The sequence below is a fragment of the Streptomyces sp. PKA51 genome (assembly GCF_057552455.1).
In genome coordinates this window covers 461,374-518,158 of sequence record NZ_BAAJPZ010000001.1, presented here as the reverse complement: position 1 = coordinate 518,158, position 56,785 = coordinate 461,374, and the positions used below count along the sequence as shown (strand labels likewise).

Below are 56,785 nucleotides of genomic sequence, written 5' to 3'. Positions count from 1 at the left end.
GGGCTTCACAACCACCGTCGAAAAATGTCGATGGACTTCACAGCGGCGAAGCCGCAAAGTGATCCCTCATGAGGGCATTGGTGAAGACCGCGGCGGCGCCGGGTCTCGAACTGACCGAGGTGCCGACCCCCGAGGCCGGCCCCGGACAGGTACTGATCAAGGTCTTGCGGACCGGCATCTGCGGCACGGACCTGCACATCGACAGCTGGGACGACTGGGCGGCCCGCGCGGTGCGCGCGCCGCTCGTGGTCGGCCACGAGTTCGCCGGCGAGGTCGTCGCCACCGGCGCCGGGGTGACCAAGGTCGCCGTGGGCGACACCGTCAGCGGCGAGGGCCACCTGGTGTGCGGCACCTGCCGCAACTGCATGGCGGGCCGCCGCCACCTGTGCATCCGCACGATCGGGCTGGGCGTGCACACCGACGGTGCGTTCGCCGAGTACGTGGTGCTGCCCGAGTCCAACGTCTGGGTCCACCGTCACGAGATCGACATCGACGTGGCGGCCATATTCGACCCGTTCGGCAACGCCGTGCACACGGCGCTGTCCTTCCCGGTCCTCGGCGAGGACGTGCTGATCACCGGTGCCGGCCCCATCGGCATGATGGCCGCCGCGGTCGCCGCCCACGCCGGTGCGCGCTCCACCGTCATCACCGACGTCAGCCCCTACCGCCTGGCGCTGGCGCAGAAGATGGGCGCGACCGTCGCCCTGGACGTCAGCAGCCGGCGCATCGCCGACGTCATGCCGGAGCTCGGCATGACGGAGGGCTTCGACGTGGGCATGGAGATGTCCGGCCGCGCCGACGCCCTGCAGGACATGATCTCCACCATGTCGCCCGGCGGCCGCATCGCCGCGCTCGGCCTGCCGCACGGCGAAGTGAGCCTGGACATGGCCACGATCGTCACGCGCATGCTGACCCTGCGCGGCATCTACGGCCGCGAGATGTTCGAGACGTGGTACGCGATGTCCGTGCTGCTGCGCAGCGGCCTGGACATCTCGCCGGTGATCACCCACCGCTTCGGCTTCGAGCAGCACGCCGAGGCGTTCGCCACGGCCCGCTCCGGCCAGTGCGGCAAGGTCGTCCTCGACTGGACCCGGCCCATCCTCCCCTGACGCACGACCACACCACGAGGAGTCCCCACGTGTACGACGGGATGCGCGAGCACCTGCGCAAGGAGCTGCAGGACATCCGCAACGCCGGGCTGTACAAGTCCGAGCGCGTGATCACCAGCCCGCAGTCGGCGGCCATCAGCGTCGGCGACGGCAAGGCCGCCGACAAGGTGCTCAACTTCTGCTCCAACAACTACCTCGACCTCGCCGACCACCCCGAGGTCATCGCGGCGGCCAAGCAGGCGCTGGACGACTGGGGCTTCGGCATGGCCTCCGTCCGCTTCATCTGCGGCACCCAGGCGCCCCACAAGGAGCTGGAGAGCCGGATCTCCCGCTTCCTGGGCACCGAGGACACGATCCTTTACAGCTCGTGCTTCGACGCCAACGGCGGTGTCTTCGAGACCCTGCTGTCCGCCGAGGACGCGGTGATCTCCGACGAGCTCAACCACGCCAGCATCATCGACGGCATCCGCCTGTCGAAGGCCGCGCGCTTCCGCTATCGCAACCGCGACATGGCGGACCTGGAGCGCTGCCTGCAGGAGGCGTCGGGCGCCCGGCACAAGCTGATCGTCACCGACGGCGTGTTCTCCATGGACGGCTACATCGCCCCGCTGGACGAGATCTGCGACCTGGCCGAGCGCTACGGCGCCCTGGTGATGGTCGACGACTCGCACGCGGTGGGCTTCGTCGGCGAGGAGGGCCGCGGCACGCCGGAGCTGTTCGGCGTCACCGAGCGGGTCGACATCATCACCGGCACCCTGGGCAAGGCCCTGGGCGGCGCCAGCGGCGGCTACGTCGCGGCACGCGCGGAGATCGTGGAGATCCTGCGCCAGCGCTCGCGCCCGTACCTGTTCTCCAACTCGCTGGCGCCCTCCATCGTCGGCGCCTCGCTGCGGGTGCTCGACCTGCTGGCCGCCTCCGGCGACCGGCGGGCGCAGCTGCGGGAGAACACCGCGCTCTTCCGCAAGGGCATGACCGAGGCGGGCTTCGAGGTGCTCCCGGGCGAGCACCCCATCACCCCCGTCATGATCGGTGACGCGGCCGTGGCCGCGCGGATGGCGGCGGCGCTGCTGGAGAAGGGCATCTACGTGATCGCCTTCTCCTACCCGGTGGTTCCCCAGGGCAAGGCCCGCATCCGCGTCCAGCTCTCGGCCTCCCACTCGCGCGAGGACGTCCTGCGCACGATCGAGGCCTTCCGCGAGGTCCGCGACGCGATGGCGGCCTGACGGCCGCACATCCCGACGGCGCCGGCCCCGGGCATCCGCCCGGGGCCGGCGCCGTATTGCGTAGGCGTGGCGGTACCCGGCTGCCGCCGGTCAGTAGTGCCAGCGCGGGCGGCCGCTGTCGCCGCCGCAGGTGATCAGGCGGCCGCCGGCATCGTGGGTGCTGGCTCCGACGTCGGTCGTGCGGCAGAACTGGCCCGCCTTGTAGCAGTTGCCGGCGCTGGAGCGGATCTCGCAGCCGGTGCCGGCGGCCCGGCCGCCGGAGGCCGAGGAGCCGTCGTCGGTGTGGGCGGGCCGCGAGGGGGACGGCGTGGGCGCGGTGGTCGGGTCCGCAACCGCGGTCGGCGTCGCGGCGGGCGTGGCCGATGCCGGGGAGGAGGGGGACGGCGACGGGGACTGCGAGGGGGACGGGGAGGCGCTCACGGAGGCCGGGACCGTGGGCGAGGCGGTGGAACCGGTCGAACTCTTGCCGTCACCGGTGCAGCCGGTGAGGGTCAGCGTGAGGGCGAGACCGCACGCGGCGAGCAGGCGACGGCCGAAGGCGGCGCGGCGGGCAGGAGCGGATATGGCCATGGAGGACTCCACGTAACTCGGGCGGGCGGGTGGGACGGCCGCGCGCGGTACGGTGCGTACGCGCCGCAGGGGCACGTACGCACAAGGCGTACCGCCGATACGTGGGGGGACCGGCTCGGCTGGAACTTTAGCGCTGGACGACCGCTTTCCGAGACCAGATCGCAAACTCCCTCCCCACCCGCCTCAGCCGTGCAGAAGCCGCTTCTGCAGGGACTCCAGCGGCCCGGCCGGGAAGCGGCGCATCCAGAGGGTGGATCCGGCCACCAGGGCCAGGCAGACCGCGGCCCACAGGGCGAGGACCCACCAGGGGCCGGTGCCGGCGAAGTGCTCCGCCAGGCCCAGGCCGATGCCGTAGCACGCCAGGACGCACAGCACGTTCTGGGCGACGTAGCAGGTCAGGGCCATGCGGCCGACGGAGGTCAGGGAGCGGGTGAGCGGGCCGGGGCGGGGCAGGCGGTCCATCAGGACGCCGATCAGGCCGAGGTAGCCGAGCGCGACGACGGGGGCGGCGACGTAGCGGCCCAGGAGGTAGGCGTCGGCGAGGGAGGCGGCGGCGTTCAGGGGCAGGCCGAGGCCCAGGCCCCAGGAGGCCAGGCGGACGCGCAGGCGGTGCCCGGCGGCCGAGGGGGCGAAGGCGCCGGCACGGTGGAGGCGGACGCCGAGCAGGAAGAGGAAGAGCAACAGCCCGAAGGACAGCACCGGTTCCATGCGCAGGACGAGGGCGTGGTGCAGGCGGAAGGCGATCTGGTCGAGGTAACCGCCGTGCGCGTAGAGGGCGGCCGCCTCCCGGTCGGGGCCGGTGCCGCTGCTGCCGTCGCCGTCGGAGCCGAGCGCCGCGAGGGTGAGCAGCGTCATCAGGGCGAGGTGGAGGCCGGCCGCCGTCCACATCACGCGGTTGCGCACGCGTGCGGAGCGGGTGAGCAGGCGGGCGACGAGCAGGGCGGTCAGGGCGTAGCCCATGAGCACGTCCCAGGCGAAGACCAGGACGAAGTGCGCGGTGCCCTCGGCGAGGAGGAAGAGGGCACGCCGGCGGTAGCGGCCGGGCCACGGCCGGCCGCGCCGGGCGGCGGCGTCGAACTGGATGGCCAGGCCGACGCCGAAGAGCAGGGTCAGCAGGGACAGGAACTTACCGTCGGCGAGGAAGCGGAAGACGCTCTCCACCGCGAGCGCGGGGGTCGGGTCCCCGAGCAGGCCGCCCAGGGTGGTTCCTCCGTCGGAGCCGAGGACGCCCCATTCCGCGCCGGGACCGGTAAAGATCCAGACATTCGTCATCAGCGTTCCGAGGATGGCCGTGCCGCGCAACACGTCCAGCAGCGGCAGTCGTTGCGGCGTGCCGGAGTCCGCCGCCCCTCCCGTTTCGCCCTCTTGTGGTCCGGACCAAGAGGCGGTGGACCGTACGGTTTCCGTCATGTGACCCCCAACTCGGCGTTTTCTCCATCCTCTGCGGAAGGATCACCGGGGGCCTCGTAGGCGGTGATGAAACGGCGCTACATCCTTCGATGTAGGGGCCGGCAGGGCGGCCGAACCTTTATCAGCCCACGCACATGTGCCGAAGGAAAGTGCCAAAACTCTCACCACCCACGGGTGTTATCGATTACCTTCCGTCGCAACGGACACGCCATGTGTGATCACCCCCGGAGAGGATCGTGTGACCGGCATAGACGGGTGCCTGGCCGAGGCCATGACCATCCCCGGGGCACGGGGGGCGAGCCTGGTGGAGTGGACCACCGGGCTCACCCTGGGGACGGCGGGCGACGGGCCGACGGCCGGGCACGGCGAGCACGGGGACGACGAGGCCGCGGCCGCCGAGGCGGCCGAGGTGGCCCGGCTCGTCTTCGAGAGCGGGGCCTTCCGCCGCGGGGCGGCGGCCGCAGGGCCCGTGGAGGAGCTGATCGTCACCGCCCGCGGCAGCTACCACCTGATCCGTTTCGTGGAGACGGCCTTCGACAGCAGCGTCTTCCTGCACCTGTGGCTGGATCGCACGGAGGCGAATCTGGCCGTGGCCCTCTTCCGCATCAAGGACATCACCGCCCGGCTGGTGCCCGCATGAGCCCGGCACTGCGCGAGGCGACGCTGGAGGACCTGGCCGCGCGGCGCGCCACGGGCGCCCTGCACGGCCGAGGCGGGGCGCTGTACCTGGCCGACGGCGCGGTGGTGCACGCGGAGAGCCCGGCGGTGCCGGACGTGGGGTGGCGGCTGACCGCCGGCGGCCGGGTGTCGCCGGAGGCCTGGCAGGAGGCGGTGGTGCGCGGCGGCGCCGAGCACCGCGCCGGCGCCTTCCTCGTCGAGCACGGCCGGCTCGGCCGCGCCGAGCTCGAACTGTGCCATTTGAGCGCCCTGTTCGACGCGGCCTACTTCGTGCTCTTCCCGCTCGACGGCTCCCAGCGGCCCCCGGACCGGTTCCTGGACGAGGCACGGCACTGGTTCGGCCCCGTACGCCCGGTCCCCGTGGGCCTGTTGCAGCGCGAGGTGCGGCGCCGGCGCGGGCTGCTGGAGCGGGCCTGGCCGCGCCCGGAGATCGATGCGGCACCGGTCGTGCCCGTGGCCGGCGCCCTGCCCCGCACCGGCCAAGGCGGCGCTCCCGCCGGGGGGCGCCGGGCGGTGCTGGAGGCGGCGGACGGGGTGCGCACGCCCACCCAGATCGCCAGGGCGCTGGGCCGGTGCGCCTTCGCCACCGTCCTGGACGTGCGGCGGCTGGCGGCGGCGGGCCTGGTCCGTACGCCGCGGGCGGGCGCGCCGGCGCCGCGCGCCGCGCAGGCCGGCGCCCGCCCCGACGCCCCGGACGTCTTCCTGCTCCACCGGATCCGCGACGCCTTGGAGGCCCTGTGACCGAGCCCCGGCCCGTTCCCGTGCCGCACCCCGAGTTCCCACGACGCCACCGGGCCGCGTCGTGGGCGGGCCGGGCACCCGCGCTCTCATGATGAGGCGCGCGTTGAGGCAATTCGCCGTGAGGAGGCAGCCGATGACCGCCGCACCCGAGGTGCTCGACGAGCTGGAGGGGCTCCGTGTGCGGGTACCGCACCTGACCGGTGCCATGGTGGCCAGCACCGACGGGCTGGTGATCGCGCACCTCGTCACCGGCATGGAGCCGGACGGGGTGGCCGCACTGACCGCCGCGGCCCTGGGCGTGGGGGCCCGGCTGACGGAGGCCGTGGGCCACGGGGGCTTCCGCGAACTCGTCGTCAGCGGCGAGCACGGCTACGTCGCCACCTACGCCGCCGGCGCCTCCTGCGTGCTGACCCTGCTGGCCACGGCCGACGCCAACGTGGGCCGGCTGAACCTGGAGGCCCGCAGATCCGGCGCCCGCATCGCCGCGCTCGCCGCCACCTCGCCGGCGCGGCAGCGCCAGCCCTGACGAGGCGGCCACCGGCCGCCCGCACGACGCATCACCAACCCGACAAATCGACAACTACGGAACGGAATCCTGACGATGGCGAACACCGAAACGGCCCTCAAGGACGCGATGAGCTCGATCGACGGGGCCATCGGCGTGGCACTCGTCGACTACGGCAGCGGCATGGCGCTCGGCACCCTGGGCGGCAGCGCCTCCTTCGACCTCAACGTCGCGGCCGCGGGCAACACCGACGTCGTACGGGCCAAGCTGCGGGCCATGGAGATGCTGAACATCCAGGACAGCATCGAGGACATCCTCATCACCCTCGGCACGCAGTACCACCTCATCCGCCTGCTCACCGGCCGCGGCGGCAACGGGCTGTTCCTCTACCTCGTCCTGGACGCCAAGCGCGCCAACCTGGCGATGGCCCGCCACCAGCTCCGCCGGATCGAGACGGAGCTGGAGGTCTAGGGTCCGCCCCCGCGGATTTTCGTCGCGGGGCACCACGGCGCCCCTTAGGGGCGCGGGGAACTGCGCGACAAGCCACGACGCACCCGCAGATCGACACCGCCCCGCGCCCCCCTACGGGGCACCGCACGATCCGCCGGGCAGGCGCCAGGCGTTGGCGGTCCGGGAGGCGCCGTCAAGGCCGGCTGGGCCATTCGGGATGGCCTGAACGGAGGACTTGAGGCGCACTCACCTGACGGCCCGTCGGCGCACAGATCTGGCGCTCCGTCAGGTGGGCACGCCCCGGGTGGCGGGTGGTCGGCAGCCGCTTTCGTTTGCGGGCGGCCGAAGGTCGACGCAGGGTCGTCGTGACGATCCCTTCAGCTCGGAGGAGTACTCCCATGGCCCTCTCCCGAAGAACCGGCCTCCTGCTGTCCGGCACCCTGTGCGGTGCCCTCGCCCTGGGCACCGCCGACTGGACCGCCACGGCCCGCACCACGCGGGCGCCGGCCGACGCCGCCGCCCCCGCGCAGGCCGCCCCGGCCCCCGACGCCCTGCGCAGGGCCGCGGGCCAGGGGGTGCGGGCCATCGAGGAGAACGCCATCGGCAAGGAGGCGGCCGACGTCGCCGCGGGGTGTGCGGCCGCCCACCCGGCGCAGGGGCCGAAGGCCGGGAGTTGCGCCGCCGTCCGGGAGCAGCTCGACCGGCTGGGCCGGGCCCGGGCGGGCCTGGAGCGCCAGGCGAACACCGGCCGGCCCGACCTCGGGGCCATCACCGCCTCGACCCTGGACGCGGTGGCGGCCACCGTGCAGCTGGCCAAGGAGCGCGCCCGCAGCGACGACGGCTGGGGGCACGGCCGGCAGGGCCGGGAGGGCCCCGGCGGCCTGATCGGCACGGTGCAGGGGCTGGTAACCGGCCTGGCCTCCACCATGAACGGTGTCGTCGGCGGTATCAGCAACATGGTCATCGGCCTGGTGAGGGCCTTGCTGGCCGGCGGCTGAGGCGGCGGCTGTGCATCCGGCGGCCCCCGCCCCGGCCCGGCCCGGGCGGCAGGCCCGCCCGCCGGCGGCCGATGCCCCGGCGCCCGCGGCCCTGCCGTGGTTCGCGGGCGTGGCCACCGCCTACACCGTGGCCCAGCTGCTGCTCGTGGTGCCGGACACCGGGCTCGGCTGGGACGAGACGGTGTACGTCAGCCAGGTCGCCCCGCACACCCCGGCCGCGTTCTTCAGCGCGCCGCGGGCCCGCGGGGTGAGCTTGCTGGTCGCCCCCGTGGTGGCGCTGACGGACTCCACCGATGTGCTGCGCCTGTGGCTGGCGGTGCTCTCGGGGTGCGGCCTGCTGCTTGCCCTGTGGCCGTGGCGGCGGCTGGTGCCCGTGCCGCTGGCGGCGCTGGCGGGCCTGCTGTTCTGCGGGCTGTGGATGACCTTGTTCTACGGTCCGCAGGCCATGCCGAATCTGTGGGTGGCCTTCGGCGCCCTGGCCGCCACGGGCTGGTTCCTGTGCGCGGTGCGCGGTCCGGGTCAGGACCGGCGGGCGCTCGTGGCCCTCGCCGCGTCGGTGGCGTTCACCGCGCTGATGCGCCCGGGTGACGGCCTGTCACTGCTGCTGCCGCTGGCGGGCGCGGCGCTGTGCGTACGGTCCTGGCGCCGGCCCGCGGTCCTGCTCGCCGTGGTGGGCGGCGCGCTCGCCGGCGGCGCCGAGTGGGTGGTCGAGGCGTACCTGCACTACGGCGGGCTGGCCGCGCGGCTGGCGCGGGCCTCGGAGATCCAGGGCGGCTGGGGTGCCCCGCTGGCCCTGGACGACCACATGCGGGCGCTGGAGGGCCGGGCGCTGTGCCGGCCCTGCACGATTCCCTGGCGGCATCCGGTGACGGCCGTGTGGTGGTTGGCGGTGCCGCCGCTGACCGCGGGCGGCCTGCTGGTGGCCTCCCGGGTGCGCCGGCCGTCGGTGCACGCCCTGCCGGTGGTGGTGGCGCTGTCGATGGCGGTGCCGTACCAGTTCCTGGACTACGCGGCGCCCCGGTTCCTGCTGCCCGCCTACGGGCTGCTGGCGCTGCCGGTGACACTGTGTCTGCTGCGGCTGGTGACCACCGTCGAGGGCGGTCCGCCGCGGCTGCGGCCGGTTGCGGTGGCGGCCCTGGCGATGGCGCTGCTGGCGCACCTGGCGGTGCAGTACGTGGTGCTGGGCCGGGCCGTGGCGCGCAGCGCCGCCACCGACCGGGCCCTTGGACGCATCGTCTCCGAACTGCGCCATCAGGGGCTGCGCCCGCCGTGCGTGGTCACCGGCACGGAGGCGGTGCGGATCGCCTTCCGCGCCGGGTGCGCCTCGCGGCAGACGGACGGGCACAACGCGAACACCACCGTCGCGCGGCTGGTGGCCGAAGCGGCACGCCGGCCGGTGGCGGTGGTGACCGCCGAGGACGCGCACCCGCCGCCGTACGCGCGCACCTGGCGCGCCGCACCGCTGCCCGCGCTGCCGGGTGAGGCGGCCGGGCTGCGCGCCCGGCTGTCCCCGCCGGCCCGCCGGTGAGGCGGGGCGCGCCGGCGCGGTGTCAGGACCAGGGGCCGAAGGGCACCAGGTCGGGCCCGGTGGCGTGCCAGTCGTCGCCGCCCTCGCTGACGCGGTGCAGCAGGTGGCCCGCGTACCAGACGACGATGTCCTGTCCGTCGGTGGACTCCCCCGAGACGTACGCGGCCAGGCCGTCGTCGGCGGCGCTGCCCTGGCGCCCGTAGCGGTCCTCGGCCGCCCGGTAGCGCAGCAGCCACAAATCGGCGGTGGAGAAGGCGTCGGCGGTGCCGTCGGCCGCGCCGGGCAGCAGGTGGTAGCCGCGGCCGCTGTCGAGGTCGAGCACGGCCCAGCTGCGCCGGGAGCCGGCGTTCTTCACCCGGCTGGTCTCGGTGCGGAAGGGGTGCCAGCCCGGCCCCCAGCCCTCGTCGGGGGTGTAGGTGTTGTACTCCAGCAGCAGGTCGCGCGCGGCGCCGTCGATGTCGAAGTCCAGCCGCCAGTAGACGTGGTGACGGTGGTCGAAGGGGCACTGCAGACCGGCGCTGTACAGCCGGGGCATGACCACCCCGTTCTCCCAGAACACCCAGCGGTGGGTGAGCCGGTAGGCGCCGATCGTGTGGTACGACTCCACGCTCAGCGCCCGCAGGCCGCCGGCGGTGTACGAGTAGACGCACACCCGGCTGCCCGGGCAGCGGGAGGTGGGGTGGGAGTTGTCGTAGTTCAGCGGGTCCTTGTACGGGCCGCAGGGGCCGGAGTACTGCACGCGCAGCGAGGGCAGGCTGGCCTTGTGGAAGACCTCGTGGCCCCGGTAGGCGGCGCCGAGGATGACGATGCCCTCCTCGTCGGGGGCGTCCGCCAGCCGCCAGTCGAAGGTCCACAGCGGGGCCTCGGGGGGCCAGCCGACCCGTCCGGACTCACTCATCGCCGCCTCCGCCCGTCCCCAGGACCCGCTCCTCGCCGAGGTCGACCACCAGCCGCACGCCCGGCATGCGCCGGGCCGGCGAACCGAACCCGACGTACGCGCGGCGCCGGCCGTGGTGCTCGTCGCCCTCGCGCACGTCGCTGGTCAGCAGCACCATCGGCACCGAGCCCTGCGGGGCGCGGCGCGCCGCCTCGCTGTGGGTGCGGGCGATCGCCACGGCCCGGTCGGCCTCCGCCGGGGACAGGGCCGGCTGCACGGCGCTCTCGGCCATGGCCAGCAGCAGCGGCGGGTCGCCGTCGGCGAGGGTGAACTCCAGGGCGCGCTCGTCGGTGTAGTCGTAGGCCAGGACGAACAGGCCGGGCGCGGCCGGCGCCTTGGCGTCGGCGAGGCGGGCGGCGCCCAGGAAGACGTAGCGGTGCCCGTCGAGCGCCGAACGGGCCCCGTGGTCGGCGAGGATCGCGGGGACGGCCCGGTCCAGCAGTTCCTCGGCGGACGGGACGGCGAGGCGCTGCCAGGCGACCGGCTCGGCGGGGGCGGGTGCGGGCGGCGGCGCGGGGATGTCCTCGATCGCGGGCTCGACGACGGCGGGGAACTCGGGGAGGCCGGGCCGGTCCGGCGGCGGCCCCAGGCGGATCTGCGGCGGCTGTTCAGGCATGGGCCGAGCCCTTCGCATGGCCGGATGCGGCGGGTTTCCGGCAGCATTCCGACGGCATTCCAATGATATTCCGATGGTTTCACCCAAAATTCCCGGCGTCACCGGCGCCGTGGGGCGCACCGGGAGCACGACGCGGCGCCCGCACTCCGGCGTACGGGGCCCATTCGGTGACGCGGGTCGGCCGAATGGCGCAGCAGCGGGATATCCGGGCGCCGTCGCCGGTTACAACTCCCCGGAGTCCGAACGCGAGGAGTCCCGCCATGGCCGAGGTAAAGCTTGCCGCCGAACGACGCACGGATTTCGGCAAGGGCGCCGCGCGCCGCATCCGCCGTGCGGACAAGGTCCCCTGTGTCATCTACGGCCACGGCGCCGACCCCAAGCACGTGTCCGTGGACGGCCACGCGTTGTGGATGGCCCTGAAGACGCCGAACGTCCTGATCCGCCTCGACATCGAGGGCAAGGGCGAACTCGTCATCCCCAAGGACGTCCAGCGCGACCCCCTCAAGGGCTTCCTCGTCCACGTCGACCTGCTGGCCGTGCGCAAGGGCGAGAAGGTCACCGTCGAGGTACCGGTCCTCACGGAAGGGGAGCTGGCGCCGGGCGGCAACCTGCTGGAGCACATGCTCGACAGGCTCCCGGTGGAGGCGGAGGCCACCCACATCCCGGAGTCCTTCACCGTCTCCATCGAGGGCCTGGAGGCCGGCCACACGGTCCGCGCCGAGGACATCGACCTGCCCCGCGGCTGCTCCCTGGCGGTGGATGGCAGCACGGCCCTGCTGCAAGTGGTCCTGGCCCAGGCGGAGGAGGTCCCGGAGGAGGAGGAAGCGCCGGAGGCCGAGGAGGCCGCAGCGGCGCCGCCGCCGGCGGCGGAGGAGCAGCCCGCCGCGGGCGGCGAGGAGGGCTGAGCAGCCGGTTTGTGGGCAGGCGTTCCGCTGGGGGTCCCCCCAGCGGTGGCTGGGGGGAGGAACGGGTGGGCACAAACCGGCCCACCGGGCCGCACCACCCCGGACAGACACCCCGGTGCGGGTGCATCGTGGCTGATCGCGCAGTTCCCCGCGCCCTACGGGGCAGGGGTCAGTCGTGGGGGACCACCGCCACCGGGCACCCCGCATGGTGCACGCAGGCCTGCACCACCGCGTCCAGCCGCGGCCGGAGCGCCGCCCGCTGCCGGCGACGGCCGACGATCAGCAGGTCGGCGCCTTCGGCGGCGTTGACGACGGCCTGTGCCGGGCTCTCCAGGCGGACGGAGTCGACGACGGTGACGTCCGGGTACGTCTCGCACCAGGGCCGCAGCGCCGCGGTGAGTTCGCGTTCCGCGTCGCGACTGATCTCCTGGGCGATGTCGGGATCGACGCCCCAGGGGGCGTACGCCTGGACGGGCAGCGTGCGTCCGTGGACGACGCGCAGCGGCACGCCTCGCGCCGCGGCGGCGGCGAAGGCGAAGCCGAGCAGTTCCTCGCAGCGGCCGCGCAGGCTGACGCCGGCCACGACACCGCCGCCGTGCGGGTGCTGCGCGCCCATGCCGGCGCGTACGAGGACGACGGGTCGTTCGGCGCGCCCGGCGACGTGCAGGGCGACGTCGCCGAGGAAGAAGCTCTGCATGCGGGCCAGGCCGCGGGAGCCGAGCACGACCATCTCGGAGCGGCCGGCCGCGTCGAGGAGCGCGGCGGCGGGTTCGTCGGCGACGAGTTCCTCGACGACGGCGAGTCCGGGAAGGCGCTCGGTGATTTCGGTGCGGGCGGCGCCCAGGATGCGTTTGGCCCAGTAGTCGCGGTCCTGCTCGGCGGGGACGCCGGCCGGCTCGGGCACGTGCAGGATCCACGCGTGCAGCAGGTGCAGCGGCAGGGCGCGCCGGTCGGCCTCGGTGGCCGCCCAGTGCGCCGCGGCCAGGCTCTCGGGACTTCCGTCGAGTCCGACGGTGACCGGTGCGGGTTCCATGGCGGGCACCTCCGTCGCGTCCGGCGTGTGCGGTTCCCTTCCAGTGTCGGCCCGCACGGGGCGGCGGCACGAGCGGGCGGCGGCGCCCGCGGCACGCCCCCGGCGTGGGCGGGGGTCTGCGTGTGCCTTGCCCCGGTGGCCGGCCCGGCGCACCGTGGAGGGGACGGGCGGAGGTGAGCGTGATGACCGAGCCGCAGGCGGCCGGCACCGGCGGCCCGGCCGATACGTGGGCCTGGGTGGTCGACCGTCCGGCTGCGGTCGGGCACGGTCCGTTGCGGCGGGTGCGGCGGGCGCTGCCCGGGCCGGGGCCGGCGGATCTGCTGGTGAAGGTGCGGGCGTGCGGGGTGTGCCGTACGGATCTGCACCTGGCGGAGGGCGACCTGCCGCCGCGTACGCCGCGCTGCACGCCGGGGCACGAGGTGGTGGGCCGGGTGCTGGCGGCGGGGCCGGAGGCGGAGGGGTTCGCCGTCGGTGACCGGGTGGGTGCGGCGTGGCTGGCGAGCACGTGCGGGACGTGCGGCTATTGCACGGCGGGGCGCGAGAACCTGTGTCCGCGGTCGCGCTACACCGGCTGGGACGTGCACGGCGGGTACGCCGAGCACGTGGTCACCGATGCCCGGTTCACGTACCGGCTGCCGGAGGGCCCGCCGGACGAGGAGCTGGCGCCGCTGCTGTGCGCGGGCATCATCGGCTACCGGGCGTTGCAGCGCGCGGACCTGCCGCACGGGGGTGCATTGGGCATCTACGGTTTCGGTGCGTCGGCGCATCTGACGGCCCAGCTGGCGATCGCGCGGGGGGCGACGGTGCACGTGCTGACCCGGTCGGAGGATGCGCGGCGCCTGGCCCTGGAGCTGGGCGCGGCATCCGCGGGCGGCGCGTACGACAGCCCGCCGGTGCCGTTGGACGCGGCGATCCTCTTCGCTCCCGTGGGCGAGCTGGTGCCGGCCGCTCTGGCGGCCCTGGACCGCGGCGGGACGCTCGCCGTCGCCGGCATCCACCTGAGCGACATCCCGTCGCTGACGTACGACAAGCACCTGTTCCAGGAGCGCACGCTGCGCAGCGTCACCGCGAACACCCGGGCCGACGGCCGGGCGTACTTGTCGGAGGTGGCCCGGCACCGGCCGGTGGTGCACGTGCAGCGTTACCGGATGGGCCGGGCCGACGAGGCCCTGGCGGATCTGGCGGCCGACCGGGTCACGGGGGCGGCGGTGCTGGTGGCCGAGGAGTGAGGCCGGGGGCGGTGTTCACGTGCGGGCGAGGGCGTACGCGAGGAGGGCGACCGTCTCCGCGGCCAGGGCGAGGGCGGCGACACCGGCGACGCCGCCCAGGAGCCGGCGGTAGCTGCGACCGTGCCTCCGCCGGGCCTCGGCGGCGCGGCCGACGAGCACGGCGGGTGCGAGGACGGCGGCGTGGGCGGCCGCCCACCAGGCGAAGACGGCAGGGCCGGCGGCCGGGTCGGCGATCGTGTACAGCCCGCCGAAGCACAGTGCGACGAGGACGCTGAGCGCGCCGTGGACGGCCAGGCACCACTGCCAGGTGTCCGGCCGGCGCCACCGGGTGGCACTCCGGCGGGCGGCAAGCACGGTCAGCAGCGCGCCCGGGGCCCCCAGGCCGCACAGGAACGGGACGAAGGGGACGGCACCGAAGGTGCCGAGGACCGCTCCGGCGGCGCTCTCGGTCAGCCTGCCGGCGCTGTCGTGGGCCCTGCCTGCCCCGTCGGCCACCCCGAGGCCCGCGCCGGCGAGCACGGCCTCGGTGCTCAGCGTGACCGCCGCGGCCCACCAGCAGGAGCGCAGGCTCCGCAGGCTCTCCACCACGTCCTTCTCCCACCTCCCCTCCTGTCCGGCCCCCGATCATCCCCGACGGGGCGGGGCGGCCCGGAGGCGGCCCCCTGGGCCGTTCGGCCCATGGCGCCGCCGGCCGGCAGTGGATGATCATGGTGGGGCAGGACGGCGAGCGGACGAACCGTAGGGACGAGGAGCAGGACAGTGGAGCAGCCCGATCGTTCGAGGGTGTTCTCCGGCGAGGAGCCGGTCCGGGTGTTCCTGCTGGACGACCACGAGGTCGTCCGGCGCGGCATCCGTGACCTGCTGGAGGCCGAGGAGGACATCGTGGTGGCCGGCGAGGCCGGCACGATCGAGCAGGCCCTGGCGCGGGGCCCGGCGGTGCGTCCCGACGTGGCGGTGCTCGACGTCCGTCTGCCGGACGGCGACGGCATCTCGGTCTGCCGCGAACTGCGCTCGCGCATGCCGCAGCTGGCGTGCTTGATGCTGACCTCGTTCGACGACGACGATGCCCTGCTGGACGCCATCTTCGCGGGGGCCGCGGGCTACGTGCTCAAGCAGATCAAGGGTTCCGACCTCGTCGCGGCGATCCGTACGGTCGCCTCCGGCCAGTCGATGCTGGACCCGGCCACGACGACGCGGCTGATGAACAGCCTGCGCGGGGAGAACGGGACGACGGGGGCCGAGCCGGAGGACGAGCGCCTGGCGGCGCTGTCGCCGCGCGAGCGGGAGATCCTCGACCTGATCGGGGAGGGCCTGACGAACCGTCGGATCGCGCAGCGGCTCTTCCTGTCGGAGAAGACCGTGAAGAACCACATCTCCCGCATGCTCGCCAAGCTCGGCGTCGAACGCCGCATCCAGGCGGCCGTCATCGCCACGAACCGCCCGCCCTCCGCCTGAGCGGGCCCCGCGGCGGAACCTGAGCGGCCCCCGCGGCGGAAAACGCTGTGACAGGGGCGGGGTGCCGCCGCGACGATCCCGCCATGAACACGACGTACGACACCACCTCCGGGGCCGGCCGCCGCTTCGGCGTCCTCCGGCAGCGGGACTTCCGTCTGCTGTGGGCCGGCGAGTCGGCCAGCGGCCTGGGCAGCAGCATCACCACGATCGCACTGCCCCTGACCGCCGTGGTGGTGCTCCACGCGGGCAGCCTCGCCGTGGGAGTGCTGGCGGCCGCCGTCTGGCTGCCGTGGCTCGTCGTGGGGCTGCCCGCCGGCGCCTGGGTGGACCGGCTCCGCCGGCGACCCGTGATGATCACGTGCAACCTCGTCTCCGCCGCGGGGTACGCATCGGTCCCGCTCGCCGCCTGGTTCGGCGTGCTCACCTTCGCCCACCTGCTGGTGGTGGCACTGCTGTGCGGCGCCTCGGCGGTGTTCTTCGGCACGGCGTACCACGCGTACCTGCCCGCCGTCCTCGACGAGCGCGACCTGCTGGAGGGGAACGCCAAGCTGCAGGGCAGCGAGGCCGCCACCCTCGTCCTGGGCCGCGGCGCCGCCGGCCTGATCGCCGACCTCTTCGGCGCGGTCACCGGACTGCTGGTCGACGCGCTGACGTTCGTGGTCTCCACCGTGTGCCTGCTGCGGCTGCGGGTGCGCGAACCTGCACCGGCGGTCCCCGCCGACGGCCTCACCCTGCGCCGGCAGATCTCCGAGGGCCTGCGTTTCGTCGCCCGCGACCCCTATCTGCGCCCGATGGTGACCTACGGCGCCGTGCTCAACCTGGCCCTGATGGGCTACCAGGCGGTGCAGATCGTCTTCCTGGTCCGTACGGTCGGGGTGGATTCCGCGACCGTGGGCGCGCTGGTGATGGCCGGCAGCCTGGGCGGCGTGCTCGGCGCGTTCCTCGCCACCACCGTCGGCAGGCGTCTGGGAACCGCGCGCGGCACGCTCCTGCTGCAGCTGTGCACCGGCCCGTTCGCGCTGCTGCTGCCGCTCACCGCTCCGGGCGCCGGGCTGCTGTTCTTCGCGGTGGGCGCCTTCATGGTCTCGGCAGGCGTCGTGGCCTGCAACGTCGTCCTGGGCGGCTTCCGGCAGCGCTACTGCCCGCCGCACCTGCTGGGCCGTGTCGTCGCGACGACGATGGTCCTCAACCACAGCACCATTCCCGTGGGTTCGGTGCTGGGCGGCTGGCTCGGCGGCCTGCTCGGGCCGCGGGCCGCCCTGTGGATCATGGCGGGGCTGCTCGCGCCCTGCTGGCTGATCCTGGCCCTGGGCCCCCTGCGCAGGCGCCGCGACCTGCCCGAGGCGCACGAGGAGGAGCCGGCGCCCGTCCTGGTGGGGCCCGGGGTGACCGGAAGGCGTTCAAGTGCGGGGTGTCAGTGACGCCAGTGCGGTGGGCTGCACCGCGTCGGCTGCGGCCGAGCCGCGCAGGAGCGCGGTCAGGTCGCGCGGTGGTGCGTGCTCGGTCGTCGCATCCGCCGCCGTGATGCGGTCCAGCCGGAAGCCCCGGCCCGCCCGGCGGGTGCGGCACCAGGCGATGAGGTACCACCGGCCGCCGGCGGTCAGCAGTCCGCCCGGTTCGACGACGCGCTCGCTCTCACGTCCTGTCGCATCCACGTAGGACAGGCGCAGCGCCGTGTGGGTGGCGAGGGCCTGTTCCACGGCGCTGCGGACCGCGGAGCCGGACGGCGAGGGCAGCGCGACGATCCGCGCGGCGAGCCGCTGCGCCGCCGCCGAGGCGGGACCGGACAGCGAGGCGCCGATCTTCAGGGCCGCCGTGCGGGCCGCGCCGGCGTACGGGGCACAGGTGTCGGCCGCGGCGAGGGCGACGGCCAGGGCCGAGGCCTCCTCGGCGGTGAAGTGGATCGGGGGCAGGGTCATCTCCGGGTCGACCGACCAACCCCCGCCCCGCCCCGGGGTGGTGCGCACCGGGACGCCGGCCGCCATCAGCACCTGCAGGTCGCGCTGCACCGTGCGCGTACCGACCTCGAAGCGGGCGGCGAGCGCCGCGACCGTCAGCGGCCGCGGCGCCGCCGCGCGCAGCTCTTCCACCAGTGCGTACAGCCGGGCCGTGCGGTTCATTCGGATGACGCTACCGTCCGGCGGTGACAGTGACGGTGACGCCACGGTCCGGCGGCGACCCGGAGCTGGCGTTACCGTGCCGCGGTGGCGTTACCGTCCGGCGGCCGCGAGGAAATCTTCCTCGCGGCGCAGTTCCCGCTCGGTGACGGTCAGTGGGAAGAGGGTGAAGCCGTGCATGGCGCCGGCGACGACCCCGAGCTGTACGGGCGCGCCGGCCGTCCGCCACCGTGCGGCCAGGAACAGCGAGTCGTCCAGCAGCGGGTCCTGGGTGCCGACGACGATCCGGGCCGGCGGCAGGCCGGTGAGGTCGGCGAACAGCGGGGAGACCTCGGGGTCGCGGCGCTCTTCCGCTCCCCGGCCGGGGGTGACCATCTCGTAGGCCCGCCGCAGCGTGTCCGTATTGCTGAGCAGCCGCCTGGATCCGAAGGCTCGCTGGCTCGGTGTCATCGACAGGTCGTAGGGGCCGAAGAGCAGGTGGGCCGCCCGGAACGCCCCGGTGATGCCGTGCCGGTCGCGCAGGCGCAGCAGCGTCACGACGCTCAGGTGGGCCCCGGCCGATTCGCCCTCGATGAGCAGCCGCCGGGTGCCGAATTCTGCTGCCGCGTGCTCGATCAGCCAGCGCGCGGCCGTCTCGCAGTCGTCGGGTCCGGCGGGGAAGGGGTGTTCCGGCGCGAGGCGGTACTCCACGCTGACCACGGCCAGCCGCGCCTGTTCGGCGAGCCGCCACAGCCGTTCGTCCTGGCCGCCGGCGGAGCCGAAGGCCCAGCCGCCCCCGTGGAGGTGCAGGTACACGCCCTCGACGCGGTCGGGCACGAACACCCGCACCCCCACGCCGCCGGCAATGACGCGGTCGCGGCCCTGCGGCAGGCGTACGGGTGGCGTGTCGCCACCGAGGCGATTGCGGCGAAGGGTGGCCAACGTGGCGGCGTCCGGCATCTCTTCGCGCACCGGGCGGCTCGCGGCCGCGGCTTCGAATTCCTTGTTGAAGGCCAGGGTCTCGGCGAGACAGTCCTCATCGGTGATCATCATGCCGTCGACGATCGCAGCCGTGCGCGACACCACCCTGTCACCGTTTTTCGGAGAGCTGCGTCACATCGCCAGCGGTATCCGCCAGCCGAGCCGGGTGCCCCCCGTGCCGGGGCGCTCGAGCGAGAGCCGGCCGCCGTGCCGGGCCGCCCGTTCGGCGAGGTTGCGCAGGCCGCTGCGGCGGTCGCCGTCCGCGGGCATGCCGACACCGTCGTCGGTGACGGTCAGCTCCAGGTACCCGCCGTCGTTGACGAGCGCGACGTCCACGGACGAGGCGCGCGCGTGCCGGGCCACGTTGGCCAGCGCCTCGCCGAGCACCGCCAGCACGTCGTCGGCGGCCTCGCGCGGCACCTGGGTGTCCAGCAGTCCTTCCATGCGCAGGCCCGGGGTGAAGCCGAGCAGCGTTGCGGCCTCGCCCACCGTCCGGACGAGCCGGGTGCGCAGGCCCTGCCGGGACGCGGTCTCGCGCGAGCGCAGCCCGAAGATCGTCGACCGGATGATCTTGATGGTCTCGTCCAGGTCGTCGACCGCGCGCCGCACCCGTTCCCCGGCCTCCCCGTGGTCGATGAACCGCTCCGCGCTCTGCAGCGTCATCCCCGTGGCGAACAACCGCTGGATCGCCAGGTCGTGCAGATCGCGGGCGATGCGATCGCGGTCCTCCAGCACCGCGAGCTGCTCGGCGTCCGCACGCCGCTCGGCCAGCTCCATGGCGACGGCCACCTGTCCGGCGAAGGCGACCAGCGGCCCGAGCTCCTCGTCCCGGAACGCCGGCCCGCCCCGCGCGCGTTCCAGCTGCAGCACGGCCCGTACGGCGTCCCCCGACGTCAGCGGCACCGCCACGGCCGGGCCACCGGGCCCCTCGGCCCGGACCGGCCCGCCACCACCGGCCAGGGCCCGGCAGGCCGGGCCGTCCTCGGGCAGCGCGGTGCCGCGCAGCTGCGCGGTACGCTCCCCCACCGCCGCTTCCACGGCGAGGGACTCCCCGCCGGGCAGCGGCACGGCGACGACGGCCAGCTCCCCGCCGGTGATCTCCCTCGCCCGCTCGGCGATCAGCCCGACGGCCTCCTCCGGTCGCCCACCCGACATCAGACGGGTCGTCACCTCGGCGCCGGCCGCCAGCCACCGCTCCCGGCGCGTGGACTCCTCGTACAGCCGCGCGTTGTCGATCGCCACCCCGGCCGCGACGGCGAGCGTGGCGAGCACGGCCTCGTCCTCGTCCCCGAACTCCGCCCCGTCGCGCTTCTCGGCGAGGTAGAGGTTGCCGAAGACCTGGTCGCGGACGCGGATGGGCACGCCCACGAAGGTGTTCATCGGCGGATGCCCGGGCGGGAAACCGTACGAGGCGGGGTGCGCGGAGATCCGCGACAACCGCAGCGGCTCCGGGTGGCGGATGAGCTCGCCGAGGATGCCGTGACCGGACGGATAGGGCCCGATGGCCTCGATCTCCGCCTCGCTCACCCCGACCGTCAGGAACTGCGAGAGCGTCCGCCCGTCCGGCCCGATCACCCCCAGCGCCCCGTACCGGGCGTCGACCAGGGCCGCGGCGGCCTCCACGATCCGGCGCAGCACCTGCTCCAACTGCAGCCCGCGCCCGACCGACAGCACGGCCTCCAGCAGGTGGTGCACCCGGTCACGGGTCCCGCGCGCGGCGTCGATCCTCGCCTGCAGCTCCTCCAGCAGCTCGTCCAGCCTCAGCTGGGGTAACCGCACCACCGCTACCGCTCCTCCTCGCCCGGTGACCTTGCCGAGAACACCGTATCCGCAGGCAGGAGGGGGCGCGGGTGCGGGCCGGAACTGAGCGCTGTCCGGCCCGCAGGCCGTCACGTCCCGGGCTTGCGCCCGTATACGTACACGTCGTCGCCGTTCTTGAGCAACGACCAGTACGCCTTGGCATCGGCGCGCCGCATGTTCACGCACCCGTGGGAGCCGGGCGCCGACCACACGCTGCCGTCGATGGAGTGGAACGCCTGCCCGCCGTCGAAGAACTGGCTGTAGGGCATGCGCACCTTGTAGATCGTCGACCAGTGGTCGATGCTGCGCCAGTAGATCCTCTTGAGCCCGGTGCGGGTCTCGTACCCGTCACGCCCGGAACGTATCGGCACCGGCCCGAACTTCAGCCGCGACCCGTCCTGCACCCAGCTCAACTGCCGGGACAGATCGACGCACGCTATGCGCCCCTTGTTGGTGGGGCACTTCCCGGCGGCGTTGGGATTGCTGCCGGCGGCACGCTGCCGGTCGACGACCTGCATCACGTCCCACGTGACGGGGCCGGCGTAGCCCGCGGCGGGGCTGATGCCGTGATCGAGCTGGAAGTCACGGATGGCCCGGCAGTCGGCCTGCGACTGCCGCCCGTCGACGGGCCGCCCGAGGAACCGCTCCGCCTGCTTCTGGTACGGCCCGGTGCCGGCGGTACACGCACTGCTCGCGGCCTGAGCCGTCCCCCCACCGGCCACGACACCGACGGGCACGGCCAACACGACGGCACCCGCCACCACGCCGGCGGCGCGCGCGGCCGCCCGGCATCTCGCCTTGCTGCTCCCTGAGTTCACCATGTGCAGTACGACTACCGGGGGGCGGCGTTGGTTGCGCGAAAAACAGGTCGCCGCACGGCGCTCTGCGCGACTACGGTTCCCAACCCCCACCACTGGCCCCGGAGAGCGCACCATGCCCACCACCCACCCCCCGACGACAACCCTGTGGCGCCCCACCGGCCCGGCGGAACTGGCCCTGGTCCGCGCCCTCGACTGGCAAGCCTGGCCCCCGCGCCTGCCGGAGCAGCCGATCTTCTACCCGGTCCTGAACGAGGACTACGCAATCCGCATCGCACGCGACTGGAACGTCAAGCACGACGGCGCGGGCTACGTCACGCGCTTCGAGGTGGAGACGGACTTCGTGAGCCGCTACCCGATCCAACAGGCGGGCGGCAGCACGATCCTGGAACTGTGGGTACCGGCGGAGGAACTGGCGGAGTTCAACGCGCACATCGTGGGGCGCATCGAGGTGATCCACGAGTTCCACCCGCGCGTTGGGCATTAGCTCCGCCCGAACGAACACCGGCTCGAACCACTACTGCTGCCCCACACAGCACTGTTAAATGCCTTGGCTCCGATGAGCTACAACTCAGCGGAGCCAAGACATTAGCTTATAGCTATCGAAGGTTGTGCCAGGCGTGACTGCACGTCCCCCGGCACCCCGATTCCCTACGACGCGTGCCGCGACAGCGAACGTAGCCAACAAGACCCGGAAGGCCTTGACATATCCGACAGAGGAAGGTTGATAATCTTCCTCATTTGCTCAAGAATTGACTCTCACACTATCAACGTGGCTGGCATGGACTCGGCTTACCCCCCGAACGCAGCGCACCTTCACGCCCGTCTATCGCAGTGACATGAGCCTGTATACAGACCACAACGTACGGCTTATCCCTGTCAAGTTCCGTGTAGTCCGAACGATTCGGATTGTAGCTTTGCCAGAAGTCACGACCACGCCCACTCCCCTCTCCGTCACCAGTCCCTCTCGGCAAAGAGTTCTTAACGCTGTGACGATTCGGGGAGGGGTCCGTCAGCATGTAACCTCAATCTGACGCCGGGTTGGGTGTTCCATTCGCGGCGGTGGTTACTCCCAGTGCGCGGGCCAGGGTGTGCAGGGTCTCCATTCGGACCGTTTCGCCAGACCAGGGTTCTCCGACGGCCCCCAGGCTCACCCCGTGACGCTTACGTTCGGCCTTGGCGGCCCCCGGAGGTTCCTGGTACGCCCCCGGTGACCGGGCAAGGGACCCCGCCCGTACCCTCGACCGCACACCCCAACAGAGCTGCACCCGAACTCGACCCCGCTGCCCCCTCGGAGGGAGGGCCGGGGTTTGGGGCGAACCCCCAAAAGGCTGCGCTATGCGAGCTGTTGCGCGCCCGGATCAGCGGTGCCGACGGCAAGCGGGGCGGAGACAGGAGCGGGCGGCGGCCCCGCGGGGCCGGAGCGCGCGCGACCCGCGTAGCGGGTCGTCTTGATCAAGTAAAAAACCTTTGAACAGCTCGCCCACTGGCCGGGCTGTCAGCCCTGCATCAGGGGCGCTGCTGGCGCCGCTTCTTCGACTCGGTCAGTGCGGCCTCCAGCTGCTCTCCCCGCTGACACTCACCTACATCCACTCCGTGGTCAAGTCCGCCCTGGAGCACGCCGTCCGCGAGAAGGAGATCTCGCGCAACGGCGCCCGCAACACCCGCACCGGCACCCCAACAGCCCCGACGCTTCGAATCCCTCACCGCCGACGAAGTCCGCCAGTTTCTCGCAATCACGCGCGGACACCCGCTGCACGCGCTGTTCGAACTCGCCCTCCACACCGAAGTCCCCAAGCGCGAACTCCTTGGCCTCCACTGGGAAGACCTCGAACTCGCCATGGGCATCGCTGCCGTCCGCCGAACCTTGCAGCGCACCAGCGCAGGCGGCCTCACCACACTGCCCACCAAGGCACGTGCCTCCGAGCGCCGCATCGCTCTCCCCGCCCGCTAAGTCCAGTCTCTGAAGCACCGTGAGCAGCAGAAGCGCGGGCGGGACGCCGCAAGCGCCACGTGGCAGCACGACGGGTACGTGTTCACCGCTGCGCAGGGCCGACCGATCGACCCGACCAACGTCACCCGTGCCTTCACCACGCTCCTCTACAAGGCTGGCCTCCGCCGCATCCGCTTCCACGACCTCCGCCCCCCGCCACCCTGCTCCTGAAACAGGGCGTCGAACTCGTCGTGATCAAGGAACTCCTCAACCACGCCCACATCGGCGTCACCGCCACCGTCTATGCCCACGTCAGGCTCCGCCTTCAGCGCGACGCCATCCACGCCCTCGGCACTGCGCTCGTCGGCCCGACGATCACTGAGATAGGCAGCGCCAACGGCGACGAGCCGCCGCCCAGCGCCGCCCTCGTCCGCTGACGTTGCCGTCAACTACTTGCCGTCATTCCACACTGAAGCCCGCCAGGACGCGCCCGGCGGGGCTTCAGTTGTGCTGGCGCTATCAGCTCTCCTTACGGGCGATATCCCATGTCAGCACTTCGCCTGATCTTACGGTCAACCACGCCGCAGGAAATTCCAATAGGACACCGCAAACCTCACCTACGGAATTGAAGATATCCGAGGTCGAGATGATGACATCGAGACCAGGGCCCCCGATCTCTTCTATCTTATCGAAAGCCCATGAATCAACGGGCCAACACCACGTGGGCAACGCCGGCCACCGGCCTTCAGTGACCTTGAGAGTCCAGTCCGTGTCACAAGACAAGAGGATGGAAGGGCCTGCGTCAAACAGGAATTCCACAGCCTCGACCGCCACGGAATCCTGAGAGTCATCTGCGATGCACTTGACTCCAAGCGCGGCCCGCACCCGTTGCCCTGCTCGCAGATTCGTGTCTTTTCGCTCGGTCATTTCTTACACCCACACGAGTAGGGAGTGGCTTGCTGGAACCAGCCATTTGGCTTCTCCATGGGGAACATGGTGACGAACTGGCCGTCGCCCTTCGTCACGAGGAGATCGTTCCCCCTGCGATAGAAGAAGTAGTCTTCACCGCCGCCATTCGCGGGATTCCACGGACCTCGCCGGACCTCATCATGCAACCCCCGAACCTCAGCGATTTTGTCACGGAACCACTGCCGGGCAGAGACGTCACCGGGATTGAGGCCATAGTCCTGAGCATGCTTACCCCACTTCTTCCCGAACTGCCCTTCATTGATGGACAACTTGGGGCCACAGTTGCTGTTGTGAACGAGTACCGGAGTGCCCCCCGCCAGCACATAGTACGTGTGGACCCCATCGACCGTGAGGTCGTAGGTCCGCTGCTGCTGACGGAAGTGACGAACGCCCACCAGAGTGGCCAACCTGCCCTTATCCGTGAGGAGCTCAGCACCAGGCGCAAGGTTGCCCGCATCGACCCAGCGACGATCATTGACTGACCAGAACGGATGGGTATCGGTTGCAACGATCGATGCATCCCCCGCCGGCGTCCTGATTGTGAGATCGGTGAAATCTTTGTCCTGATCCGTAACAATCACCGCCACCACAGGCCGCGATTCGGTCCGACCCGTCTCCGGGTCAGTGGCCAGGACCCGGTCTCCGACCTTGAGGGCTCCTATACCTTTGGCGATTCCGTCGGAGGTTTCAACCTCAGTTCCTTCGATGAAGCTGTGACACAGAACGTCCTTAGCGCCCTTTTCCGCCCCTTCCTCGACACCTTCCTCGACGCCCTTGGCAGCCTTTCGTTCGCCCTTCGCGCCCTTGAGCCACGGCTTGAAAAGCTTGATCCCCTTGCCTACCGGCAAATCCGTTGCAGCCCATCCGCACCCGGCAAGTTCCTGATCGCCGAAGCAACGCTTCCACTCATGAAAGTCAGGCAGAACCACACCTGCGGCGATTTTGAGTATGCCAAGAACATCCGGGCCGATCTTCGGTCCGTAATAAGGTCCCGGATGAGGTGCAGGGCCCGGACTCGGGCGAGGCTCGGGGTAGCTCCCACTGGTGTAGGCCGGCTCGGGTTCCTCCTCCTCATCGTCAGACGAGTTATAGCGCTCGACCTCGTCCTCGTCGACCTCCACATGCCAGCCGCCGCTGTCGCTCGTCGGGTAGCAACTCACCCCGTGGTAGCGGCATTCGTCCGGCTGCAGGCCATCAGGGTCCGACAGCGTAATGGGGTTGTTGTTCGCGTAGCTGTAGCCGTGGTTCTGCTGGGGGTCGCCCAGATCCATCAGCGGGTCGACGCTGATGAAGCGGCCCGTCGACGGGTCGTATTCGCGGGCGCCCAAGTGGGTGAGGTTGGTCGACGTGTCGTTCGTGCCGCCTACGAAGCCCTTCGTGCCCGGCCAGTTCTTCGGTTGCTGGCCTCGGGGGGTGCCGAAAGGTGTGGTGCGGCGGTGGGTTGCCGTCTTTGCGGCCGTGTCTATGGCCAGTTGGCCCGTGCCGACGTGGTCGCCCAGGACGAAGGAGGCGGAGCCGTCGTCCGTCTGGACCGCCTGGATACCGTTGCCGAGATCGAAGTAGTAGGTGCCCTTCGGTGTCGTCGAGCCCTTGGGGAGGGTGATCTCCAGGGCGCCGAGGTAGAGCGTCGTCTCCGTGTCCGTGCGGCCGATGAGTCGCTGGCCGTCCGCGTCGTACAGGTAGGACGTGGTCTTCGTGCCCTTGTCGCCCGCCGGTTCGGTCACCTTGGCCAGGTGGCCTTCGGCGTCCCAGTCCATCGTCTGGGTGTCACCGCGGATGGTCCGGGTGGCCGTGTTGCCCGTGGGGTCGTACGTGTAGGAGTCCCGGGCCGTGCCCGTCGGGCCTGCCGTGTCGACCGCCGTCAGGGCGTGGGGCTGGGGCTTGCCGGCGCCGGGGTAGGAGTAGGTGCGCTTGGTGTCCTTGGCCGCGTTGCCGGTGAGGTCGTGCTGCGTTTCGGTGAGGCGGTTGCCCGTCTTGTCGTAGGTGTAGGAGTTCCAGTACGGAGCCGGACCGCCGAGCAGGTTGCCCGACGGTGCGCCGGTGCAGGCCCCGGCCGGCTGGGTCCATTCGTCCGTCACGCGACGGAGGTAGTCGTAGGTGAAGCACTGGATGTCCGTGCCGTCACCTGCGGCATCGGAGATCGCCCGGATGTTTCCGGTCTCGTCGTAGGTGTAGGTGGCGGCCTTGTCGGCGGCGGGGGCGTTCTCCCGGTCGACACGGGTGGTGGCGAGGCGCTGCGTTCCCCACTCGTAGCCGTTGGTGACCTGGGTGAAGCGGCCGTCCTTCTGCCGCAGCTTGGCCTGGAGCGGTTTGCCGGTGAGGCTGTAGCTGGTGATCTCCGACTTGATTCCTTCGTCAGTGATCACCGCAGTGGGACGCAGGGTCTCGTCGTAGTCGTAGATGAGACCCTGGCCGGGTCGGGAACCAACCTGCGGGTAGCTCACGCCCATGACTGAACCGGACAGGGTGTAGTTGGTCCGGCTCCTGTATGTACCGGCCAGCGCCCCCTCGTTCGAAGGGATGAGGACGGTTGTCTGCTTGGTGCGGTAAAGGGAGTCGTATTCGTCGATGCGGCTCGTGTAGGCGTTGCCGTCCACATATCGCGTCGAGGAAGCCGGCTTCCCCTTCCCGTTGGGGACCGTGTCGTACGTCCACTCGGCGAGCTTTGTTCCGGTCGCCGACCCCTCGCGGAGCCCGGTCTTGCGACCGAGGTCGTCGTACGCGTAGAAGAGCGTGTTCTTGGACTTCCGCGAGTTGGTGGTGGAAATCAGCTGCCCGCGGTCGTCGTACGTGCTGGTGGTCGTGCCCTTGTCGGGGTCCGTCGTCGAGACCTGACGGCCGAGCTGGTCGTACTCGTACGTCCACGCGTTGCCCGCCGGGTCGGTGACGCGAGCCAGCTTCCCGGTCGGGGTATAGGCGTAACGCGTCGTGTCGGCCTCGGCCCCCGGCGTGCGCTCGTGCAGTTGCTGGAGCTCCGTCGTCTGGCCACGGGCGTCGACCACCGTCGTGGTGGCGGTGGAACCGACCGGCGGAATCACCGTCGTGCGGTCGCCCCCGTAAAGGGTGCGCGTCGTCGCCAGGACCTTGCCGGCTTCGCCGTTGCCGGCGAGCTGCTTGCTCTCCGTGACCCGCCCCTGGCCGTCATAGGCGTTCCAGGTCTGGGACTCGACCTTCAGGGCGTTGTCCGGGGTGAACAGGGTCGTGCCGGGAGCATCGGTGGCGTAGTAGGGAGCGAACGACTTGGCCGTCAGACCACGGTCGTCATAAAAGGTGTCCGTGATCAGACGGCCCTTGTCCGGGCCGGGGCTCTGCGTCTGACGCGGGCGGAGGAAGCCGTCGTACAGCGTGTACGACGTGAGCTGGCCGTCGGTGTCGTTGACGGTCCGGGTACCCACGGCCACGGGCTTGCCGTCAGCGATCCGGTAGGTGAATTCATAGCTGGGAACACGGGGCTTCCACCGGTCCGCCAGCCACACCTTCCTCGTGCGACCGAGGGCGTCGTACTCAATGGACGTGACTCTGTTGTTGGCGTCCGTGACGTTGAGAGGCTGGCCCCGGACCGGGTCGACCGACGTCGTGCTCGTCTGTGCCGTGGTCGCATCACCCGCCTTCGCCGGAGGCCCCGTCGTGGTGACCTTCGCCGGGAATCCGACAGCAGGGGTGTACGTCATGGTGCTCGTGCGGCCGTCGTTCCGCTTGGTGGACGAGACGAGCTTGCCGCCGGCGTCGAAGACGACCTCCGCCGTGATGTCCGTCGTGGTCAGGTCGCGTCCGTACGCATCGACGGTCTTCCCCGACTCGAGGTAGGTGGCCAGCGTGCCGTCGTGCTTCTTCAAGGTCGCCACGCTGGTGGCGTAGCCCTTGTCGGGCACTCCGCCGTACGTCCCGCCGTCGTAGGCGGTGCGCACATCGGAGATGACCGCCTTGCTGCGGTCGACACTCGTGCTGTCACAGGCAGCCGCGACCGTCTCCACCCTCGAAGGGAGGGTCAGGATGTTGGCGTCCGTGTTGTCGGCGTACGTGGTACGGGTGCAACGGTCATCGGCCGACGTGGTGATGTCGCCCGAGTCGGCCACCTGCGTGGCCCGGCCCGTCGCATCGTCGTACACCGTACTCGTGGCGGTCTGGCGCCACTTCTCACCGGCCCCGTCGTCCATCGACGTGTACGTGCGACTGGCCTCGGTCCCTGTGAAATTGGCGGTCACCGTGCCCCAGGAGCGGACCTTCTTCGCCGTTTCGTGGTGCCAGGGCCAGCTGATGGCCTTGCCCAGGACCTTTCCGCCTGGCCCGGAGTACGTCTCCTTCTTGTAGGCGAATCCTGCGGCCGACTCGTGATCAACGAGGGGATCCCCCTCTCCGGCGCCCAAGGAGACGTTCACGGATTTCGTGCCGCCACTGGCCGACTTCCTGTCGCCGTCCATGCCGCGCAGGAAGTAGGTGTCCTCCTGCGACTTCATACCGCCGACGCCCTGGCTGCCGGTCTGCACGCGCACGTGCCCGTAGCCGCGCCATTGCGACCAGGTCTTGAACTTCTCCTTCGTCAGGCCGTCGTCGTCATCGAAATGCCACGCCGCGCCGTCGAGGTAGTCGTACTTCGTGACCTGGTCGGGCGATCCGCCGGTTCGGTCGGTGGCGGTTACGCTGTCGACGACGTACTTGTTGAACCACTGCTGCGTCGGGTCCGTGGTGCTGGTGCCGCCGATGTACTGGGGGAAGCACCGGCTGGTGTTCGTCTCCGGCGTGGGCAGGCTGTTCCAGTCGCACACCGGCTGCGAATACGTGACGTCCGTCTGGCCGCCGTGCTCGTCGGCGACGGTCGAGAGGCGCTCCTTGATGAAGGGCGCCTTCCCGTCACCGGTCTTGTCCAGGCGGTTCGGCCGCTGGGTGTAGGCGAGGGTCGTCTTCGGCAGGGTGATGGCCGGAGTGACCGATTTTCCTGTGTGCTCGATCGAGCTCAGCAGGAGCTGGTAGTCGGTGTCCGCCATGCCCCAGCGGTGGTCCAGCTTCCAGGAGTCGACGGGAGCGTACGTGCCGTCGCTCTTGAGGACGCTCGTGGAGATGTCGGTCAGTCGCTTGCGCGTCCAGAACGACGGCGAAAGCCGCCCCTTGTCGCATTCCGCGCCGGACTTGCAGTTCAGGTCCCACGGGGTGTCGTACCAGTACTGCTTCTTGTCGTCGATGGTGTCCTCGGCACAGGTGACCTTGTCCAGGTCCTGCGGCAGGCACCGTTCGGCATTGGTGAAGGCGACCATGGCCAGCGGCTTGGCGAAGAGGTCGCCGGACCGCAGGCCGTACTCGATGCGCTTGAGGTAGCCGCCGCGCACGTACGACGTGTTGTCCTTGGCCTCAAGGTTGCGGCCGTAGGAGTTGGTCTCCTTGTTGTAGTAGTACGTGACGGCATTGCCGTGCCGGTCGACGGCGTAGTCCAGGTTCCAGCGCCAGGCCTGCTGGCACCAGGAATCCTTGAAGGCGCTCTTGTGGCAGGGTTCGTCGGCGTTGTTTCCGTAGACGGGCACGGTCCACACCGAGTCGGTCGTGCTCTTACCGCTCGCCCATCCGTTGAGCTTGTGGTAGCCGAAGTAGTACTGGGTGCCGTTCGGCGTGGTCACGCGCCAGTACTCGTTGTCGTTGTCGCCGTTGTCGCGCGCGGCGTCCGTGAGGCGAGCAATCTTGGTGCCGTCGTCGTTCTTCAGCCGCCACTGGTTGTCACCGGAGGGGACGAGTTCGCCGGCCTTGCCATTGAAGGAGATCGTGGCGTTGTCGTACGCCCAGCACAGATCGCCCGGCTTGTTGCCGTCGGAGTGCTCCTCGCCGTCCTCGGAACAGGACTTGTACCGGCGCTCGATGAACCCGGGCCACATCTCGAACCCGTCGCCGACCCAGGACGCCTGGTTGTTGGTGTTTCCCGTGCGACCGTCGATCGAGGAGGACGAGTAGCCGATGCTGACGTTCGGCTTGAGCCCGCCGGGAACCTCGGGGACCGACATGGGGTACGACCAGCTGAATGCGCCGGTGTTCAGATCCGTCTTCCAGGTCGAGGACGGGGACAGCGACGTCGCCTTGTAGTCGCCCTTGTCGCCGGAGGCGTCCGGAGCGGCGGCCAGGACCTTGGCGACGCCGGCCTTCCACCCCAGCCTGGTGGCGGTCAGTGTCTGCTTCTCAGTGTCGTTCGTCGCGACGACCGGCTTGGCCTGCTTGCAGGCGGCCTTCTCGGGAGTGGTCAGTGCACAGGCCGGCAGCTCGACCAGGTGCAGGCGGGAGGCGTAACCGCCTCCGTACAGCTGGGAGAAGGTGGAGTAGTTCACCTTCAGGCCCAGGTTCTCCGGCGCCGCTGCCAGATTGCTCTTTTCGGCAGCCGGCGTGACGGAGAAGACCAGACCGTTCACTCCGGCCCGCTCACTCGCCTTGCGGTCGAGAATGCGGATGTCGGCGCCCGTACCGGCGACGGGAACCATGGTCCGGGTCTTCGACGGCTGGTCGACGAACAGGCTCACCGGCCAGGCATTGCCCGTGAGCGACCTACCGGCCGCCGGGCCGTCGGCGCCGGACACATTGGCCGGCTCACCGATCAGGCTGCCGCTCTGGGGCCATGTGGCGTTGGGGCGAACCTGCGGTGTCCTTGGAGCGTTGTCGACCTTGCGCGGCTTGCCTGCCGCCACGTGGCCGGCCACCGGGTCACCCGGGTCGGGTGCCCCCGGGAGGTTTCCTGCGCGGTCGGCGGCCGCGGAGAATCCGGCGCCTTGCAGGAGGGCTCCCACCAACATCGTGGACAGTCCGATGGCCACGCGTCTTCTGCGCCGTGATGTGCGTAATCTGCCTTTGGCGTTCATACCTCGTAATCCCTGACTGAGGCACCAGTGGGGCGCGTCACTGCGCCCACACGGTGCTCCGGAATGTGTTGTCCAACGGTGTGGATGGCAGGCGTGCCCGATTTCAGTCCTGCGGAATTTCGGTCGGCCGCCCGTTCTTGGCCATGGCGAGTCGCACGACCTGGGAGTCGGCCAAGGCACCCTGGAACGCCCAGACGTCATCGACCTGCCCGGACCAGTACTCTCCTGCCGTCCCCTTCACCAAGGAGCGGCCCACCTGGAAGGACTTGGTGGCCGCGAACGCCACCGCACTGCTCATATGGGAAAAGCGGTCGACGCACGACGTCGGATCGTTCTGCGCCCCGTCACCGGCAGCGCTGCAAGCGGTCTCCTGCAACCGGCCGTTGACGTACAGCCGCAGCTCACGGCCGAACCCGGCGTAGGTGACGGCGATGTGGTTCCACGCACCAGCATCTTCGAAGCCGTCGTTGTCCACCGTCGTCACCGTGACGTCCTTGTCGGCGTCCTTGCTCGGCAGCGTGACCTGCCAGCGCCCACGTCCTTCGGTCCCACCGGCCTCGGTCGATACGGCTCCCGGCACATAGCGCACGGCAAAGGCGTTCTGGGAATTGCCCTCGGCGCTCACCAGCGTCATGGCGCGCCCCGGCTTGTCCGCCACCCGTTGCGCCCATGCAGTCACCGTGAAGCTGCCGCTCGTATCGACCGGCACCCCATTCGTGGCAGCAGCAGCATCGACGCCATTGAGCTTCAGGCCACCTGCATCCACATGGCCCGCACCGATCTCGGCCTTCCCCGCGAGCAGCATGTCGTGACGGACAGCACCCGGATCGGTCACTGCGTCCGGCGAGACCGCCGGCGTCCCCGAGGTGGCGTCGAACTGCCACCTTCCCTTGACCAGCGGCCGTTGCTTGAACAGTTGCTGCACCTCACCCGGCGCCAGCGGGCGGTCGTAGATCCGCAGGTCGTCAATGTCGCCGGGGAAGTAGTTGCCGGGCTTGCCTGCATAGGAGCCGGCCCCGATCTGGAACTGTTTGCCCGCGTACCACGGGGTGCTGCTGAGGGGCGTACTGCCGGCGAGGATGCCGTTGACATACAACGTCAGCGTGCCTGCCGTGGTGTCGCGAATGGCGACCAGGTGGGCCCACTCGCCGTTCTTGGCCGGCGCGCCGGCGTTCTGGACGACCTTGTTGTCGGTGGGGTCGGTGACATCGGTGGTGTGCTGGTTGAATACCCACCCGCCCTCGCGGGTCGAGTAGAACAACTCGCCACCACTCGCATTCGCCCCGGCTTGAGTGAAAACCACCCCGGTTCGGATGGGCTTGTCCTTCGCCAGCCGTGCCCACACCGAGACGGCGAAGCTTCCTGTGCTGTTGACGTGCGGTGCATCGACGGTGGCGTAGTCGTCGACACCATCGAGGGCCAGCGCCTTGCCGGCGACTCCCGGGGTTGCGGCCTTCGGTCCGCCGTGGAACACCGCGGGCAGGACCTCGGCCCGCCCGGTCACCTCCTTGGCGCCCTCGGCCTCGTCGAAGGGGAAGATCGCCCGAGCGGGACCACCAGGTCCGCCGAGGTGTTCCTTGGCGTACAGACGTGCCACGTCGTTCGCCGGGACGGCGCGGTCGAAGAACTGCAACTCGTCGATACTGCCGGGGAAGAAGGCCGTCGCCTTGCCGGCTATCGTCCCCGCACCGATCTGCAGACCTCGGCGGGCGTCCCACGGCGTCTTGTACGGAGTACTTGCCTCCTGCTTGCCGTTGACGAACAGGCGCAGCTCACCAGCCGTGTTGTCGTAGACACCCACAAGGTGATTCCACTCGCCGGACTTCGCGCCGCCGGCGTTCTGCTGCTTTGCCCGCACCACCTGGGCGCCGGCGACATCGGAGGCGTACCGGTCGAAGGTCCAACGGTCGTCGCTCCGGGAATACCCCAGCTGGAAGGCCGGCACGTTGTTGCCCGCCTGAGCGACGACGACCGCATCGCCCGCCGGAGCCTTCGAGAGCCTGGCCCAGGCCGAGACGGTGAACCCGGTCGAGGTGTCGACCGCACCGGCGTCCGCACCCGCGTACGCATCGGTGCCGTTCAAGGAAAGGGCCTTCCCTTGGATCCCTTCGCCTCCTGTCGCCGCGCCACCATGAAGCTGTGCCGTCCGCGCGGGACTCGTCCCCTGCGCCTGCTCGGCCTCCGGCCCGTCGTCCATCTGCCAGGCCGCACGCTCAGGCTGGCCTGCCCGCACCTTGTACCGGTACGTGTACGGCTCGCTCGTATTGCCCGCTGCGTCGAGCGCCTGCACCGTGACGAAATTCAGCCCGGGTTCACTGGGCAGCGCTTTGATCGTCCTGGCCGCGCCTTCCGTAGTGGTCACAGCATTCTTGGGCGACGCGTCACCGTTGACGCCATAGATGTACTTCGTGATGTCCCTGGTGGCGGGGCCGACGGTGAAGCTGCCGTACTTGCCGACGCCGTCGATCCACGGATCGCCCCCGTCACCAGCGGCGCCCGGCTTCGACTCCGGATAGTCGATGGAGGACACCTTGGGCGCGGGCAGCGTCTTGGGGTCCCGGACGATGTAGCAGCCGGTGGGCGGGCCCGCCGCGGACCAGGGCGAGTACCCCAGACGGTCGTACGCGCGGACGTACCAGCTGATCGTGGTGTTGACCGGAAGGTCGTTGGGCAGCGCCATCGAGAAGTCCGAGCCGGACTTCTTGAAGCCGGTCAGTCCCGGTGTCCAGCGTGCGACGGTTCCCTTGCCGTCGCCGTTGTCCCATTCGGCCTGGAACTCCACGGCGATGTCGTCGCCGTCCGGGTCGGTGACGTCATTGGCGTACACCTGGCCCAGCGTGCGGACGTGGGCCGCCTTCTCGGGCTCCTTGCAGGCGCCGCCGTACTCCATCGACAGCTGCGACATGGCGACCTGCTGCGGCGGCTGGTTGTACTGCACCCGCAGGTACGCGCGGTCGGCGAACCGCTTCCAGGCGTAGGTGTCGCTCTCGTCGGATGCCTTCAGTCCGAAGGTGATGTCGTTCCAGGAGCGATTGGCCGCGTTCTGCACGACGTCGCGGACGTTGAATTCCGCGTCGTCGGAGGCGCAGCCCTCGTATCCGTGGGCGAACGACTGCTCGTCCAGCTTCTTCGCCCAGAAGTCGGAGCCGGTCTGGGAGTTCCACGTGGTGGACGACGAGATGCCGCGCGTCAGCCACAGCTGCACGCCCTTCTTCTCGCACGACGCCGACCAGGTCTCCGGCACAACGAACTCGGCGGACAGGATGCTCTTGCCCGCGAACTGGCTCGTCGGGATCTCGTAGAAGAGGCGTTTGGTGTCCCCAGGGTTGCAGTGGTTCCAGTCGCAGTAGCCGAGTCCCGCGTCCTTGTTGCCGTTGAACTTCCACTGCGGCGTTCCGGCCCAGTACTTCGACACCATGGTCCAGGTCGAGGACCTGGGTGAGTACCACTGGGGGTCGATGAAGACCGGGTACACGGTGTCGGCGGAGGCGAGCACTTTTCTGTCCGGGGTCAGGACCAGTTCCCGTCCACCGGAGGGGACCTCCACACCAACCCTGGCGAGCTTGCCCGACTCCCCGGCGGTCGGTTCCTGCCCACTGCGTGGGCGCGAGGCCGCGCTGGGCTGCGCGCTCTTGTCGCCGGTCTTGAGCGAGGGGCTCGGGCCACTGCTCGAATCCCACATCATCGGGGTGGGGGCTTCGAAGACGACGCCTCCCGCGCCCTGGTCCTCCGCCTTGAGTCCGCCTTGCGGCGTCTGCTGGACGGTCACTCCGGTGCCCTGCATCTTCAAACGCAGCTGCGAGAGTTCCTTGCTCGCCGCGGCCTTGGCCGACTTCACGACGAGCAGTTGTGTGAAGCCGTCCGCCTGAGCGGCCACCCGCAGGTCGACGTCCGGCAGGACGTCGGGGTACGTGGCCGTGTCGCCGTCCATGCGCGGTTCCGGCAATGTGGTGGGCCACGAGAGGGCGACTTTCCTGCCCGCCCGGTCCAGCTCGACAAGTGCGGTGTCACCGCCGCCGGAGAACCTGATGCCGATCGTGGCCGTACGCGGTGCAACCCTTCCGTCGGCCGACTTCGCCAGAGTCGTGTCGACGGGCTTCCACTCCCCGTTGGAGCGGGTGCGGACCGGCCGTAAGTACTCCCGGGCCTCCAGGGTGCCCTTCGGCGTGGCGAACACGTCCCTCGTCTCGCCGCGCAGTGCGGCGACTTCCACCTTCTTGCCGGACCGTTTCGCTTCATCGAGCGCCTCGCGCTCGGTGGGCGCCGGCGTTTCCGGCCCTTCGGCACCGGCATTCCGGTGCAGTGTGCGGTCCGGGCCGGCGGGCCCGGCCTCCGCAATCGATGCGTTTCCTAATACCCCGGCGGCCAGGGCCAAGCCCGTACCGCCGGCGAGAAAACATCTGAACGCGCGCATGCGCGTATGACGAAACATCCCCCCAGCCCTCCCCAAGGCTGTAAATGAAGACCACATAAAGGTCGTGGAACGAGAAGGTAGGGGTTCGGAAGCATGGGGTCTACATCTGAAATATCGGGTGCATCAGCACCAAACACCTCACAAGCCCCACATCTTCACGTGTCTTACGTCACAAATCACCCGTCTTGGGAACTCTCGTTGGATCGCCTGTATCCAGCAATGATTTCTTGGTCGAAACAGTCACCACCACACCAGCACCGCCAGCAGCCCCACGCCCGCCATCGTCCAGGCCACGTAGTCGCCCACGTGGCCGGACTGGAGGCGTTGGAGGCGGCGGAGGGGGGTGCCCGGATGGTGGGGGGTGCCGGGGTGGTGGGTGGCCCGGAGGGCGAGGGCGGCGGCCAGGGCCGTGGAGAGGAGGCCCAGGGCGATGCCCTGCGGGGTCCACCACTCGGCGGCACCGGAAATGCGCCCCGGCTTCGCGTCGAGGACCGCCGCCGCGTAGCCGGCGTGGTCCGTGAACGACTGCGCCGCGGCCGTGACGGCGTCGGTCAGGCCGCGCAGGACGCCCACGGCGAGCGCGCCGGCCAGGAGCAGCGTGGTCACCGTGACCATGGGGCGCGGCAGGAGGCGGACCCGGTGGCCGGTTTCGGGGGGTTCCTCGTCGCCGGGGGTTTCCGGGCCCGTGTCGGAGCGTTGGCTCGGGCCCGCTCCGAGGAAGACCCGTGCCGCCACGCGCAGGGCCGCGCCGCCCGTCACCGCCGAGACGAGGACGAACAGGACGGGCAGCCAGGGTCGCTGCTCCTCGACGAGGGCCTTGCCCAGGGCCGTGCCGAAGGGGGGCAGTCCGGCGAGGGCCAGGGCGCCGGTGGTGAACAGGATGCCGAGGCCGGGGGTGTCGCGGCCGCGGCCGTGCAGTTCGTGTTCGTCGACGTTGCCGTGGCGGTCGAGGAGGATGCCGGTGCAGGCGAACAGCGCGGCTTTGGTGCCGGCGTGGCCGAGGACGTACAGCTCGGTGCCGGCGATGCCCTCGGGGGTGAGCAGGGCGATCCCGGTGAGGAAGAGGCCGACGTGGGCGACGGTGGAGAAGGCCAGCAGGCGTTTGATGTGGCGCTGCTGCCAGCACATGGCGGCGCCCACGGCGGCGGTGAGGACGCCGAGGACGAGCAGGGCGCGCTGCACGTGGTCGCCGGGGATGCCGCCGGGACCGCCGAAGACGGTGGTGTGGATGCGGGCGACGCCGTAGACGCCGGTCTCGACCATGACGCCGGACAGCAGCATGCACACGGGGGTGGGTGCCACGGCGTGGGCGTCGGGCAGCCAGAAGTGCAGGGGCACGGCCGCCGACTTCACCAGCAGTCCCGTCATGACGAGGACGAACGCGGCCAGGAGCAGGGCGTCGTGGCGGGGCGCGGCGTCCAGTTGCCGGCCGGCCTGGGCCATGCCGAGCTCGCCGGTGCGTGCGTAGATCAGTCCGATGCCGAGCAGGCTGGCGTAGCCGCCGAGGGAGTTGACGAAGCCGAAGGTGAGGGCGCCCTGGACGGGCCGGGGCTCCTCGACGCGGTAGCCGGTCAGGGCGTAGCCGACGACGCCCATCAGCTCGAAGAAGACGAAGGCGTCGAAGAGGTCGCCGGTGAGCTGGAACCCGCACATGCCCGCCTGGAAGAGCAGGATCAGCGCGGGGAAGGCGCCGGCGTGGCCGTGCGGGGGCTCGTCGAAGTAGTGCCAGGAGTACGCGAGGACGGCCACGACCAGCAGGGACGTCAGGGCAGCGAGGCCGAGGCCGGTGCGGTCGCCCACCAGGACGATGCCGACGCTGACGCCGTGGTGGGGGCGCCAGTCGCCGAGCCAGACCACGCGGGGGCCGTGCCAGGGGACGAGCGCGCCCACGGCGAGGGCCGCGGGGACGGCGGCGCCGGCGAGGCCGAGCACCTCGGCGACGGGCCGCGGCAGGTGCCGGCCCGCGGCGACGAGGACGGCGGCGCCGAGCAGCGGCAGCGCCACGATCAGCGGGAGGAGCCGGTCCAGCGTGCCGTCCATGGTGCCGTCCATCGCCCTTGAGCGCCTCTCAGCCGCGCAGTTCGGTCAGTTCGTCGGGGTCGACCGTGCCGTGCCGCTTGTGCACCTGGACGACGAGGGCGAGCAGCAGTGCGGTCACGGTGGCGCCGACGACGACGTCGGTCAGGGCGAGCGCTTGGACGACGGGGTCGACGACGCGGGTGCCGGGGGCGACGTCGGAGAAGACGGGCGCGGTGCCGCCGCGCCGGTAGCCGACGGCCAGCAGCAGGACGTACGTGGAGGACTGGGCGACGGCCAGGCAGCCGACGGCGTGCACGAGGTTGCGGCTGGTGGCCATGCCCGCGGCGCCGACGAGGAAGGTGTAGGCGGCCACCAGGTAGGGCAGGACGGTCACGACCCGCTCCCTTCGTCGGTGATCTCCAGCGCCTGGGCCAGGAAGTGGGCGAGCAGGACGACGATGCCGGAGGTGACCTCCATGCCGACGGCCGCGTTCAGCAGCGGGACGGTGCCGCCGGAGGCCATGGTGTTGAAGGTGCCGTGCGGGAGGGTGTTGGCCAGGTAGGCCCCACCGGCCAGCAGTCCGGCGCCGCCGAGTACGACGTAGGCGGCCTCGCCGGCACCGTCGGCGAGCTCGTACAGGCCGACGGGGCGCAGGCGTTCCAGGGCCCGGTAGTCGACGGCGACGTAGAGCAGGTGCAGGGCGGTGGCGACGACCACGCCGCCCTGGAAGCCGCCGCCCGGGCTGAGCTGGCCGTGGGCGATGACGTACAGGCCGGCGAGCAGGGCGAGCGGCAGCATGACGACGCCGTAGCGGCGCAGCGCCGCGGGCACGGCGGCCGGCTGCGGGGCGACGCGGTGCTCGTCACGGGTCTGCCGCAGCAGGACGAGCGTGCCGAGGACGGAGGCGAAGAGGATGCTCTCCTCGCCCAGGGTGTCGAAGGCGCGCTGGTCGAAGTTGACGGAGGAAACGGTGTTGGCGGTGCGCTGCTGCAGGGCGGTGGCCACGGCCCGGTCGCCGTACGGGTGCCACGACGCACCGAAGGGCGGCAGCCGCAGGCACGCGACCGTCAGCAGGACCGTGGTGACCAGGAGTCCGGCGGCCAGGACGCACAGCCGCGCCCGGCGCGTCACTCGCGCCGCTTCCCGCGCGCCCGGCGCACCCTGCGGACCGTCAGCAGCACCATCAGCGGGGTCACCGCGGAGCCGACGCCCAGCTGGGACAGGGCCACGTCGGGCGCCTGGACGACGGTGAACAGCAGGGCCAGGCTCAGCCCGAGGAGGGAGAGAACCACGGCCTGCCGGGCGGGGTCGCGGTTGAGGACGACGGCGGTGGCCGCGACCGCGACCAGGAGCAGGGTGAGGACGAGGAGGGTGTCGTCCAGGGCCCGGCGCGCGTCCGCCGCGTGGGCCGCGTGGGCCGCTTGGGCCGCGGCCAGCACCTCAGGCACGGCGCACCGCCTTGCTGGTGACGGCTCCGCCGGCGATCAGCAGGGCGCCGATGACCAGGAGTTTGACCATCGCCCGGCCGGGGCCCGTGGCCACGCACAGGGGTACGACGGTGGCGGGGGTGCCGACGGCGACGGCAGGGGTGAGCAGGCGGGCACCGGGCGGGTCGGGCTCGATCTCGGCGGCGAGCAGGCGGGCGTAGACGAGGGTGCCGGTCGGTCCGAGGACGGAGACGACGAGGGCGAGGTCGACGTAGGAGGGGCGGCCGTAGCCCTGGGCGAGCAGGAGGAAGACCAGGCACAGCAGGAGGGTGGCCATGTTCTGGGCGACGACGCGCCGCCCGGTGCCGCCGCGCGCGGCGGCCCACAGACACGGCCCGAGACCGGCCGGCACGAGGGCGGCGGCGACCGCGAGCCACCAGTTCACGGCGTGGCCTGCGGTGCGGGGTGCGCTGGGCGCGCGGCGCCGTACGAGTCGGGGTGGCGCACCCCGTACGCGCCGGGGCGCATCGCGCCGCTTGTGCGCCTCACCGTGCGCCCCGTGCCGCGCGGCGGGCGCCGCGGGCGGCGGCTGCTGCCAGGAGGGAGGCGGCGGCGCCGATGGCCAGGTCGAGGGGGTCGAGGGAGCTGATCAGCACGGCCCACAGCGCAGTGAGCCCGGCCCACCAGCCGAGGATCTCCGCCGCCGCGCCCAGCATCGTCGTTCCGCCTCCGCCCTGCGCCCGCCCGTGCGCGTACCGGGCCCCGCCCGCGCGGCGGGGCCCGGAATGCCCCGAGTATCGGCCATCGGCCGGGCGCGTCCGGGCCACCGGCCGGGTGCGGCGTGTCGGGAGCGCTGGGCCATGCGGGAGCGGGAGGTTTCGGCACCGCGGCCCGGGGTTACCCGTGCGGACGGAACGCACGCCCGAACCACCCCGAACGGACGAACGGACGAGCAACGACCAGGCAACGATCAGCGACAGGTGGAGAAGGACAGGCATGAGCGAGCAAGTTTCCGACTACATCCTGGAGCGGCTGCGCGAGTGGGGCGTGGAGCGGGTCTTCGGTTATCCCGGCGACGGCATCAACGGTCTGCTGGCGGCCTGGGGCCGGGCCGACGACCAGCCGCGCTTCATCCAGGCCCGGCACGAGGAGATGGCCGCCTTCGAGGCGGTGGGCTACGCCAAGTTCAGCGGCCGGCTGGGGGTGTGCGTGGCGACGTCCGGGCCGGGGGCGATCCATCTGCTCAACGGGCTGTACGACGCCAAGCTCGACCATGTGCCGGTCCTGGCGATCGTGGGCCAGACGGCGCGCTCGGCGATGGGCGGGGCGTTCCAGCAGGAGGTGGATCTGCACACGTTGTTCAAGGACGTCGCCTCCGACTTCGTGGAGACGGTGACGGTCCCCGAACAGCTGCCGAACGTCCTGGACCGGGCGGTGCGCACCGCGTACGCGCGCCGGGCGCCCACGGCGGTGATCATCCACGGTGACGTGCAGGAGCTGGAGTACTCGCCGCCCACGCACTCGTTCAAGATGATTCCCTCCAGCCTGGACCGCAGCGGCTGGCAGGCGGTGCCCTCGGACGATGCGCTGCAGCGGGCGGCGGACGTGCTCAACGCGGGCGAGAAGGTGGCGATCCTGGCCGGCCAGGGCGCGCGCGGGGCGCGCGGCGAGGTGGAGCAGGTCGCGGAGCTGCTGGGCGCCGGCGTGGCGAAGGCGCTGCTGGGCATGGACGTGCTCAGCGACGAGCTGCCGTACGTCACGGGCGCGATCGGGTTGCTGGGCACCCGCCCGTCGTACGAGATGATGCGCGACTGCGACACGCTGCTGACCATCGGCTCCAACTTCCCGTACTCGCAGTTCCTGCCGGAGTTCGGCAAGGCGCGGGCGGTGCAGATCGAGCTCGACCCGCACATGGCGGGCCTGCGCTACCCGTACGAGGTCAACCTGATCGGTGACGCGCGGGCGACGCTGCTGCGGCTGATGCCGCTGCTCAAGCGCAAGGACAAGCGTGGTTGGCAGAGCCAGGTCATCTCCAATGTGCAGCGCTGGAACGAGGTGATGGACCGGCGGGCGGCGGTCTCCGCGCAGCCGGTCAACCCCGAGCATGTGGCGCGGGCGCTGTCGCCGCTGCTGCCGGACGACGTGATCCTGACCTCCGACTCGGGTTCGGTCGCCAACTGGTACGCGCGGCACATCACCATGCGCGGTTCGATGCGCGGTTCGCTGTCGGGCACGCTCGCGACGATGGGCTGCGGGGTGCCGTACGCGATCGGCGCGAAGTTCGCGCACCCCAACCGGCCGGTGGTGGCGCTGGTCGGGGACGGGGCGATGCAGATGAACGGCATGGCCGAGCTGATCACGGTGGCCAAGTACCGGCACCAGTGGGAGGACCCGCGGCTGGTGGTGGCGGTGTGGAACAACCGCGACCTGAACCAGGTCACCTGGGAGCTGCGGGCGATGGGCGGCTCGCCGCAGTTCCTGCCCTCGCAGGAGCTGCCCGACGTCTCGTACGCCGAGTTCGGGCGGCAGCTGGGGCTGACCGGCATCCGCGTGGAGGACCCGGACCAGGTGGCGGACGCCTGGCGGCAGGCGCTGGCGGCGAAGGGCCCGGCGGTCGTGGAGTTCGTGACCGATCCGGCCGTGCCGCCGATCCCGCCGCACGCGGACTGGGACCAGATCGAGTCGACCGCGACGGCCATCCTCAAGGGCGACCCGGACCGCAAGAACGTGCTGCGGCAGGGCATCAAGGCGAAGATCCAGGAGTTCCTGCCGGGCGGCCACAAGTCCGAGGCGCACGGCAGCTCCGGATCGCAAGGGGAGCGGGAGTCGTGAAGCGGCCGCAGGTGCGCACCCGCGGCCGCCCGCGGCGCGCGGCGTACGACATCCGGCACGGGCGGCTGCAGCGGTCGTTGTCGCTGCTGACGGCCGCGGGTTCGGCGGTGACGGCCGCGGAGATCTTCCTGGAGCACGACCGGGCCGGCTTCGGCAACCGCGTCATGTGGTGGCCGGTGCTGCTGGGGCCCGTGGGCCTGGCGGCGGGCATCGCCGGCTGTTCCAGCGAACGGGCGGCGCGCACGGCGCTGCCCCTGGCCTCGGCGGCGATCGTCGCCAACGGCCTGCAGGGCACCTACCTGCACGTACGCGGCATCGCCGCGAAGCCCGGCGGCTGGCGGATGGCCCGCTACAACATCGAGCTGGGGCCGCCCCTGTTCGCCCCGCTGCTGATGAGCATGGTCGGCGGCATGGGCCTGCTGGCCAGCGCCCTGCGGCGGGAGAAGTGAGCATGCCGGAACAGCACGCCGGCACCCGGCGGCCGGGGCGGCGGGGGCGCGACGTCGTGGGGCGGGCGGGCACGTGGGACGCGGTGACGGCGGGCGTGGTGCTCGCCCGGCTGGCGGCCCCGCCGCAGCCGCCGCTGCGGTTCTTCACCCCGGCCGAGGAGGCGGCGGCCGAGGCGCTGCTCGACCACCTCCTGGCCCGTACGCCCGACGACCCGCCCGTCCCGGTGCTGAGCGTGATCGACGCGCGCCTGGCGACGGCGGAACGCGACGGCTGGCGGTACGCCGACGTGCCGGAGGACGACGAGGCGTGGCGGCGCTCGCTGGCGGGCCTCGACGAGGACGCCCGGCTGCGGCACGACGGCCGTACGTTCGCCGAGCTCGGCTACGGCGACCGCGACCGGTTGCTGCGGCACATCCTGCAGCTCGCGGGCGGTCAGTGGTACGGCATGAAGGCCGCGCACGTGTGGTCGCTGTGGACGCGCTACGCCTGCGAGGCGTACTACGCGCACCCGTACGCCTGGGACGAGATCGGCTTCGGCGGGCCGGCCTACCCGCGCGGCTACCTGCGGCTGGGCCGAGGACTGCGCGAGCCGTGGGAGGAGAAGCGGTGAGTGACGGCGCCTGGTGGCGGACGCTGCGGGAGACCGCGCGGCCCCAGGGCGACGTGCGGCGGCGCAACGCCTCCGCCTGGCTGCCGCACGTCGGCCGGCTGCGCGAGACGATGCGCCGTTTCGACGACGATGACGAGGTCGACATGGCCGTCGTCGGCTGCGGGGCGGGCGGGGCGACGTTCACCCAGCGGCTGGCGCACGCCGGGTGGCGCGTGGTGTGCCTGGAGGCGGGCCCCTTCTGGGACCCGCAGCGCGACTGGGTCAGCGACGAGTGGGGCTCGCACCACCTGTACTGGAACGAGCCGCGCGTGGTCGGCGGCACTCACCCCGTGCCGCTCGGGTCGAACAACTCCGGCCGGGGCGTGGGGGGCTCGATGGTCCACTTCGCCGGGTACGTGCCGCGCCTGCACCCCTCGGACTTCCGTACGCGCACCCTCGACGGCGTGGGCGCCGACTGGCCGATCGCCTACGAGGACCTGAAGCCGTACTACGAGCGCATCGAGCGCGAGCTGCCGGTGGCCGGGCAGTTCTGGCCCTGGGGCGATCCGCACCCCCACCCCCACCCCCCGCACCCGGTCGGCGGCAACGGCGAAGTGGTGCTGGCCGGGTGCGCGGCGCTGGGCATCGAGGCGCGCGTGGGGCCGGTCGCCATCGCCAACGGCCGCTTCGGCAACCGGCCGCACTGCATCTACCGGGGCTTCTGCCTGCAGGGCTGCAAGGTGGACGCCAAGGCGTCCCCGCTGATCACGCACGTGCCCGATGCGATCGACCGGGGAGCGGAGATCCGCGCGGACGCCATGGTCACCCGGGTGGAGACCGACCGGGAGGGCCGGCGGGTCACGGGCGTGCGCTACGTGCGCGGCGGCCGGGAACGCTTCCAGCGGGCCGCGGCCGTGGCGATCGCCGGCTACTCCATCGAAACGCCCCGGCTGCTGCTGAACTCGGCCACGCCCCGCTTCCCCGAGGGCCTGTGCAACGACCACGACCTGGTGGGGCGGTACGTGATGGTGCAGGGCGCGCCGCAGACCGCGGGCCGCTTCGCCGAAGAGATCCGCATGTACAAGGCGCCGCCGCCGGAGGTGTGTTCGGAGGAGTTCTACGAGACCGATCCCACGCGCCCCTACCGGCGCGGGTTCTCCCTGCAGACCGTCTCGCCGCTGCCCATCACCTGGGCGGAGCACGTGGCGGCGCAGGGCCACTACGGGCGGGACCTGCGCGAGCGCATGGCCGACTACGTGCACTGGGCGGTCATGGGGGCGCTGTGCGAGTTCCTGCCGCAGGCGGACAACCGCGTCACGCTCGCCGACGAGAAGGACCGGCACGGCCTGCCGGTGGCCCGCTTCGACCACAGCCACTGCGAGAACGACGACCTGCTGCTGGAAGCGGCGCGCAGGACGATGGAGCGCATCCTCACCGCGGCCGGCGCGACGGAACTGATGACCATGGAGCGCTACGCCCACCTCGTGGGCGGCTGCCGGATGGGCCGGACGCCGCAGGAGGGCGTGGTCGACGGCGACTTGCGGACGTTCGCCCTGCCCAACCTGTTCATCACGGACGGCAGCGTGCTGCCGACGCAGGGCAGCGCCAACCCGGCCCTGACCATCATGGCCCTGGCCGACCGGGCGGCGACCCGGCTGATCGAAGGCGAAGGAGGCCGGCGATGAGCACGGACACGACGGGCGCCACCATCGACGCCGTCGAGGCCTGCGCCTACACCTTCCCCACCGACTCCCCCGAGGCCGACGGCACGCTGGCCTGGGACGCGACCACGCTCGTCGTGGTCGAGGCGCGCAGCGGCACCACCACCGGGCTCGGCTGGACGTACGCGCCGGCCACGGCGGCCCAGGCCGTCACGGCACTGCTGCGCGAACAGGTCGTGGGGCGCGACGCGCTGGACGTGCCGGGCGCCAACGAGGCCATGGGACGGGCCGTGCGCAACGCCGGCCGGCAGGGCCTGGTGGCGTGCGCCCTGTCGGCCGTGGACATCGCCCTGTGGGACCTGAAGGCCCGGCTGCTGGACGTGCCGCTCACGGGCCTGATCGGCCGGGTGGCGCGGGAGGTGCCGGTCTACGGTTCGGGTGGCTTCACCACGTACCACGACACGCACATGGCGGCGCAGCTGACCAGTTGGGTGCAGGGGCACGGCATCGGCCGCGTCAAGATCAAGATCGGGGAGTCGTGGGGCCGGGCCGTGCCGCGCGACCTGGACCGGGTCCGGCACGCCCGGCGCACCGTCGGCCCGGACGTGGCGCTGTACGTGGACGCCAACGGCGCCTACACCCGCAAGCAGGCCGTGCGGGTCGGGCAGGCGCTGGCCGAGCTGGAGGTCGGCTGGTTCGAGGAGCCCGTCTCCTCCGACGACCTCCAGGGCCTGCGCCTGGTGCGGGAGGCGTGCGCCTGCGACGTGGCCGCCGGCGAGTACGGCTACGACCTGCCGTACTTCGCGCGCATGGCGCCCGTCGTGGACTGCCTGCAGGCCGACGCCACCCGCTGCGGCGGGCTGACGGCCTGGCTGCGGGCCGCCGCCGTCGCGGAGGCGCACGGCCTGGAGATCTCCGGGCACTGTGCCCCGCACGTCCACGCGCAGGTGGCCGCCTGCGTGCCGAACCTGCGGCACATCGAGTGGTTCCACGACCACGTGCGCATCGAGTCCGCGTACTTCACCGGCGCCCTCGACCCGACGGGCGGCGTCGTGCGCCCGGGCGCGGACGGCCGGCCCGGGCACGGGTTGCGCTTCCGCCGCGCCGAGGCCGAGGCCCACCGGGTGGCATGAGAACACTTCTTCCGCTTTTTCCGTCCCATCGTCTTCGAGGAGCCCTTTGCATGAGCGATGACGTCCAGGACGCCACGACCCGCTACCTGATGTACGGGGTCCTGCCCGGATGGTTCGTCCCCGGCCTCGCCGACTGGGTCATGCACCGGCGCACCGCCATCGAGGAGACCTCCGGCACCAAGGAGTCGGTGATCCACTCGATGATGATGGCCGAGGTCGGGCTGCCCATCGCCCTGACCCTGCTGTGCGAGGTCAACCCGCTGCTGCTGAGCGTGCAACTGGGCGCGACGGCCGCACACGAGGCGACCGCCCTGTGGGACGTGCGCACGGCCGTACGGGGCGAGCGCGAGGTCACTCCCGTCGAGCAGCACATCCACAGCTTCCTGGAGACCCTGCCGTTCGCCGCGCTGGCCTCGCTGATGTGCCTGCACCCCGACCAGGTGCGCTCGCTGCTGCGCGGCGGCCGGGGCGACCCGCGCGCCTGGCGCCTGGTGCCCCGCCGCAAGCCCCTGCCGCCCGGCTACCTCGCCGGGATCGCCGCGGGCGTCGTGGCGTTCGTGGCCCTGCCGTACGCCGAGGAACTGCTGCGGTGCGGCCGCGCGGGCCGCAGGCGCAGGAAGGCCCGCAGGCGCGAGGCCCGCCGGGCCGAGGAGTTCACGAAAGGAAAGACATCATGAAGGTTGCATTCCTCATGGCGCCCGAGGGCGTCGAACAGGTCGAACTGACCAGCCCCTGGAAGGCCGTCGAGGACGCAGGCGGCACACCGCACCTCGTCTCCACGAAGCCGGGCCGCATCCAGGCGTTCCACCACCTGGACAAGGCCGACACCTTCCCCGTCGACAAGACCGTCGGCGAGGTGGGCGTGGCGGACTACGACGCGCTCGTCCTCCCCGGCGGGGTCGCCAACCCCGACGCCCTGCGCATGGACGACAAGGCCGTCTCGTTCGTCCGCGACTTCTTCTCCGCCGGCAAACCGGTCGCGGCGATCTGCCACGCACCGTGGTCCCTGGTCGAGGCGGACGTCCTGCGCGGCCGCACCCTCACGTCCTGGCCGAGCCTGCGCACGGACATCCAGAACGCGGGCGGCTCCTGGGTCGACGAGCAGGTGAAGGTCTGCACGGGCGGCCCGAACACCTTGATCACCAGCCGCAAGCCGGACGACCTGAAGGCGTTCTGCGAGGCGTTCACGGAAGAATTCCGCAAGGCCGCGGGCGGCTCCTGAGCCTGTACGAGCCCGCGGCGGGAGCGAGGCCGCGTGCCGGGTGGCTGGGCGGTGTGCCCCTTCCCCCATGCAAGGGTTCCTGGTGCGTATGTTTGCATGCTCCTCATGACCCGTACGACACCGCCGCGGCCGCTCGACATGGCCGCCGTCTTTCCGGAGCTGGCTGCTCTGGCCCGTACCGCCACCCGGTTGCACCCGCGGCCGGGTGTTCCCGCTGTCGGGGAGAGTTCCGTGGGTGGGCCGCTGTTGTGGCCGGTGGGTGAGGCGTGGCCGGTGTGTGAGGAGGTGCATGAGGCGCACCGGCCGGTGGGGCTGAAGGACGTGGGGACGCTGCGGCGGATCCTGACCGCCGGCTGGGCGCGGTCGTGCGCGCCCGGGGAGGACTTCCTGACGCCCGAGGAGCGGGCGACCGTCGATCGCATCCATGCGGGGCTGCCGGCGAGTGCGCTTCCCGAGGGGCCCGTGCCGCTGATACCCGTCGCCCAGTTGTACGCACGCGACGTGCCCGACCTCTTCTGCCCGGAAGGGACGGACCTGTTGCAGGTTCTGTGGTGTCCGTTCGACCACGGGGACGCCTACGTGCCGGCCGTGCGGCTGCGCTGGCGGCGGGCCGCGGATGTGGGGGCGGTGTTCACGGAGCCGCCGCGGCCCGAGGTGGTGGGCTCGCAGTACTACGTGCCCGCGCCGTGCGTGCTGCATCCGGAGCAGGTCGTCGAGTACCCGGCGGGTGACGACCTGCCGGAGGGACTGCGCGAGCGGATCTACGCCTGGGAGGACGAAGGCGGCCACGAAAGCGGCCGCTACCAGTACGACCTGTCGGTGGCGCCGGGGTGGAAGGCGGGCGGCTGGGCGGCGTGGTGGACGTTCACCGATCCCTGGCCCTTCCCGCTGTCCTGTCCGTGCGGCGCGCCCGTCGAGGCGTTGCTGACCATCGACGGCGCCGAATGGGACGGCGGCTCGGGCAGTTGGCGTCCCGTGGAGGACATCGATGTTCCCGGGCGGCCGCCGTACCCCTCCCTCAACGGGCCGACGCACATCAGCATCGGCCGCGGCTACACCCTGCAGGTCTACCGGTGCACCGCATCGGCCGAGCACGGCGCCGTGACGCACATGCAGTGACGGCGCCGGCGCACGGCCTCAGCCGTGGTCGTGCCAGGAGAGTGCGGCGATGCGCCAGCCCTCGGGGGTGCGGACGAACTGGGTGGTCTTCGTGCCGCTGCCCTCGAAGGGCTCGCCGTCGCGGATGCCGGACTTGCGGTACTCGCTGAAGCGCGAGGCGATGTCGCCGACGATCTCGGTCCGTTCGGACGTCTCCCACTCCGAGAACTCGACCAGTCGCCCGTCGCCGAGCAGCCGCTCGCGGGGCTCGATGAACTCCTCCACGGTGTACGCCGTGAACTGCGGCCCGGTCATGACGATGATCCCGCCCGGGAGGAACAGCCGGCGGATCCGCTCCACGTCGGCGGTCCGGCCGTTCCTGTTGTCGAAGGCGCCGAAGAACTCGGCGGTCAACTCGTCTATTTCGGTCTTGGACATGGGGTGAGCGTACCGGCGGCCTCGTACCGCCGGTCTCAGCAGGCGAACTCCGGGCTGTTGGCGAAGAAGGTCAGGTGGGACCAGGTCTGCGCGCCGATGACTCCGTCGACGGTGATGTGGGCGCATTCCTGGAAGCGCCGCGTGGCGGCCTCGGTGAGCTGGCCGAACTTCCCGTCGACGGTGAGTTCGGTCTGGGAAAGGCTGTTGTTCAGATAGCACTGTGCCTGTTTGACGGCCGGCCCTTCCGACCCGACCTTCAGCGTGGGCCTGAGATTGGTGTGGGTGCAGATCTCCGTGGCCATGGTTCACCTCCTAGAGAGGACCGGGATAGGGAACGCGCAGCTTGTCCCAGGACTTCTGCCCGGGCCAGCCGTCCGCGTCGGCCCCGGTGAAGCCGAGCTTCTCCTGCCACAACGCATAGGAATTGCGGTGCTCCTGGTTCCACTGCGTCTGGGGGCCGTCCGGCCCGTAGGCGGAGCAGTCCTCCTCGACCAGCCGTATTCCCATCATGCCGATGAGGGGGCTGTTCGGTGCGAGCCGGAACCAGTCGGCGCCCGGGAACGGGATGAACCCGGAGGAGGCCTTGGCGACGAGCAAGCGTTGCCCGACCTCGATGTGGTCCGGGTCCGGGATGTGGTTCCACGCCTGGAGCTGCTGGACGGTCGTGTGGAACCGCGCAGCTATTTTGGAGAGCGTGTCACCCGCTACGACGACATAAAAGGTGTCCTCTACTCCCATATTTTTATGCTAGGCGTGCGGTTTCCCGGGTGCATTCCCGGTCAGACCCGGCGCCCCAGCTGGGCCAGCAGCCGTTGCCAGGAGTCGGCGCCCGGCGGCGGGTCGACGGCGGCGGCGAAGATGCCGGGGACGCCGCTGCCCGCGTAGGGGCCGAACTCGCGACGGGTGAAGTCGGCCAGGGCCTTGGAGGGGTGTTCGTCGGCGCCGATCGCCCGTGACAGGTCCCAGGCGTGGACGACGAGGTCGGCGGTCATCTGGGCGCAGTAGGCGTGGGCGGGGGTGCGCCCGTACGACAGCTCGACCGTGCGGTGCAGGGCGCCGGGGGCGGTGAACGCCTCGCGGGCCGCGGCGGCGGCCCGGTCCCAGGCGGCCGTGGGGTGGTCGCCGAGCCGGTCGCCGTCGTAGGCGTCGCCGACGTCCGCGATCGAGGCGCCGTCCAGCAGCGGGGGCACCCACAGCTGTTCGACGACCAGGTGGTTGACCAGGTCGCGTACGGTCCAGTCGGTGCAGGGCGTGGGGTCGTGCCACTGCCGGGGGCGGATGGTGTGCACCCGGTCCGCGAACAGGTCGAGGGCCTCGCCGTGGCGGGCGAGGAGGGTGCGTCGTCGGGAGTCGGTCAGCTCCCCGTCACCGGTCATGGCGTCGTCACCGGCCATGACGTCCGTGGTCCATGCGGGTGCGCAGCGCGGCGACCGCTGCCGCGGCGACCGCCGCGCCGGCGGCGACGGTGGTGGTGCGGTGTTCGGAGAGCCACAGCTGGGGCCCGTGGACGTGGGCGCCGGGCCCGAAGCGGCCGTGGGCGCCGTAGTCGCGCCCGGTGTCGTCGTCGACGGGGTGCCAGAGGTTGACGGGGTCCAGGGGTGCGGCGGGGTCGTCGGTCAGCTGGGCGTCGTAGCCCGTCCGGGCGAGGTAGCGGTCCAGCAGGCCGGGGGCGACGGCGTTGGCGAGGAGGGTGGCGACGGTGCTGCCGCCGACCCAGTACTCGCGGCGGCGCGGGTGCTCGGCGGCGTGGACGATGGCGCGGGCGGCGAGTTCGGGTTCGTAGATGGGGGCGACGGGCCGGGGCCTGCGGGACATCCGGTTGAGGACCCACCCGAACTGGGGGGTGTTCAGGGCCGGCAGCTGCACCATGGTGGTGCGCACCTTGCTGCCCTGGTGCAGCAGTTCGCAGCGCAGCGACTCGTTCCAGCCCTGGATGGCGTGCTTGGCGCCGCAGTACGCGGACTGCAGGGGGATGCCGCGGTAGGCCAGGGCGGAGCCGACCTGGACGATCGTGCCGTGGTCGCGCGGCAGCATGCGGGACAGGGCGGCGTGCGTGCCGTAGACGTAGCCCAGGTAGGTGACCTCGGTGACGCGCCGGAACTCCTCGGGCTCGATTTCGACGAAGGGCGCGAAGAGGCCGGTGAAGGCGTTGTTGACCCAGACGTCGACGGCGCCGAAGACCTCCTCGATGCGGTCGGCGGCGGCGGTGACGGCCTGGTGGTCGGCGACGTCGACGGGCAGCGGCAGGGCCGCTCCCCCGGCGCGGCGCACCTCGGCGGCGGCGGCCTCCAGGCCCTTGTGGCCGCGGGCCAGCAGCGCCAGGTCGGCGCCGCGGGCGGCGAAGGCGCGGGCGGTGGCCCGGCCCACGCCGCCGCTGGCGCCGGTCACCACGACGACGGACGGCCGGTTCCTGCGGCGGCGGGCCCTCACGGCTGGTCACTCCTCATGCGCATCTCTCCTCGTCACCGGCGCCGGGTACCCGGGTGCCGGGGGCGTAAACGGCGACGGCGGCCCGGTGCGTTCATCCGTTCCGGTGATTGTCGGCCCGGGTGCGTGCCGCGGACCCTTGGACCGGGGGCGCCAGGACCGGGGGAAACGGGGGCACCATGCCGGTGGCGGTCACGACGCAGCACAACGACAACCGGCGCACGGGGCTGAACGCCCGGGAGGTGCTGCTGCGCCCGGAGACGGTGCGCCCGGGCACCTTCGGCAAGCTGTTCAGCCGTGCGGTCGACGGCCATGTCTACGCGCAGCCGCTGCACCTGCCGTGCGTGGAGGTGCCGGGCGCGGGGCGGCGTCCGGTGGTGTTCGTGGCGACGATGCACAACAGCGTGTACGCCTTCGACGCCGCCGACCCCGCCGCGTCCGCGCCCCTGTGGCGGGCCTGCCTGGGGCCGTCCTGCCCGCTGCCCGATCCGCAGATCGGTCCCCGGGGCTACCGGGACATCGAGGTCGAGGTGGGGGTGGTCGGCACGCCGGTGATCGACCGGGAGCGGGGGGTGCTGTACGCGGTCGCGTTCACGAAGGAGGGCGGGGAGTACCACCACGCCCTTCACGCGCTCGACGTGGCCACCGGCCGGGAGGTGCTGGGCGGCCCGGTGCGGATCGCCGCCGAGGTGCCGGGGGACGGCGAGGGCGGCACGGGCGGCCGGATCGCCTTCACCAGCAGCCGGCAGATCCAGCGAGCGGCGCTGACGCTGGCGAACGGCCGGGTGTACGCGGCGTTCGCCGCGTACGGCGACCGGCGTCCGTACCACGGCTGGGTGCTCGCCTTCGACGCGGTGACGCTGCGGCCGGCGGGGGCGTTCGTCAGCACGCCGCACACGGGCCTGGGCGGGATCTGGCAGGCGGGCCGGGGCTTGGGGGTGGACGAGGAGGGCTGCCTGTACCTCATGACGGGCAACGGAGGGTTTCACTCCGATGGCTCGGACCTGGGCGACTGTGTCGTCAAGCTCCGTCCCGGCCTCGCCGTGGCCGACTGGTTCTCGCCGTTCAACAACGCCGCTCTGGACGCCGACGACACCGACCTGGGCTCCTCGGGCCCGCTGCTGATCCCGGGCACCAGGCGGCTGCTGGGCGGCGGCAAGGAGGGCAAGCTCTACCTGCTCGACATGGACGATCTGGGGCACTTCCACGCCGGCTCCGACAGCCAGATCCCGCAGAGCTTCTTCGCCGTGCCGCCGGACGGGGCCCGGCACCACATCCACGGCGGGGCGATGTACGGGGACTTCGCGGGCAGCGGCCCGTGGGTGTACGTCTGGCCCGAGAACGCGTTCCTGCGCGCGTACCGCTTCCGCGGCGCCCTGCTCGACCCTGAACCGGTGTCGGTCAGTACCACGGTGGATCCGGTCGGGGTGCCCGGCGGGTCGCCGGGCATGCCGGGCGGTTTCCTGTCGGTCTCCGCCGACGGTACGGATCCGGCCTCGGGCCTGGTGTGGGCCTCGCACCCCTACCGCGCGGACGCCAACCAGGCGGTCGTCGAGGGCGTCCTGCGCGCCTACCGGGCGACGGACCTGACGCAGGAGGTGTGGAACAGCACGATGAACGCCGCTCGTGACGGCGTCGGGCTGTTCGCGAAGTTCACCCCGCCGACGGTGGCGGACGGCCGCGTCCACCTGGCCACCTTCTCCGGGGCGCTGCACGTCTACGGTCTGCTGCCCTGAGCCCCGCGCCGCGCCGGCGGCGCGTGGCCGGTTGCGCGCATGGACGGCGGACACCCGGCCCAGCAGGCATGGGTTTCCTGGGGCGACGGATCGTGGCGCGTCGACTCCGTCCGACGTACGGCATGCGGCGAGGCGCCCGGCCGGCGGACGCCCCGCTCCCCTACCGCCCGGCGGCGGCCGCCCGGTCCAGGGAACGGGCCAGCAGCAGGAACCACATGCCCACGAGCGCCAGGTGGGCCCGTTGCGGCACGCCGTGCCAGCCGGGCCGCCCGAACAGCGGACCGACCGTGGCCAGAGCCGTGGTGAGCGCGCTGCCGAGCACCCAGGGCCCCAGGCGCCGCACCAGCGGGCAGCCGGAACCGGGCGGGGCGGTGGCGGCCGCGACGACGAGCAGGGCCATGGAGGCGAACAGCGCGGCGTGGACCAGGGCGCTGGTGGAGGTGTGCCAGGGATTGACGGCCTCGCAGCCGGCCTCCACCGAGGGGGCGCAGCGCATCGGGATGACGACGTCGGCGACGGAGGCCGCGCCGAAGGCGACCAGGGACCACCAGCCGGCCTGCGCCCAGCGGTTGCGCGCCCCGCGCAGGGCGAGGAGGGCGCCGGCCGCGACCAGGACGGCGGCGAGGATCTCGATGGCGCTGAAGAAGTGGTGGAAGGGCTGGTCGGCGGCGTAGAGCTCGCTGACGTAGGAGTGCCGCGGGTCCAGGCCGGTGGGCAGGACGAAGGCCAGCAGCCAGTCGTTGTAGACCACGGCCGCCGCGGTCAGCAGCACGGGTGCCGCCACGCCCGGCCCGGCCGGTGGCCGGGCCGCCGGGCGCCCTCCGTCCGGTCGGCCGGTTCCGGCGGTGGAGGGGCGCAGGGCGGGGGGCGGGTCGGGCATCGGCGGGAGCCTTCAGTTCGCGCGGACGGGGGGCGGCCCGTACGCCGGCGGCGGTGAGGGGGTGGACGGCGGGGTGGTGGGCGGGGTCGTGCGGGGCGGGGGCGGCGGGCTGTGCGGCGAGGCGGGCGGCGGCGGGGGCTGCGGCGCCCGGCTGCTGCCGGGGGGCGGCGGTGCGCTGCTCCTGCCCGGTGCGCTGGAGCTCATGCCGCCCTTGGGCGGGGTCACGGAGCGGTCCTGGTCGCCGTCGGTGCCGACCGGGCGTTCGAACCACTCGCCGGTGTCGGGGTCGTAGACGGTGATGGCGTCCATGACGGAGTCGGCCGGGGTGACCACGACGACGTCGGCGTACTTGTAGGCGGGCCAGGTGTCGCCGGTGGCCTTGGGCGTGCCCTGGACCGCGACGGGCGGGGTGAGGGGGTTGCCGCAGGTGCAGCGGACGCGGGGCAGGCCGCGGTCGTCGACGAGCACGGCGGTGCCGGCCTGCAGCACCGACTGGAAGCCGGTGACGGAGCCGTCCTTGTAGCCGTGGTTGGTCACGCGGGTGTCCGAGCGCAGCTGGAGCGGGGTCAGGCCGCGCAGGTAGCCGGTCAGACCGCCCGGGTCGATGCCGACCACGCCCGCGAAGGCCCGGCTCTTGTTCTGGTCCTGGGTCAGATAGCCGATCTGGCGCTCGACGTCGCAGTTGGCGTGGTTGCGGGAGCCGCCGTACAGGCCGGCGGTGTTGCCGGCGATGTTGTGGGGGCCGCTGCCCCCGCCCGCGGGGATCGCGGGGTGGGCGCTGGCCGAGCTGCCGTAGTCCTTGGCGGTCGACTGGGTGAACGGGTCGCGGCCGTTGGAGCCCGCGGCCTGCAGCAGGACCTCGCCGCCGGAGGAGCCGGACTGGCGCAGGAAGAAGACGGCGAGCGCGGCGGCGACGAGCACCCCGGCGGTGATCAGTACGGCTTTCGAGCGCCAGCGGGGCGGGCGGCCGGGCGCGCCGCCGCCCGGGACGGGGCCCTCCCCGGACGGGGGCCGCGGCGGCTCGGAGGGCCCCGAGGGACCGGACGGGCCGGAGGGGCCGGAGGGCTCGATGGGGCCGCCGGCCCGGGTCGGTTCGCCGGCTCCGGAACCGGAGGAGGCCGGTGGCTGGGAGCCCCGCCCGGACAGGGGGCCGGACGGCGGGCCGCTGGGGCGGTTTCCTGACGGCGGTTCGGACGACACGGTCCCTGCTCCTGTCGGTGGTCTGGACACAATGCACCGCCCCTGCGCACATTGTGTGCTCCTGACCGGTATGCCCCGCAAGCGGACGTACGGCGCACAGGCGCACCGGTCCCCCGCCCGCCCGCGCGGACGGGTGGCCGGGCGGCGGCCGGTTTAGGTTGGCGGACATGAACGAGCTGCGGGCCTGGCGGGACGCACTGGTGACGGTCGTGGCCGCACTGGCCGTCATGGTCGTGGTGGCCGCGCTCGGCCTGTGGGCCGCGGGCGCCGCCGAGCTGCCCGGCGGCGCGTTCCCGTCCGTGGTGGCGGCCGCCGTGGTCGCCGCGGTCGGCGGCAGCGTGGAACTCTCGGGCGCGGCGGGCGTGCTGGGCCGTACGGGTGCCGGACTGGCCGCCGTACCGCTGTCGGTGACCCTGGCCGGGGCCCTCACCGTCGCCCGGCTCTTCCTGCGCCCGCTGCGGCACCGTGCGGTGGCCGGGGGCGGCGAGCTGCTCGCGCGGGTCGCCCGCACGGCGGTGCTGTGGCTGCTGGGCCTGCTGGGCGTGGCGCTGGCCGCGCGGCACAGCTTCCGCATCAGCATCGGCGAGGAGTTCCTCGACGAGCTGGGCGACCTGCTGGGCGTGACGCCCACGGTCGGCTTCCGCGCGGCCGTCGGCCCGACGCTGGGGTACGGCCTGCTGTGGCTGCTGGTGCTGCTGGCCGTGGCGGTGGCGGTCTCGCGCGGCACGCCCCTGCCCACGCGGCTGGTCCGGCTGCAGGAGTCCGTCCGCCCGGCGGCGTTCGCGATGGTGGCGGTGCTGCTGGCGTACGTCCTGCTGGGGCTGTTGATCGGTGTCGTCGTCGCCTTCACGCGCGGGCACGTCGCCGAGACGTTCGCCGTCCTGCTGCTGGGCCTGCCCAACCTCGCGTGGATGGCGCTGGGCGTGGGGCTGGGCGGCGTGTGGGAGGGCCATGTGCCGGACGCGATCGGCCTGCCGATGCCGCAGGCGCTGGCGGCCGTGCTGCGCGAGGGCGGGGACGGCGCCCCGGCGACGGTGGACGTCGCCTCCCTGGCCCGCCACGACGGCCGTGCCTGGCTGCTGGTCGTGGTGGCCGTGGTCGCCCTGATCACGGCGGGCCTGGTCACGGCCGCCCGGACGCACGACCGCGTGCCGGCCTGGCGGCACGGCGTCCGTCTCGCCGTGGCGCTGGCCCTGACGCTGCTGGTCGTGGGCCTGCTGACGCACGTCTCGGCGCGTTACGGGCTGTCGGTGATCGGCGTGGGCGACCTCGGGGACTTCGGCGGGGAGGTCACGCTGCGGGCGCGCCTGCCGCTGCTGGTGGGGCTGGGGTTGCTGTGGGGGTTCGTCGCGGGGTGCCTGGGCGGCCTCCTGGTGGGCCGGCGCACCCTTCGCCGGGGGGAGGTCGACGGACCTGGCGGCGATGACCGCCGGGTGACCGGGGGATGACGGGCCGCTGCGTACATTCGCCGTCGCTGTCACCCGATGGACACCCGACGGATCGAGGACTCCCATGCATGCCGCTGGCCCGGGCCCCGTGCCCGCAGACGACTCCCCCCTCGACGGGCCCGCCGGGCGGCCCGGCCGCCGCAGCGTGCTGAAGGCGATCGGCGCGGGGGCCGCGGCCGTCTCCTTCGGCGCCGTGGGCGCGGGCACGGCCCGCGCCGACGAGGAGCAGTTCACCGATGTCATCGTCATCGGCGCCGGCTACGCGGGCGGCACGGTCGCCCGGGAGCTGGGCGCCAAGGGCCTGACGTCGGTCGTCCTGGAGGCCCGCGACCGCATCGGCGGGCGGATCTGGACGAGCAATTGGGCCGGTGAGCAGATCGAGCTGGGCGGCCAGTGGATCTCCCCCGCCCACCGCCTGGTCAACGCCGAGCTGGCCCGCTACCGGATCGGCATCGTGCGCGACCCCGACCCCGAGCGCATCGCCGTCGCCCGCGGCGGCCGGCTGGAGCACGTCGCGCCCGCCGAGGCCGCGGCGCTGCTGGAGCCGCTGTGGAAGGAGTTCTACAAGGGCTCCGAGCAGTACTTCGAGCGCCCGGCCGAGCCCCTGTACCGCAAGGACCTGCTGGCGGCGGTGGACCCGCTGTCGGTGGCGGACCGGCTGCGGCAGATGAACCTCTCCCCCGCCGAACGCGATCTGATCAGCGGTGACACCGCGGCGTACTGCGGCGGCTCCCTGGAGAACGGTTCGCTGACCGGCATGGCCCAGTGGTACCAGCTCTCGGGCGGCACGTACGACAGCTACTCCACCACCATCGGCAGCCGGCCGGCCGGTGGCATGACCGCGCTGCTGCAGGCCATGCTGCAGGACTCCGGCGCCCGGGTGCGGCTGAACTCGCCGGTCGCCAAGGTCACCCAGAACGGCGGCCGGGTGGTCGTGGAGACCCGGGACGGCCGGCGGTACGCGGCCCGTACGGTCGTCGTGGCGACGCCGGCGAAC

Annotated in this window: 49 protein-coding genes and 1 pseudogene (1 of these 50 cut by a window edge); 25 read left to right on the top strand and 25 right to left on the bottom strand. The window is 72.0% G+C overall.

The window, feature by feature from the left end:
• The first annotated feature begins 68 nt into the window (after positions 1-68).
• The gene (gene tdh, locus AC27L3_RS02000) at positions 69-1,109 is read left to right on the top strand and encodes an L-threonine 3-dehydrogenase (RefSeq protein ID WP_487232207.1); all 1,041 of its coding nucleotides are present in this window, start codon (positions 69-71) and stop codon (positions 1,107-1,109) included.
• A 41-nt stretch (positions 1,110-1,150) separates the two neighbouring features.
• Positions 1,151-2,332 (top strand): glycine C-acetyltransferase, encoded by a 1,182-nt coding sequence (locus AC27L3_RS01995; RefSeq protein ID WP_487232301.1) that lies wholly within the window; start codon positions 1,151-1,153, stop codon positions 2,330-2,332.
• Positions 2,333-2,422: 90 nt separating this feature from the next.
• On the opposite strand, the gene AC27L3_RS01990 is transcribed toward AC27L3_RS01995, so the two are convergent.
• Together AC27L3_RS01990 and AC27L3_RS01985 are read right to left on the bottom strand one after the other, a co-directional pair.
• On the bottom strand, positions 2,423-2,902 hold the full coding sequence (locus tag AC27L3_RS01990) for a hypothetical protein (RefSeq protein ID WP_487232206.1): 480 nt from the start codon (positions 2,900-2,902) through the stop codon (positions 2,423-2,425).
• 183 nt (positions 2,903-3,085) lie between these two features.
• Positions 3,086-4,174, bottom strand: coding sequence for a DUF418 domain-containing protein (locus AC27L3_RS01985; RefSeq protein WP_487232205.1), 1,089 nt, complete (start codon positions 4,172-4,174; stop codon positions 3,086-3,088).
• Between the two features lie 376 nt (positions 4,175-4,550).
• Here AC27L3_RS01985 and AC27L3_RS01980 point away from each other — a divergent pair, with 376 nt between their 5' ends.
• The 6 genes from AC27L3_RS01980 (at position 4,551) to AC27L3_RS01955 (ending at position 9,212) form a co-directional block, all read left to right on the top strand.
• A complete protein-coding gene (locus AC27L3_RS01980) occupies positions 4,551-4,952 on the top strand; it encodes a hypothetical protein (RefSeq protein WP_487232204.1) in 402 nt (133 codons plus the stop codon).
• On the top strand, positions 4,949-5,731 hold the full coding sequence (locus tag AC27L3_RS01975) for a transcriptional regulator (protein ID WP_487232203.1): 783 nt from the start codon (positions 4,949-4,951) through the stop codon (positions 5,729-5,731). The genes AC27L3_RS01980 and AC27L3_RS01975 overlap by 4 nt, the downstream gene beginning before the upstream one ends.
• Before the next feature lie 133 nt (positions 5,732-5,864).
• A complete protein-coding gene (locus tag AC27L3_RS01970) occupies positions 5,865-6,257 on the top strand; it encodes a roadblock/LC7 domain-containing protein (protein WP_425583229.1) in 393 nt (130 codons plus the stop codon).
• 75 nt (positions 6,258-6,332) lie between these two features.
• Positions 6,333-6,707, top strand: coding sequence for a hypothetical protein (locus AC27L3_RS01965; RefSeq protein WP_487232202.1), 375 nt, complete (start codon positions 6,333-6,335; stop codon positions 6,705-6,707).
• A 377-nt stretch (positions 6,708-7,084) separates the two neighbouring features.
• Entirely contained in the window at positions 7,085-7,684 is a 600-nt protein-coding gene (locus tag AC27L3_RS01960; protein WP_487232201.1) for a hypothetical protein, read from the top strand.
• A gap of 10 nt (positions 7,685-7,694) precedes the next feature.
• The gene (locus tag AC27L3_RS01955; protein ID WP_487232200.1) at positions 7,695-9,212 is read left to right on the top strand and encodes a hypothetical protein; all 1,518 of its coding nucleotides are present in this window, start codon (positions 7,695-7,697) and stop codon (positions 9,210-9,212) included.
• A 22-nt stretch (positions 9,213-9,234) separates the two neighbouring features.
• Here AC27L3_RS01955 and AC27L3_RS01950 read toward each other — a convergent pair whose 3' ends face one another.
• On the bottom strand, positions 9,235-10,110 hold the full coding sequence (locus AC27L3_RS01950) for a hypothetical protein (protein ID WP_487232199.1): 876 nt from the start codon (positions 10,108-10,110) through the stop codon (positions 9,235-9,237).
• Complete coding sequence (locus tag AC27L3_RS01945; protein ID WP_487232198.1) at positions 10,103-10,765, bottom strand: hypothetical protein; 663 nt, start codon at positions 10,763-10,765, stop codon at positions 10,103-10,105. The genes AC27L3_RS01950 and AC27L3_RS01945 overlap by 8 nt, the downstream gene beginning before the upstream one ends.
• Before the next feature lie 260 nt (positions 10,766-11,025).
• On the opposite strand from AC27L3_RS01945, the gene AC27L3_RS01940 reads away from it, so the two are divergent.
• Entirely contained in the window at positions 11,026-11,670 is a 645-nt protein-coding gene (locus tag AC27L3_RS01940) for a 50S ribosomal protein L25/general stress protein Ctc (protein WP_487232197.1), read from the top strand.
• 169 nt (positions 11,671-11,839) lie between these two features.
• Here AC27L3_RS01940 and AC27L3_RS01935 read toward each other — a convergent pair whose 3' ends face one another.
• Entirely contained in the window at positions 11,840-12,703 is an 864-nt protein-coding gene (locus AC27L3_RS01935) for a universal stress protein (protein ID WP_487232196.1), read from the bottom strand.
• A gap of 182 nt (positions 12,704-12,885) precedes the next feature.
• On the opposite strand from AC27L3_RS01935, the gene AC27L3_RS01930 reads away from it, so the two are divergent.
• The gene (locus AC27L3_RS01930; protein ID WP_487232195.1) at positions 12,886-13,932 is read left to right on the top strand and encodes a zinc-dependent alcohol dehydrogenase family protein; all 1,047 of its coding nucleotides are present in this window, start codon (positions 12,886-12,888) and stop codon (positions 13,930-13,932) included.
• A 15-nt stretch (positions 13,933-13,947) separates the two neighbouring features.
• Here the strand turns inward: AC27L3_RS01930 and AC27L3_RS01925 are convergent, their stop codons facing one another.
• Positions 13,948-14,517, bottom strand: a complete 570-nt coding sequence (locus AC27L3_RS01925) for a hypothetical protein (RefSeq protein WP_487232194.1) — start codon at positions 14,515-14,517, stop codon at positions 13,948-13,950.
• Between the two features lie 174 nt (positions 14,518-14,691).
• Here AC27L3_RS01925 and AC27L3_RS01920 point away from each other — a divergent pair, with 174 nt between their 5' ends.
• Together AC27L3_RS01920 and AC27L3_RS01915 are read left to right on the top strand one after the other, a co-directional pair.
• The gene (locus AC27L3_RS01920; RefSeq protein WP_487232193.1) at positions 14,692-15,387 is read left to right on the top strand and encodes a response regulator; all 696 of its coding nucleotides are present in this window, start codon (positions 14,692-14,694) and stop codon (positions 15,385-15,387) included.
• Between the two features lie 83 nt (positions 15,388-15,470).
• A complete protein-coding gene (locus AC27L3_RS01915; RefSeq protein WP_487232192.1) occupies positions 15,471-16,808 on the top strand; it encodes an MFS transporter in 1,338 nt (445 codons plus the stop codon).
• On the opposite strand, the gene AC27L3_RS01910 is transcribed toward AC27L3_RS01915, so the two are convergent.
• The 4 genes from AC27L3_RS01910 to AC27L3_RS01895 form a co-directional block, all read right to left on the bottom strand.
• Positions 16,788-17,507: a helix-turn-helix transcriptional regulator gene (locus AC27L3_RS01910; RefSeq protein ID WP_487232191.1), complete on the bottom strand. Its 720-nt coding sequence runs from the start codon at positions 17,505-17,507 to the stop codon at positions 16,788-16,790. The two genes, AC27L3_RS01915 and AC27L3_RS01910, sit on opposite strands and share 21 nt — an antisense overlap.
• A 90-nt stretch (positions 17,508-17,597) precedes the next feature.
• On the bottom strand, positions 17,598-18,566 hold the full coding sequence (locus tag AC27L3_RS01905; RefSeq protein WP_487232190.1) for an alpha/beta hydrolase: 969 nt from the start codon (positions 18,564-18,566) through the stop codon (positions 17,598-17,600).
• Between the two features lie 30 nt (positions 18,567-18,596).
• Complete coding sequence (locus tag AC27L3_RS01900; RefSeq protein ID WP_487232189.1) at positions 18,597-20,246, bottom strand: sensor histidine kinase; 1,650 nt, start codon at positions 20,244-20,246, stop codon at positions 18,597-18,599.
• Between the two features lie 107 nt (positions 20,247-20,353).
• The gene (locus AC27L3_RS01895) at positions 20,354-21,085 is read right to left on the bottom strand and encodes a L,D-transpeptidase family protein (protein WP_487232188.1); all 732 of its coding nucleotides are present in this window, start codon (positions 21,083-21,085) and stop codon (positions 20,354-20,356) included.
• A gap of 112 nt (positions 21,086-21,197) precedes the next feature.
• Between AC27L3_RS01895 and AC27L3_RS01890 the strand changes: the two genes are divergently transcribed.
• Positions 21,198-21,569, top strand: a complete 372-nt coding sequence (locus tag AC27L3_RS01890; RefSeq protein ID WP_487232187.1) for a hypothetical protein — start codon at positions 21,198-21,200, stop codon at positions 21,567-21,569.
• 1,052 nt (positions 21,570-22,621) lie between these two features.
• Positions 22,622-23,452, top strand: a pseudogene (locus AC27L3_RS01885) (site-specific integrase); the annotation flags it as partial.
• A gap of 486 nt (positions 23,453-23,938) precedes the next feature.
• Here AC27L3_RS01885 and AC27L3_RS01880 read toward each other — a convergent pair.
• From AC27L3_RS01880 to AC27L3_RS01845, 8 genes are all read right to left on the bottom strand, one after another.
• Positions 23,939-30,439: a polymorphic toxin-type HINT domain-containing protein gene (locus AC27L3_RS01880; protein WP_487232300.1), complete on the bottom strand. Its 6,501-nt coding sequence runs from the start codon at positions 30,437-30,439 to the stop codon at positions 23,939-23,941.
• Between the two features lie 478 nt (positions 30,440-30,917).
• Positions 30,918-35,228: a LamG-like jellyroll fold domain-containing protein gene (locus AC27L3_RS01875; protein WP_487232186.1), complete on the bottom strand. Its 4,311-nt coding sequence runs from the start codon at positions 35,226-35,228 to the stop codon at positions 30,918-30,920.
• A 240-nt stretch (positions 35,229-35,468) separates the two neighbouring features.
• Positions 35,469-37,280 carry a complex I subunit 5 family protein gene (locus AC27L3_RS01870; RefSeq protein ID WP_487232185.1) on the bottom strand — a complete coding sequence of 604 codons (1,812 nt, stop codon included), beginning with the start codon at positions 37,278-37,280 and terminating at the stop codon, positions 35,469-35,471.
• Between the two features lie 16 nt (positions 37,281-37,296).
• Positions 37,297-37,641: a sodium:proton antiporter gene (locus AC27L3_RS01865; RefSeq protein ID WP_487232184.1), complete on the bottom strand. Its 345-nt coding sequence runs from the start codon at positions 37,639-37,641 to the stop codon at positions 37,297-37,299.
• Positions 37,638-38,378 (bottom strand): MnhB domain-containing protein, encoded by a 741-nt coding sequence (locus AC27L3_RS01860; protein WP_487232183.1) that lies wholly within the window; start codon positions 38,376-38,378, stop codon positions 37,638-37,640. Before AC27L3_RS01860 ends, AC27L3_RS01865 begins: the two co-directional genes overlap by 4 nt.
• On the bottom strand, positions 38,375-38,695 hold the full coding sequence (locus AC27L3_RS01855) for a hydrogenase subunit MbhD domain-containing protein (RefSeq protein WP_487232182.1): 321 nt from the start codon (positions 38,693-38,695) through the stop codon (positions 38,375-38,377). The genes AC27L3_RS01860 and AC27L3_RS01855 overlap by 4 nt, the downstream gene beginning before the upstream one ends.
• Positions 38,688-39,119, bottom strand: a complete 432-nt coding sequence (locus AC27L3_RS01850) for an MrpF/PhaF family protein (protein ID WP_487232181.1) — start codon at positions 39,117-39,119, stop codon at positions 38,688-38,690. Before AC27L3_RS01850 ends, AC27L3_RS01855 begins: the two co-directional genes overlap by 8 nt.
• Positions 39,120-39,219: 100 nt before the next feature.
• Positions 39,220-39,390, bottom strand: a complete 171-nt coding sequence (locus AC27L3_RS01845) for a hypothetical protein (RefSeq protein WP_487232180.1) — start codon at positions 39,388-39,390, stop codon at positions 39,220-39,222.
• Positions 39,391-39,670: 280 nt separating this feature from the next.
• Here AC27L3_RS01845 and AC27L3_RS01840 point away from each other — a divergent pair, with 280 nt between their 5' ends.
• The 8 genes from AC27L3_RS01840 to AC27L3_RS01805 all read left to right on the top strand — a co-directional run bounded on the left by AC27L3_RS01840 (position 39,671) and on the right by AC27L3_RS01805 (position 47,680).
• Complete coding sequence (locus AC27L3_RS01840; RefSeq protein WP_487232179.1) at positions 39,671-41,506, top strand: thiamine pyrophosphate-requiring protein; 1,836 nt, start codon at positions 39,671-39,673, stop codon at positions 41,504-41,506.
• On the top strand, positions 41,503-41,955 hold the full coding sequence (locus tag AC27L3_RS01835; protein WP_487232178.1) for a hypothetical protein: 453 nt from the start codon (positions 41,503-41,505) through the stop codon (positions 41,953-41,955). Before AC27L3_RS01840 ends, AC27L3_RS01835 begins: the two co-directional genes overlap by 4 nt.
• A 2-nt stretch (positions 41,956-41,957) precedes the next feature.
• Positions 41,958-42,566: a gluconate 2-dehydrogenase subunit 3 family protein gene (locus tag AC27L3_RS01830; protein ID WP_487232177.1), complete on the top strand. Its 609-nt coding sequence runs from the start codon at positions 41,958-41,960 to the stop codon at positions 42,564-42,566.
• Positions 42,563-44,230 (top strand): GMC family oxidoreductase, encoded by a 1,668-nt coding sequence (locus AC27L3_RS01825; RefSeq protein ID WP_487232176.1) that lies wholly within the window; start codon positions 42,563-42,565, stop codon positions 44,228-44,230. The genes AC27L3_RS01830 and AC27L3_RS01825 overlap by 4 nt, the downstream gene beginning before the upstream one ends.
• Positions 44,227-45,339, top strand: a complete 1,113-nt coding sequence (locus AC27L3_RS01820; protein ID WP_487232175.1) for an enolase C-terminal domain-like protein — start codon at positions 44,227-44,229, stop codon at positions 45,337-45,339. Before AC27L3_RS01825 ends, AC27L3_RS01820 begins: the two co-directional genes overlap by 4 nt.
• Before the next feature lie 50 nt (positions 45,340-45,389).
• On the top strand, positions 45,390-46,016 hold the full coding sequence (locus AC27L3_RS01815) for a diguanylate cyclase (protein WP_487232174.1): 627 nt from the start codon (positions 45,390-45,392) through the stop codon (positions 46,014-46,016).
• Positions 46,013-46,561, top strand: a complete 549-nt coding sequence (locus tag AC27L3_RS01810; protein ID WP_487232173.1) for a type 1 glutamine amidotransferase domain-containing protein — start codon at positions 46,013-46,015, stop codon at positions 46,559-46,561. Before AC27L3_RS01815 ends, AC27L3_RS01810 begins: the two co-directional genes overlap by 4 nt.
• A 285-nt stretch (positions 46,562-46,846) precedes the next feature.
• Positions 46,847-47,680: a hypothetical protein gene (locus tag AC27L3_RS01805; protein ID WP_487232172.1), complete on the top strand. Its 834-nt coding sequence runs from the start codon at positions 46,847-46,849 to the stop codon at positions 47,678-47,680.
• Positions 47,681-47,698: 18 nt separating this feature from the next.
• Here AC27L3_RS01805 and AC27L3_RS01800 read toward each other — a convergent pair whose 3' ends face one another.
• From AC27L3_RS01800 to AC27L3_RS01780, 5 genes are read right to left on the bottom strand one after another with little or no spacing between them, the layout of a single operon-like run.
• The gene (locus tag AC27L3_RS01800; protein WP_487232171.1) at positions 47,699-48,097 is read right to left on the bottom strand and encodes a nuclear transport factor 2 family protein; all 399 of its coding nucleotides are present in this window, start codon (positions 48,095-48,097) and stop codon (positions 47,699-47,701) included.
• 35 nt (positions 48,098-48,132) lie between these two features.
• Positions 48,133-48,399 carry a peptidoglycan-binding domain-containing protein gene (locus AC27L3_RS01795; protein ID WP_487232170.1) on the bottom strand — a complete coding sequence of 89 codons (267 nt, stop codon included), beginning with the start codon at positions 48,397-48,399 and terminating at the stop codon, positions 48,133-48,135.
• A 10-nt stretch (positions 48,400-48,409) separates the two neighbouring features.
• Positions 48,410-48,835 (bottom strand): peptidoglycan-binding protein, encoded by a 426-nt coding sequence (locus AC27L3_RS01790; protein WP_487232169.1) that lies wholly within the window; start codon positions 48,833-48,835, stop codon positions 48,410-48,412.
• 41 nt (positions 48,836-48,876) lie between these two features.
• Positions 48,877-49,491 carry a TIGR03086 family metal-binding protein gene (locus tag AC27L3_RS01785; RefSeq protein WP_487232168.1) on the bottom strand — a complete coding sequence of 205 codons (615 nt, stop codon included), beginning with the start codon at positions 49,489-49,491 and terminating at the stop codon, positions 48,877-48,879.
• Positions 49,481-50,527 (bottom strand): SDR family oxidoreductase, encoded by a 1,047-nt coding sequence (locus AC27L3_RS01780; RefSeq protein ID WP_487232167.1) that lies wholly within the window; start codon positions 50,525-50,527, stop codon positions 49,481-49,483. The genes AC27L3_RS01785 and AC27L3_RS01780 overlap by 11 nt, the downstream gene beginning before the upstream one ends.
• Before the next feature lie 176 nt (positions 50,528-50,703).
• On the opposite strand from AC27L3_RS01780, the gene AC27L3_RS01775 reads away from it, so the two are divergent.
• The gene (locus AC27L3_RS01775; protein WP_487232166.1) at positions 50,704-52,260 is read left to right on the top strand and encodes a hypothetical protein; all 1,557 of its coding nucleotides are present in this window, start codon (positions 50,704-50,706) and stop codon (positions 52,258-52,260) included.
• 160 nt (positions 52,261-52,420) lie between these two features.
• Here the strand turns inward: AC27L3_RS01775 and AC27L3_RS01770 are convergent, their stop codons facing one another.
• Positions 52,421-53,140 (bottom strand): DUF998 domain-containing protein, encoded by a 720-nt coding sequence (locus AC27L3_RS01770; protein WP_487232165.1) that lies wholly within the window; start codon positions 53,138-53,140, stop codon positions 52,421-52,423.
• 12 nt (positions 53,141-53,152) lie between these two features.
• A complete protein-coding gene (locus AC27L3_RS01765; RefSeq protein ID WP_487232164.1) occupies positions 53,153-54,340 on the bottom strand; it encodes a DUF6777 domain-containing protein in 1,188 nt (395 codons plus the stop codon).
• Between the two features lie 167 nt (positions 54,341-54,507).
• On the opposite strand from AC27L3_RS01765, the gene AC27L3_RS01760 reads away from it, so the two are divergent.
• A complete protein-coding gene (locus AC27L3_RS01760; protein WP_487232163.1) occupies positions 54,508-55,788 on the top strand; it encodes a streptophobe family protein in 1,281 nt (426 codons plus the stop codon).
• Between the two features lie 64 nt (positions 55,789-55,852).
• A protein-coding gene (locus tag AC27L3_RS01755) for a flavin monoamine oxidase family protein (RefSeq protein WP_487232162.1) crosses the window boundary here: on the top strand, positions 55,853-56,785 show its 5' portion. It continues 516 nt past the right edge of the window; only the first 933 of its 1,449 coding nucleotides appear in the window; it begins with the start codon at positions 55,853-55,855; its stop codon lies off the right edge, out of view.

Excerpts from the sequence above, each read along its gene's own strand:
- AC27L3_RS01945 (WP_487232198.1), bottom strand. The coding sequence starts at position 10,765 with ATGCCTGAACAGCCGCCGCAGATCCGCCTGGGGCCGCCGCCGGACCGG.
- AC27L3_RS01840 (WP_487232179.1), top strand. The coding sequence starts at position 39,671 with ATGAGCGAGCAAGTTTCCGACTACATCCTGGAGCGGCTGCGCGAGTGG.
- AC27L3_RS01760 (WP_487232163.1), top strand. The coding sequence starts at position 54,508 with ATGAACGAGCTGCGGGCCTGGCGGGACGCACTGGTGACGGTCGTGGCC.
- AC27L3_RS01785 (WP_487232168.1), bottom strand. The coding sequence starts at position 49,491 with ATGGCCGGTGACGACGCCATGACCGGTGACGGGGAGCTGACCGACTCC.
- AC27L3_RS01960 (WP_487232201.1), top strand. The coding sequence starts at position 7,085 with ATGGCCCTCTCCCGAAGAACCGGCCTCCTGCTGTCCGGCACCCTGTGC.
- AC27L3_RS01975 (WP_487232203.1), top strand. The coding sequence starts at position 4,949 with ATGAGCCCGGCACTGCGCGAGGCGACGCTGGAGGACCTGGCCGCGCGG.
- AC27L3_RS01895 (WP_487232188.1), bottom strand. The coding sequence starts at position 21,085 with ATGGTGAACTCAGGGAGCAGCAAGGCGAGATGCCGGGCGGCCGCGCGC.
- AC27L3_RS01820 (WP_487232175.1), top strand. The coding sequence starts at position 44,227 with ATGAGCACGGACACGACGGGCGCCACCATCGACGCCGTCGAGGCCTGC.
- AC27L3_RS01985 (WP_487232205.1), bottom strand. The coding sequence starts at position 4,174 with ATGACGAATGTCTGGATCTTTACCGGTCCCGGCGCGGAATGGGGCGTC.
- tdh (WP_487232207.1), top strand. The coding sequence starts at position 69 with ATGAGGGCATTGGTGAAGACCGCGGCGGCGCCGGGTCTCGAACTGACC.
- AC27L3_RS01795 (WP_487232170.1), bottom strand. The coding sequence starts at position 48,399 with ATGGCCACGGAGATCTGCACCCACACCAATCTCAGGCCCACGCTGAAG.
- AC27L3_RS01770 (WP_487232165.1), bottom strand. The coding sequence starts at position 53,140 with ATGCCCGACCCGCCCCCCGCCCTGCGCCCCTCCACCGCCGGAACCGGC.
- AC27L3_RS01970 (WP_425583229.1), top strand. The coding sequence starts at position 5,865 with ATGACCGCCGCACCCGAGGTGCTCGACGAGCTGGAGGGGCTCCGTGTG.
- AC27L3_RS01870 (WP_487232185.1), bottom strand. The coding sequence starts at position 37,280 with ATGGACGGCACCATGGACGGCACGCTGGACCGGCTCCTCCCGCTGATC.
- AC27L3_RS01915 (WP_487232192.1), top strand. The coding sequence starts at position 15,471 with ATGAACACGACGTACGACACCACCTCCGGGGCCGGCCGCCGCTTCGGC.
- AC27L3_RS01800 (WP_487232171.1), bottom strand. The coding sequence starts at position 48,097 with ATGTCCAAGACCGAAATAGACGAGTTGACCGCCGAGTTCTTCGGCGCC.
- AC27L3_RS01890 (WP_487232187.1), top strand. The coding sequence starts at position 21,198 with ATGCCCACCACCCACCCCCCGACGACAACCCTGTGGCGCCCCACCGGC.
- AC27L3_RS01875 (WP_487232186.1), bottom strand. The coding sequence starts at position 35,228 with ATGCGCGCGTTCAGATGTTTTCTCGCCGGCGGTACGGGCTTGGCCCTG.
- AC27L3_RS01880 (WP_487232300.1), bottom strand. The coding sequence starts at position 30,439 with ATGGTTCCCGTCGCCGGTACGGGCGCCGACATCCGCATTCTCGACCGC.
- AC27L3_RS01935 (WP_487232196.1), bottom strand. The coding sequence starts at position 12,703 with ATGGAACCCGCACCGGTCACCGTCGGACTCGACGGAAGTCCCGAGAGC.
- AC27L3_RS01930 (WP_487232195.1), top strand. The coding sequence starts at position 12,886 with ATGACCGAGCCGCAGGCGGCCGGCACCGGCGGCCCGGCCGATACGTGG.
- AC27L3_RS01830 (WP_487232177.1), top strand. The coding sequence starts at position 41,958 with ATGCCGGAACAGCACGCCGGCACCCGGCGGCCGGGGCGGCGGGGGCGC.
- AC27L3_RS01940 (WP_487232197.1), top strand. The coding sequence starts at position 11,026 with ATGGCCGAGGTAAAGCTTGCCGCCGAACGACGCACGGATTTCGGCAAG.
- AC27L3_RS01810 (WP_487232173.1), top strand. The coding sequence starts at position 46,013 with ATGAAGGTTGCATTCCTCATGGCGCCCGAGGGCGTCGAACAGGTCGAA.
- AC27L3_RS01790 (WP_487232169.1), bottom strand. The coding sequence starts at position 48,835 with ATGGGAGTAGAGGACACCTTTTATGTCGTCGTAGCGGGTGACACGCTC.
- AC27L3_RS01845 (WP_487232180.1), bottom strand. The coding sequence starts at position 39,390 with ATGCTGGGCGCGGCGGCGGAGATCCTCGGCTGGTGGGCCGGGCTCACT.
- AC27L3_RS01775 (WP_487232166.1), top strand. The coding sequence starts at position 50,704 with ATGCCGGTGGCGGTCACGACGCAGCACAACGACAACCGGCGCACGGGG.
- AC27L3_RS01910 (WP_487232191.1), bottom strand. The coding sequence starts at position 17,507 with ATGAACCGCACGGCCCGGCTGTACGCACTGGTGGAAGAGCTGCGCGCG.
- AC27L3_RS01815 (WP_487232174.1), top strand. The coding sequence starts at position 45,390 with ATGAGCGATGACGTCCAGGACGCCACGACCCGCTACCTGATGTACGGG.
- AC27L3_RS01990 (WP_487232206.1), bottom strand. The coding sequence starts at position 2,902 with ATGGCCATATCCGCTCCTGCCCGCCGCGCCGCCTTCGGCCGTCGCCTG.
- AC27L3_RS01995 (WP_487232301.1), top strand. The coding sequence starts at position 1,151 with ATGCGCGAGCACCTGCGCAAGGAGCTGCAGGACATCCGCAACGCCGGG.
- AC27L3_RS01965 (WP_487232202.1), top strand. The coding sequence starts at position 6,333 with ATGGCGAACACCGAAACGGCCCTCAAGGACGCGATGAGCTCGATCGAC.
- AC27L3_RS01950 (WP_487232199.1), bottom strand. The coding sequence starts at position 10,110 with ATGAGTGAGTCCGGACGGGTCGGCTGGCCCCCCGAGGCCCCGCTGTGG.